Raw genomic sequence first — 57671 nt, 5'->3', positions numbered from 1 at the left:
GATAGAGTACTGAAAGAAACTGTGCGAAGAGATCGGCCATTCCTGCCTACTTGTTTGAGTTGGGGCTGAACGACATTCCCCGTTGTATCTCGGACAACTCCGGATGCCCCTTGATAAAATCGTCCGGATAATAACCGAGATTAAGTGCGCCGTTTCTCCTGAGCAGCTGCATCTGCCGGGCGAGCGTCTTCCCTTCGATCGGCGTTTTGGTTTTCCAGTCGACGCTTTGTAATTCAAAAACCGTCCGGTCCAGCCCGCCGGGAACGGCGGCGATCCGCCGGACCAGCGTTTGCAGCCATTGATCGGGATCTTCGGCCCCTTCCAAATAGGGCATCGCCATCACTGCGGTGTAATCGTAGCTCTCCAGAAAGACCGGGAGAGACTGGCTGAACCATTGTTCCGATTCGGGATTCAAAACCACGCCGGCATAGAGATTCCGGGCCGTTTTGATTTCGGGACGAAACACCCTGACCCGATCGGCGAGCTCTTTTGTCCAATCGACAAGGAGTTCGGTCTTGTGCCGGCTCCATTTGTTGTGCAATTCGGGAGAGCGGCGAATCTCGGCGATGGAATGCGGCAGGCTCCATCGGTCTCTGTAATAAACCAGCGCCCAGGGCCCGGCATCTTCGAAATCGGAAAGATAAGCATCATCATGGAAGAGAAGGCCGGAGAAATAAGCCTGCTTAGCCAGGTCTTCATAAATCTCTCCGATCGCATTCCGGACCGCCGGATGAAAAGGCGAAAGCCGAGGGTGTCCGGTCGGTCCATGTGAAGCTCTGCTTGGCGCTTCCGTTTGTACCGAGAACTTCGAGAGGGAATGATCCTCTTTAAATGTAAATCCAAGCACCGGCATCCAGGCATAGACCTGCACGCCGGCCCGTTTGTGCAATTGCCAGGCAACGCGATTAAAAAGATCGGCGCGAACCGGGAGATGGCGATTCGGAAAGTAGAGCGCCTCCGCGCTGCCGTTCCCATCGGGGTCGGCGAAGGCCTGCAAATAAACGGTGTTGATGCCGAGTTGTTTGACCCGGTCGAGTAAAAGACCGAGATTCTGCTCCTGCCGCGCCGGATCTTCATCAAAAATATAGTCGAGATCGACCTGCGCGACCCGGATCCGGCGCGGCGGAGCAAAGTGACGCAGGTCTGAAACAAGATCGGCCAGCGAGGCGTTGTTCATGATGAACACCCGGCGGAGCGCCGAGAGGTCGCTTGCGTCATTCGGTCCGCCGTCGAGCCCCATCGTGATTGTCATGCCGAGCGATCGTGCAATCTCGATCGTTTCCCGGTTGTAGCTGCCGTAAGGCCAGATGACGGCGCGCGGCTTCCGGCCGGTGTGTCGTTCGATCGCCTGAATGCTTTGAGAGAGATCACGGCGGATCCGTTGTAAATAGGCCTCTCCCGTTTCGTAACGGCCGCTCTCCGCGTCGTATCGGAGCGCCGTGGCCGCCGGCTGATCATTTCCCTGGGGATTGGCAAGAAGGCCTTGGTGCAGGTCATCGCTGTGAGAGGCAACCTCCACCAGACCGGAATCGACCATTTCTTTCACCTGGCTCCAGGAAAGAAAACGTTCCCGCGGCACCTGCTCCTTATCGTAGGCGACACGCTCGCCGGAACCGGCTTCCATCCACTTCCCGACCACCGCGACGACGGCGGGGTAGTTGAACAACTTGAGGAGAGGGTAGACCCGCGTGTACATGCTTTGATAGCCGTCGTCGAACGTCAGCAACACCGCATTGTCCGGAAGCGGGCGCCGTCCCTCATTCGCCGCCACGATCTCTTCGAGGCTGATCACTTTATAACCTTGCTCCCGCAGCCAGGAAAAGTGCGCGACGAGGGTCTCGGTCCGGAGGGTGACCACCCCCGGCTCGGCCCCTTCATCCCGAACGTCGTGATAAGCGAGAACGGTAAAGCGATTCTCGGCCATGGCCGGTGAAGGGGAAAACCCGGTCACCCCGATCATGATGATGAGAAGCGCGAGACCCGCCCGTCGGATCATGCCTAAAATCTCCAGTTCAATGTCACATACCAGCGGATCGATGTCTCTGAAACGCCGTCGTAAACGGGGCGGAAGCGTCCGACCCCATAGAGCAGGTAGAGCCGATCGTTCAGATTCCACTCATGCTCATAAAAAACGCCCCAGGTGCCGTTCGATCCGAAACCGCGCTGCAGGTACGTTCCGACCGTCCCTCCGAGGCGATGTAAAAATGATCGCTGATAACGGCGGAAGACCAGCCACTCGTTGGTCAAGCCGATTTCGGCCGACAGATCGCTGCTCGGATTATAATACGAGGCGTTCTCCAGCGTGTTGTTGGAGCCGTAGAAGCCGAGCCGGCCATCGAGTTTGTAGGTGGGGCGGTTGATCAAACGTTGATATCCGACCAAGGAATAGGTGATCCGGCGGTTGCCGTCGCTGAAATCGAGCCATTGGACTCCGGCCCCGATTGAACGGGATTCGTGAAATCGATAACCGGCGCTCAGGCCGACCGACCAACCCTTCACCTCTTCGTTGAGGCGGCCCCGCAGCGGCACGTCGTTGCTGTAGGTGTCCAGAGTCGCCCCCCAGGTCCAGAAATCATTCGGCATCCAGGCGGCGCGCAGGCTGAGCCCCAATTCGGTATCGGGCGAAGCGCCGGTCGAAAGCTCCCCCTCGATTTTGATATCCCGCGCGCGATATTCGAGGCCCGCGCCGTAACGCCGGTAGAGGCCGTCCCCTTCCGGAAATTCGGAGCGGCTGTAAAACCCATGCGCAAAAACGCGATAATTGTAATCGAGGGGACGCGAGTAGAGCAGGAGATCGATCGCGAGATCTTTCGCCCCCTCCTGTGTCCCGCTGTTGTGCCGGCCCGACACCGCCACCCGCAGCTCCCGCATGTTGTGGATGTTCCAACTCCGCCGGAGTCTTTCTACCTGACGATGATCCGGGTAGCGTGTTTCAAGCCCGATGATCCCTTCTTCCGCAGCGCGAAATTCGAAAAGATCGCGCTCCGCTCCGACCTCGCCGATCTGCGCATCGAGCACCTCCGGTTCGATCGACTGGCTCAGCTGGAATTCTTCCTTCGCGCGTCTCGGCCAGCCCCGCCACAAATAAACATATCCAAGGTTCGAGTGGAGATAGGGATCGTTCGGTTGCCGCTCCAACAATAATTCAAAACGCCGTTGAGCCTTGGAGAGCTGCCCCGCCCAGGCATACCCCATCGCGGCGACCGATTCGGCGCGCAACTTTCGCGAAGGGTCCTGCTCTTCGGCGGCCACTGTATCGATCAATTTCAGGGCGGAGGAATATTCTCCCGTATCAAAATAGGCGTAAAAAAGGGCGAGCTTGGCGTCAAAATCGTCGGGATTGCGCTCCAGAATCTTCAAATAAATATCGCGCGCCTTCTCCGGATCTTGTTCGTGGATGTAGGCATCGGCCGCGGCGCGCAACGCATAGTCGGGCATCTCGACCCCTTCGGCCGACAGCGCCTCATAAAGTGCGATCGCCTCTTCCATCCTTTCCCGGTCCCGGAGAGCCGCCATCAGATCGAACCGGGCGCGCTGATATGCCGGCGAGCTCGATTGGCCTCGCCCCTCCAGGCGGCTTAATTGCTCTTGGAGAAGCGGGATGGCGGCGTCGGCCTTTTGAAAGCGGATCGACTGCGCCGCCTGATCGCCGATAATTCTTTCAAACTCTTCATCGCTGAGAAGCTCCGGCTTCTCGCGCGCCAGGGAGGCCGCCAGGTCATGGGCCCCCAATTGTGCGGCGATCAGGATGCGCTGGCGCCGGGCTTCCCGATGTTCCGGATCCAGATGCAGGATCCGGTGGTAAACGGCCAATGCCTCGATGTTTTTTTGATCGAGCCGGTAGGCCTCTGCAAGCGCTTCGAGAATGTCGACTCGTTTTGGATGTTTTTCATCCAAGCGCTTCAGGAGGGGAATCGCTTTTTGAGGGGCGCCGTTATCCGAATAGGCGCGCGCGAGACCGAGCCCGCTTTCCACCCGCTCGGGCGCTTTTTTCGTCGCCATTTCATAAAAATGGATCGCCAGCGGATAATCCCGGATATTGCGGGCCGATCGGCCGAGGGTCTCCAGAAGATAAGGGGGGGCCGCTGCAAGATCGACGCGCGATCGAAGGGAGAGAACCTCTTGATCCCGTCCCGCCCAGCTGAGCACCGTCATGTAATCGTAGAGGTAGAAAGGCTCTTTCGGAAATTCCTCCGCCAGTTGTCGAAGCATCGGAAGGGCCGCGTCATGTTTTCCGTCGCGGGCCAGTTGCAATGCTTTTTCATAACGGAGTTTCGGGGATTCGGCCGCTTCGAGCGGACTGATCAATCCAAATAAACAGAGCAGCACCATCCAGGCAACATTCCAACGACGGGAAGGGAGACGGTGCGCAGCCGCAAAAGTATTTTCGATTCGAGAAAAGGGATCGATCAGAGGAGGCATTCGAGTGTCTGGTCCGGGGGTTTCGATGGAGAGGTGCGTAGAGGGGGGAGGTTGCAAAATGTCACGCTTTCGGTTCTCCGGTTTACCTATGAACGTTTAGCCGGAAGTAATATATACCAAAGCACATTCAAAAGAAAGAGGGAGTGATACAGATCACTAAGACAGGAACATTAAGATCGGCTCGGCGCCGAAGGGGCTTCCGCGGCCCAGGCGGGGGCCGGCATCCCGGTGATGTAGGTCATATGTTGGCCGAAGATGGTCCGGATCTCCGACCGCATGGCGGGGGAGGGCTTCAGGCGATGGGCGACGGTATAGTCCATCTTCTGAGAGGCCCGGAGAAAAGCGAGAGTCCCCTGCGAGATCGTCGCCAGCGGCCCATGGGCGCATTGGGTGCAGACGGTCCCGCCGTCGGCGGGGGAAAAGTAAATTCGCTCCCCCATCGGCCGATGGCATTTGAGGCAGCGATCCCAACGGGGTTGATAACCGGAAAAGGAGACAAGGCGGACGACAAAGAGCAGGGTGGAGAGCTCCGGGTCGGCCCCCCGCTCGAGAAAGGTCAGCCCCTCTAAAAGAAGCCGGTAGACCAAGAGATTCTGCTCCCCCTCCGGGGTCATCCGCTGCACCAGATGGGCCATATGAGAGGCGAGATGAATCTCCCCCCAGTTCTCCCGGAGTTTTTGAAAAGAGTGGACGATGTCGGACTGATTGACCCGGGCCAATTTGTCTCCCGGCTTTTCGAAGACGACGAGGTTGCAGTGGGTAAACGGCTCCAGGGAGGCCCCGAACCGGCTCTTCACACGGCGGGCTCCTTTGGCGACCCCCTTGAGCTTTCCCTTCTTGACGGTAAAGAAGGTAACCAGCTTATCGGCCTCGCCGAGCTTGATGCTCCCGAGGACAATCGCCGGCGTGGTCAGTAAAGACATACCCCCCCTTGCACAGAAAACGTTTTATTTTACTTGATAAAACGGCTTTTTACAAGGAGGGAAGATCGACTCAGAATAACGATCAACCGCTTGCCCGGTTCGCTTTCGATCCGAATCTCTCCTCTCAATAATCGAAGAAAATCCTTCACGATCGCCAGCCCCCAAACCAACCTCTCCATGCCGGCGCGTCATGGTCACATCCGCCTGGAAGAAGGGCTCGAAGATTTCGGGAGGCAATGGGGATATTTAAACTTTCGACACTCGATTGAAAAGAGGCTCTATCGTCTTATACGCGACAGGGACTTGACACAATGCTCCGCCGCCGATCAAACACGATAATAAAGCCGATAAGGGAGGAAAAGGGTGAAGGTCGAGCCCTTGCCATATTCGCTTTCAACGCGGATCTCCCCCTGGAGTAGCTCGACCAGGTCTTTTACAATCCTCAAGCCGAGCCCGACGCCGCCGAACTCACGGGTGGAGTCGGCGTCGGACTGGTAGAACGCCTCGAAGATCTTCGGAAGCGCCTCCGGCTTTATTCCAATGCCGGTATCCTGAACCGCCACCTCGATCCCCCCCTTCGCAGGGGAAGCCTTCGCCTCCATCGTCACCCTCCCCTCAGGAGTAAACTTGATCGCATTCGACAGAAGATTGACCAGAATCTGTTTGATCTTTCCGGCATCCGATTCGATCAGGGGAAGATCGGGGGCCACTTTGTAATCGACCCGGACCGGCCTCCCCTCCGTCAGCCGGCCCATATTTTCCACCAGCTCCTTGAGCAAACCGGCCATCTCGACCTCTCCTTGCTCAACAGAGATTTTTCCCGCCTCGATCTTCGACAGATCGAGTACCTCGTTGATCAACTGCAGCAGATCCCCCGCGTTCCGCTCGATTCCTTCCAAGGCGGTTCGCTGCTCCTCCCCCGCCTCCCTGCAGAGGTCGCCGATGAGATAGGTGTAACCGATAATGGCATTGAGCGGTGTTCTTAGTTCATGGGAAACATTGGAAACGAATTGCGACTTCATCCGGCTCGCCTCCTCCGCCTCTTTGGTCCGCTGCTTGAGCGCTTCGTTGGCCGCCTGCAGCTCCGCCGTCCGCTCTTTGACCCGGTGCTCCAGGTCCACGTTCATTTTTCTGATCTCATTCTCCGCCGCTCTTCGCTCCGTGAGATCACGGGTGACCTTGGAGAAGCCGATCACTTCTCCCGCCGCGTCCCGAATGCAGGTGATCACCGATTCGGCCCAGAACCGCGAGCCGTCTTTCCGAATCCGCCACCCTTCATCTTCAAACCGCCCGTGTTGAAGCGCCTTCTTCAACTCATCATTCGGTTTATCGTTTGCCTTGTCTTCCTCCGGATAGAAAATCGAGAAGTGTTTTCCAATAATCTCCTCAACCCGGTAACCCTTGATCCGCTCCGCCCCCTCATTCCAACTCGTAATCCTCCCTTCGGGGTCGAGCATGATGATGGCATAGTCTTTGACCCCGTTGACCAAGAGACGGAAGCGCGCTTCGCTCGTTCTGATCACATTTTCCGCCTCTTTTTTCTCGGTCAGATCGCGGGTGATTTTAGAGAACCCGATCACCTTTCCCCGGTCATCCTGAATACGGGTAATGATCACGTTGGCCCAAAACCGCGAGCCGTCTTTCCGAATCCGCCACCCCTCATCCTCAAACCGCCCATCCCTCAGCGCCGCGGCGAGGTTTTTGAACGGCTTCCCATTTTCGATCTCCTGCTTCGGATAAAAGAGCGAAAGCGGCTTGCCGATAATCTCATCGGCCCGGTACCCCTTGATCCGCTCCGCCCCCTCATTCCAGCTATTTACATTTCCCTGAAGATCGAGGAGGAAGATCGCATAATCCCTCACCTCTTGAACGAGCAGACGGTAGCTGTCGAGCTTGTCTCGAAGGAGTTCGTGCTGATGGGGCTTTTCCATATAAATTACTCCGTTAATTTCAGATTGGAAGCGGGACGGTGAAGGTCGATCCCTTTCCATATTCACTCTCGACCCGGATCTCCCCTCTCATATCAATGCAGCAACTCCTTTGGCAGATCACAGAGACATCATGCCTTGGAAAAAACAGCATTGTTATCAATGATGCAGCGCGTCACCCCGGAACGGTCGCAACGGGATGACCGAGCATGGAAAAAGACAGTCCGATTGATTATAGGTTAAGGCTTACCACGATTCAAGAGGTGAGATCCTTGGGTAGTGACTCAGTCTGGAATCAATTCTGGATTGTCATTCCCGCGCAGGCGGGAATCCAGTGATTTAAAACCTCTGGATGCCCGCTTCCGCGGGCATGACGACTTTGGAATTTCAAAATGACTCATTACCGATCCTTGGCGAGGCCCTCCCAGCCGAATCGGGGCGAAACGAAACCGAAGTTTCGATCGAGGGGGGGTGCGGGCAAGACTTTTTTTACATAGATTTTACATAGAATTGTTGCGCAGAACGGGACAACGGTGTACAATCTGATCGTTTGTGTGCAGGCATTTCCATGTGGGATACCCTGATCGATCAATCGAATCAAAATAAAATACAAGGAGAACAAGTAAAACAATGAAGAATTTTGGCAAAGTGACGTTGGCGGCCTGGATCGTGGCGATCTGGGCACTGGGGGGATGCTCCAAAGCACCCACCGCCGAAATTGAAGCAACACAGAAGTCGGTCGAAACGACCCGAGCGGCCGGTTCATCGGACTACCTGCCGAATGAGGACAAGGCGCTCTCCGATAAATTGAACGCCGCAATGCAGGAGGTCAAAACCCAGGAAGAGAAGATGGCGCCATTCCGAGATTACGAGCAGGCGGAGAAGATGCTCGCCGAGGTGCGCCAGGAGGCCGATCAGCTCCAGAGCGTCAGCGCCCAGAAAAAAGAAGAGGCGAAGGTGCAAGCGGTAGAGGTCCAAGCGGCCGCAACGCAGGCCGTTCAAAGGGCCGAGGGGCTCTTGGCCCAAGCTCCCGCCGGGAAAGGGAGCGAGGCCGATCTGGCGGCGCTGAATGCTGATGTCGCCGCTTTGACTGAATCGATGCCGGCGGTCCAGCAAGCGATCGACCACGGCGACTACCGCGACGCCATCTCCAAAGCAACACCGATCAAGGAGAAAGCCGACTCGATCAGCGCCGAAGTGGAGCAGGCCGTTGAGAAGGTGAAAGCGGCCGAGGCGGCGAAAGCAAAGTCGAAAAAAGGGAAAAAGAAGAAGGCCTGATGGCGGCAGATCGGTTTCATTCCGCATTGCGCAAGGAAGGAAAAGCCCGGGGAGGGTCCTCCGCACTTTGGAGGGTCCTCTCTCGGGCCCTTTTTTGTGCCCTCTTCGGCGCAAGCCTGAGCGGCTGCAGCGAGCCTCCCCCTCTGATAGAACTCGAGCAGGTGGACCGGATCGAGAAGGCCCTCTGGAACACCGGGGCCAAAGAATTCGCACCGGAAGAATATCTTCAATATCAAGAACGGGCCCAAGTTCTTAAAGAGACCTTTTCACGCGAGCGTGCAAGGTGGTCTGTCGTTCGGGAATATGACGAGATCCGCAACCACTTGACCTCCCTCTCGTCCGAAGGAGAGATCCTTCTGCAGTCGGTCTCTTTGAAGAAAAACAAGACCCGGGAGTCGGCCGTTGAAGAGGTCCGGTCGGTGGAGACGCTCGCCAATCGGCTGCGGGAGCAATCGGAGAAGCTCTTTCTGACGAGGCCCGCGCGAAAGAAAGCGGTTCAGGCGGAGCTCCTCCTCGGGGAGGCCCGGCACGACATCGACGAAGGCCGGTATCGCGCCGCGCGCGAGCAGGCAAAACGGGCCCGGACCCTTCTCGAACCGGCCGAGCGGGAGATCAACGCGACCCTGAACCGCTACCTGGAGCGGAAAAATGTGGTCCGCTGGCGGCGGTGGGTGCGCGAAACACTCGATTGGTCCCGAAGGAACGCCGCTCCGGTGATCGTCGTCCGCAAGGCCGAACGAACCTTGACCGTCTATCAGGGAGAGCGCCCGATCAAGGTGTATCCGATCAATCTGGGGTTCAATGGGCTGAACGACAAGCGGTCGGTCGGCGACGGGGCCACCCCCGAAGGAGCCTACCGGGTCATCTTGAAGAAAGACCTGGGAGAGACGAAGTACCACCGGGCCCTGCTGATCAACTACCCGAACGAGCGGGACCGAACCCGGATCAAACGGGCCAAGCGACTCGGCGGGCTGATCGAAATTCACGGCGGAAGGAACGAGGGTCTGGAGGAGACGTTGGGCTGCGTCGCCCTCGACAACGACCAGATGGATGACCTCTTCAGCCGGGTTCCCAACGGGACCCCCGTCACCATCGTGGGAACTACAAATGACTTGACATCGACCGATTTTGCTCTGTAGGATACGCCATGCGAAACCGCTTTCGATCCTTTCAAGACGGCCGATGGAAATCGCGATGGGGGATCTTCCTTCTCGGAATCGTTCTCCTCACGGTCTCCTTCTTTTCTTTCGAAACCAAGACGCCGGCCACCGCGGCCTCGACACCTTCGGGAAAGAAGGTCGCCTCCGCCGGCTTTAAGAAGCCCGTCCCATCCAAATTGAACATCGAAGATAAAAAGTTCCGCAAGGCGATTCAATCCCTCTCTCCCAAAGGGATCTATGCCGTCGTCGATACGGCTCAAAACCGCCTCTTCCTGAAACAGGGAGAGAAGGTCGTCTACCAGGCGGTGGTTTCAACAGGGAGCGGAACCACCTTGACCGATCCGAAAAACCCCGGCCGAAGCTGGCTCTTTGAAACCCCCCGGGGTGAGTTCCACGTTAAATCGAAAATTCGAAATCCGGTCTGGATCAAACCGGACTGGGCATTTATCGAAGAAGGGGAGGCCCTGCCGACCGATGCCGATGACCGGATCGAGGCCGGCGTGCTGGGAGAATATGCGATCTCCTTCGGAAACGGTTATTTCATTCACGGCACCCTCTACACCCGGATGTTGGGGCAGAACGTCACGCATGGCTGTATTAGAATGGCCGATAAAGATCTGGAGGTCGTCTACAAACGCCTGCCGAACGGGGCGCCGATTTATATCTTCTGAGCCCCACCCCCATCATGAAGCAATACTTCCAGTTGATTCTTCTCCAACTCAAGCCCCTTCCCAACACGGGAAAGGCCTTTTGTATCCTCGTGCTCTCTCTCGTTCTCCTGGTCCCGCGCACCGCGCTCCAGGCCGATCCGCAAGGATCCGACGCCCGGCGGAAGGAAAAAACTCTCCAAACCGAGTTGGATCTCGCCAAGAAAGGGATCGTCTACACCGTTCTCGATCTCTCCGCCCGGCGGCTGACCTTAAAAATAAAGGGCCTTGCTCTAAAGGAGTTTCACTTCAGCGACGTCTCATTCGGTAAGGAGAATGTCTCCTCCGGATCGGCATACCGCTTATTCAAAAAATACCCTCCCACTCCGACGATTGAAAAAGAGATTCCCCCTTCAAACGCTTCAGAAGCTTCAGCCCCCCCGGTTTCTCCCCTTCTCTCCACCGAATCGGTCTTTGTGGCGGTCGGCGACATGCCCTCCCGGTACCGGCTCTACTTTGAGGATGGATTGATGATCTCGATTGTTTCTGTGCTTCAGGAATGTGATTGTGGACGGATTGAAAAGGGGCTGCGTCTGGTTAAAGAAACGGCCACCACTCTCTCCTGGGAAGCGGGACGCCTCATCGTTGATCGGCGTTATCCCGATCTTCGCCTGACGCTGTCTGAAGAGGAGGCACAGGCCCTTTACTGGTCTCTTTCGGAAGGGGCGTGGCTTTTGGTTCAGTCAGGACCATAGCGGGATTTTGATGACGAAAGATTTGAATTCGCACTTACAACTCCGGGTCACCTGAAAACGTTTCCGCAGTTATTTGAGCATGCTTTTTAGCTCCCGCTCCCGCCATATTTCATAAATAACCGGATAGACCAGCAACTCCAAAATAAATGAGGTGAGAATCCCGCCAATCATCGGGGCGGCGATTCGGCGCATCAAGTCCGATCCTGTCCCGGTCGACCACATAATCGGAAGGAGACCGAGAAGCATCACGCTCACCGTCATTACCTTCGGCCGAAGCCGATGCACCGCCCCTTCGGTAATTGCCTCCTTCAAATCGTATGCATTACGCATTAACCCTTTCGCCTTCCGATCCTCATAGGCAAGGTCAAGATAGAGCAGCATGAAAACCCCGGTTTCGGCATCGAGCCCCATTAAGGCGATCAATCCGACCCAAACACCGATGCTCATGTTGTAATCGAGCAGGAAGAGAAAGAGAATGGCGCCGACCGCCGAGAAGGGGAGCGCCAGCAAGACAATCAGCGTCTTCACCGTCGAGCCGGTATTGAGATAAAGCAGCAGAAAGATAATGAAGAGGGTCAGAGGAAGGACCACCTTTAAATGCTCTCTGGCTCGGAGCAAATATTCATACTGTCCTGCCCAGACGAGCGAATAACCGGGGGGAAGTTTCACCTTTTCCGCGACGACCCGCTGCGCTTCTTTCACATAGCCGCCGAGATCGGACCACGCCGTGTCGACAAAAACGATGCCGGCGAGCATGCCGTTTTCGTTTTTAACCATCGACGGCCCTTCGTTGTATTCAATTTGAGCAAGCTGCGCCATCGGGATCTGAGCGCCGGCCGGCGTCGGGACCAAGACTCTTTTCAACTTCTCAATGTCATCCCGGAATTCTCTGGCATAGCGGACGTTGATCGGATAGCGCTCCCGGCCTTCGACGGTCTGTGAAATATTCTTGCCGCCGATGGCCGTTTCAATGACCTCTTGAATCTCGTCCACCCGAAGTCCATAACGCGCAGCGGCGTTCCGGTCGATGACGAAATCAAGATAGTAGCCTCCGGTCACCCGCTCAAAGAATGAAGAGCGGGTCTCTTTCATTTGCGCCAGAACCCCTTCGATCCGCCGGCCGATCTGGTTGATCTCTTCGAGATCCGGCCCCAAGACCTTAATTCCAATGTTGCTGCGGATACCGGTGGCGAGCATCTCGGTCCGGGTCTGGATCGGCATCCACCAAATGTTGGCAACGCCGGGAAATTGTAGTTTTCTGTCCATCTCCGCGATCAACTTGTCCCAGGTCATCCCTTCGCGCCATTGCGCTTTCGGCTTCAGCGTGATGACGGTCTCCCCCATACTCAACGGAGCCGGGTCGGTGGCAGTTTTCGCTTCTCCAATTTTTCCGAAGACCCGCTCCACTTCCGGGAATTCTTTCAACATCTGATCTTGAAGACGAAGGATCCGGGTCGCCTCGGTGATCGAGATGCCCGGCAGGGTCGTCGGCATATAGAGGATCGTTCCCTCATTGAGCGGAGGCATAAATTCGGAGCCGAGGCGAAGATAGATCGGGATAGTAAGGAGAACAATGAGGAAGGCGGAGATCACGACCGGCCAGCGGTGTCGCAGAACAAACTCCAGAATCGGGTGGTAGATCCGCTGGAGCGGCCGGCTGATTGGGTGCCGCTCTTCCGGATAATACTTCCCGACCAGAAGAGGATTGGCGATCCGGGAGAGCCACTTGGGCCGGAAGATGAAGGGATTCATCCGGGTGAAGAGCATCCGCATCGCCGGATCGAACGTGATCGCCAGGACCGCGGCAATCGCCATCGTCAGATTTTTGGTAAACGCCAGCGGTTTGAAGAGCCTTCCTTCCTGACCTTGAAGGGTAAAGATCGGGATAAAAGCCACGGCAACAACGAGCAGCGAGAAAAAAACCGAGGGGCCGACCTCTTTGAGGGCCTTCAACCGGACTTCATGATAATCGCCGACCCGACCGGCCGATTCCCATCGCTCCAATTTTTTATAAGCATTTTCCACTTCCACGATGGCGCCGTCGACCAACACCCCGATGGAGATGGCAATGCCCGCAAGCGACATGATGTTCGACGTCAACCCGGAGTAATACATCGGGATGAAAGATAAAATGACCGCAATCGGGATGGTGACGATCGGAACGATGGCGCTCGGGAGATGCCAGAGAAAGAGGAGGATGACCAGGCTCACGATCAGCAGCTCTTCCGTCAAGGTATGCTTCAGTGTCTCAATCGCCTGCTGAATCAGGTCGGATCGATCATAGGTCGGGACGATCTTAACCCCTTCCGGCAGAGAGGGTTCAATCGCTTTGATCTTCTCCTTTACCCGGTCGATGACATTTAACGCATTCTCGCCGAAGCGCATCACGACGATCCCGCCGACCACCTCCCCTTTGCCGTCTAATTCCGTCACCCCCCGCCGAATGTCGGGTCCGATCGCCACATTTGCGATATCCGAGACCCGGATCGGTGTTCCATTGCCATCCGTGCCGAGTGGAATCCCTCGAATATCCTCGGTCGATCGAATATAGCCTTGGCCTCGGATAATATACTCGCGGCCGGCCTGCTCTAAGACCCTTCCCCCCACGTCGTTGTTGCTCGCCCGGATTGCGGAGATGACCTCGTGGAATGGAATGCGGTAGGCCGCCAGCCGGTTCGGATCGACATTGACCTGATATTGTTTGACGAAGCCTCCGACAGAAGCGACTTCAGCGACCCCCGGCACCGATTGGAGCCAGTAGCGGAGGGTCCAGTCCTGAAAAGAGCGAAGCTCGGCAAGGTCATGCCGTCCGGTTTCATCGATCAAGGCGTACTCATAAACCCAGCCGACGCCGGTGGCATCGGGTCCCAACGTCGGCGTCACCCCCTCCGGCAGCTTGCCGGTGACCCCCTGCATGTATTCTAAGACCCGGCTTCTGGCCCAATAAAGATCGGTCCCTTCTTCAAAAATAACGTAGACATACGAAACACCCAACATCGATTGTCCCCGGACGGATTTCACCTTCGGGGCGGAAATCAACGAAGTGATGACGGGATAGGTAATTTGATCTTCGATCAACGTCGGGCTTCGGCCCGGCCACTCGGTGAAGAGGATCACCTGGGTGTCGGAGAGATCCGGAATAGCATCGAGCGGAACACGCCGTATCGCCCAGATGGCCCACACGACCAGAAAGGCGGTGAGGATGAGGACAAGGAATTTATTTCGAGCGGAATAGTCGATGATTTTTTCAATCATGTTGTCTGGACCCTGTATAATGGCTGTACGCCTCGACCTTTCGGGTCGCCTACATCCCCGGCATTCCTTCCATCCCTTCCATTTCGCCGCCGGCCTCCAGGGTGAATGTCTCCTGGACTTCCGGCTTGCCAGGAACGGTCATCAATGCGGTCACCTCCCACGTTCCGGCCATCCCGAATTTGGCTTTGCCTTCGTATTGTCCGTTCTTAAACAAGGCGGGAATCTTGGCGGCCTTCATTCCCGGCATCGGCATGGTGTAGGAGAAGACGACCTTCGCATTTTCGATCGGTTTTCCTGCCGCATCGGTTACGACGAGATGAAGAAGGTTCTCTCCATCGATGGGGGGAGAGGGTTTCGTAGCGAGGATCAAGGTCAGATCTCCTTTCTTTTTCTTCTGGGGACCAGAAAGGGTCTGCTCTCCCTCAGGTTGCACTTCCATCCCATCCATCTTCATTTCACCCATTTCGGCCTGCTCCATCCGGATGCCGGCCATACCGAGCGCTCCCATCATGTTGGCCGACGCCATCAGCTTGCTCTCCGAGTCGATCAGAAAGTTGGCCGAGGTGATGATCCGCTCTCCGGGGTTCAGCCCTTCTTGGATGAGGTAGGACCCGTCGATCCGACGCGCCTTGACCTCCTTCGGCGCGTACATCTCCATCCCTTGATCGACGAAGACGATCTGGCGCAGACCTGCGTCGAGAACGGCCGATTCGGGGACCAGAAGTCCCCTCCCGAGACGGGATCTCAGATCGACCTGAGAAAACATCTCCGGTTTGAGCTTGAGCCCCGGATTCGGAAGCTCCAGCCGTACCCGGACGGTCCGGGTCTGAGGGTTGAGAAACGGATCGATATAGGCCACCTTTCCGTGAAAGATCTCGCCGGGATAGGCGGCCACGGTCATGGCGGCCTCTTGCCCTTCTTTTACAAATGAAAGATCGGACTCATAGACTTCAGCAATCACCCAGACGGTCGAGAGGTCGGCAATTTCATAGAGGGTCGCCTCCGGTGTGACCCGCATCCCTTGGACCCCCTCTCTATGGGTGACGACACCGTTGATCGGGGAGGTGATCGTGATCGCCGTCTGCGGCTCTCCCCGCTCCTCCAGTTCCTGAATCTGCCTTTCGGTAATCCCGAACAAAAGAAGTCTTCTTCGCACTGAGGCGAGAAGCGCGCCTCCGGTCTCCCGCACCTCGGCGATCGGACTGGCCCCCAGCCTCTCCCAACCCCGCTTCGCCAGCAGGTACTCCTGCTGGGTGGAGAGGAGATCGGGAGAGTAGAGGGTGAGAAGCGGCTCTCCCTTTTTCACCTCTTGACCGGTGAAATTGACGAAGAGATCCTGAATCCAGCCGTCTACCCTCAGGTTGATTCGAGCGAGCTTTCGCTCATCATAGGCAACCCGTCCAGCGGCCCGGATCACCTTCTCGATCTCTCTTTCCTGAACCTCGGCCACTTTGACCCCGATCCGTTGTTTTTTCTCCGGGGTCAGCATCGCCGTCGTCCGGCCGGTCTCATCGATATCCATCGCCATCTCTTCCATGCCATCGGGTGTCCCATCCTGCTCGTTCATTGGCGCGTCCGCTTTTGTATCCCCCATGGCGCGATTCTGCGTCATGTAGAAACCAATGACCGAGAGGGTCAGAAGCAAAACAGCCAATGTGGTTCCCCTTCGAGCTTTTCGAAAGATTTTCATCTTTGTCTCCTCCTGTTTCTTATTTGCTTAAAACATTTTTCCCGTCATCTCTTCCAGTTCGGCGAGACGCTTCCAAATCTCCGCCAGTGTCCGAAAATAAGTCAGTTCCAATCTCTTGATGTTCTCTTGCGCATCAATCAGTGTGAGGAAATCATTCTTCTTCGCTTCATATCCGACGGCGGCCGCTTCTAACGATTGCTCGGCCAGCGGCAGGATTCCCTGTTGGTAAAGCGTGGCAAGGCGCTTGGCCGTCTGGAAACGGACAAAGAGGTCTTTAATGCGAAATTGGGTCTCATTGAGGGCGGCCTGGCGGTCGGCTTCAGCGCGCGACTGCTCCGCCTCATTTTCTCGAATGCGTGCATCATATTTCTTCTTATTCATCCAGGGGAGGTTAATCTTGATGGAGGCCATCCAACGATTCGAGCCGTCGTGGACATCCCAATACCCGACTTCTGCCACGACATCGGGAAAGAGATCTCGCTCGGCCAGCGCGACCGATTCTTCCCCGCGTCGGATCGCCAGCGCCTGCATCTGGATTTCGGGCCGGGCCGCTTCGGCTTCACGCTGCAGCATCTCTAATTCCGGCTCAACGGCCGGAATCGTCGGCGTTTCGGGGACGCCTAGAGAGGCATCGGGAAGGCGATCGAGGAGCGCATTGAGCCGCGCCGCCGCAACGTTCCGATCCTGCTCCGACGTCACCAATGCGTTGGAGAGGTCAAGCAGCTCGACCTGGGCGCGGATCACATCTTGCTGGCCGACCTCCCCGACGGCAAATTTCTCCTGGGCGATGATAGAGAATCGTCGCGCCAGCACCACCTGTTTGTGGTGAATGTCGAGCGCCTTATGCGTGAAGAAGAAATCATAATAAGCTTGCTTCGCCTCTTTGACGATTTTCAAACGAACCGCACGGGACTCTTCACTCGCCATGCTGGTTTCGAGCTTGGCGATATCGCCGCGGAGCGCTCTCTTCCCAAAGAAGGGAAAGTTTTGGGAGAGGGTATACCAGGTTTCATCGGCATCGAAGAGATTGAAGTTGGAAGGGATCGACCATTGCATCACCCCGAACTGGGGATCCTCCAAGGCGCGCGCCTGCGGGATCCGCGCTTCTGCGGCGCGCGCCCCCCGCTCGGCCGCGCGGACCTGCGGATTCCGTTGGATGACCTCCTGAAGCACTTCTTCCAAGCGCAAGGTTGGAGTTGCTTCTTCGGCGGCAGATGTGACCATCGGAATGACAATCGCGCCAATTAATAAAATGGAGGACAAGAGGAGTCGTTTCATCGTAGACCACTCCAGCAGATATCAATATGGGTGAAATAAGATGAGCGATCGCGCACTCTGATTTTTCAGAAACGAGCGCAATCAGTCGTGACGAGATTTGGAGTGGATCGGTTTAAAGCAGAAGGGTACGGTGGAGGATAAAAAGATCCTCACGAGGTTGGGACAGGGGTTGATCTGAATCAATTCTGGACAAAATAACAGGGGGCGGGGCCTTACAGGAGCGGGAAATCAAAGCAAGACCATCCTCCACGAGAATGGCGGGCATATAAAGCTGGGGTCCTGCGTGAAGGGAGCGTTGCTGATCGGACAGGTTGCAGAAACTTTTGGCCAGCTCCGGCGATGTGACGGTCTTGCATGGCAGGACGCAGCAATCGTCGGCTTTCGGCGCCCAATCGGGAACCATGCAAGCACTGGCCAGAGAGAGATTGAGAAAGGAAAAAGCCAGGATAATAAGCGTAATATATTTGGCTTTTTTACTCAAAAACATAGCTATCCTGAATTTTTCAGGAAGCATACAGGTTCGATGATCCGATGTCAAGGGATTGATCCGGCCGGCATACCACAGATAGATTTATGTCACGCGATAGATCGGACCGAATTTTTCCTTCAAATATTGAACGAAGTAGGTTGGGTTCAAGGGTTCCCCCGTGACGCGGCGGACCAATTCTTCGGTCGGATATTGTTTTCCCCACCGGTGGATCTTTTCGTTCAGCCACTTTTTCAACGGCAGGAGATTCCCCTTCGCGATCTCCCCTTCGAGACCCGGCATTTCCTTCTTCGCCTGATTCAAAAACTGAACCGAATAGAGGTTGCCGAGAGTGTAGGTCGGAAAATAGCCGATCGCCCCGCCCGACCAGTGGATGTCTTGAAGGACGCCGTGGGCGTCGGAGTCGGGTACCACGCCGAGGTATTGACGCATCTTCTCGTTCCAGAGCGACGGAAGTTCTTCGACCGGAAGATTCTCCTCGATCAATGCCCGCTCGATTTCAAACCGGACCATGATATGGAGGTTGTAGGTCAGCTCATCGGCTTCGACGCGGATCAGCGATGGGCGGACGGTGTTCACCGCCGCATAGAAGGTTTCCGGATCGACCCCCCTCAACCCTTCCGGAAAGGTCTTCTGAAGGATCGGATAAAAATACCCCCAGAACGGCTTCGATCGGCCGATGCCGTTTTCCCAGAGACGGGATTGGCTCTCATGAACCCCGAGCGAGCGCGCCTCGCCGAGCGGCGTTCCGTAGAGATCGGCCTGGAGCCCCTGATCGTAGAGGGCGTGCCCCCCCTCGTGAATCGAGCTGTAGAGGGAGGAGAGGAGATCATGCTCGTCCACCCGCGTAGTGATCCGGACATCGGTGGGGTGAAAAGAGGTGGTGAAGGGATGCGCCGAGAGATCCTGCCGGCCCGTAGTAAAATCAAAGCCCATTGCATCCAAAACCTGTTGGCCGAAAGCCAGCTGTTTCTCAGGCGCATAAGAGCGGCGGAGAAAATCGCACTTCGGCTGGACCGGCGAGTGGACGATCTTCTCAAGCAGCGGCACCAATTCCTGCTTCAATGCGGCAAAGAGGGGAACCAATTGCGCCACCGTCATCCCCGGCTCATACGCATCAAGCAACGCATCGTAAGGAGAATCCTTGTAACCGATATAGCCGATCTCTTCTTTCTTCAGATCGACCATCGTCTTGAGGTGCGGCATAAACAGCGAGAAGTCGCTCTTCTTTCGCGCCTCCACCCAGACCTGCTCCGAGATCGACGAAGCCTTCGCAAACCGCCGGACAAATTCCGATGGAAGCTTCGTCGCCTTGTCGTAGTCTCGCCAAACCTCTCTCAAAAGCGCCTGCGGCGCCTCGTCCCACTCCCCCTTGATTCCACCGCTCTTCAAATCAACCCACTGGGAGAGAAGCCGCTGCATTTCCGGCCCGACGCTCTTGTCGTGCGCCAAACCGCCCAAGGACGACAACTGCTCCGCCCGCGCTTGTCCCGCCCCCGGCGGCATGTAGGTCTCCTGGTCCCAATGAAAGATCGAAATCGCGCTGGAAAGATGTTGTATCTCTTGAAGGTATTCGATGAGCGGCTTGAGATCTTGAAGGGTCTTCATGAGGGGACCTCCGAAAGGTTTCAGTCATTGTATCCGAAGCCGCCGGGGAAGACAATGTATGCGGGGATTTTATTAGAAATAAAGAGCGTCGAAATCGAGGCCGCGCCCCTTTCAAGAGGATCACACAACATATGATGATTGACAAGCCCCTCCCAGCGGTTTAGAATTTTTTATTACCCTCATTATTAAGGAAGGAGACCGCCATTAGCGACTCATCCAAATATTATTCGCCGCAACGGGAAACTCCGCAGGAAAAGCGCTCTCAAGGCCCGCTCCAACTGATCGACCGCATCCTTGCGTCCACCCCCCAGGAAGATCCCCGCTATTCTTTAATGAATGCGCTGCGGGGCAAGATCCTCGAAGGGGAGCTGAACCTCCAACAGGTTCAATCGGAGATCAAGAAGCTGAATCAGGTGGTGGAAAAGGTCACCGCGCCGGCCAACCGGATCGGCACCCTCCTGGGACTCCCCGCGCCCGATCTGGCGCACATCGTGGTCGGCGGGGCGGACTATTACACGAATGTTGACCCGCGCCTCAAACCGGAAGCGCTGCAGATCGGCACGCAGGTCTTGGTGAATGAAGCCTTCGTCGTCCTCCGCGCCATCGGCTATGACCGGAACGGATTGGTTCAAAAAATCACCGACCTTCTCCCGGACGGCCGGCTTCGCGTCGGGCAGGATGTCGGAGCGCAGTCGTCTCTGCTGATCCGTTCCTCCCAATTGACCGAAGAAAAACTGAAGGTCGGCGATGAGGTCCGGATCGACGCCAGCCACCGGGTCGCCGTGGAGAAGGTCAACAACGCCCAGCGGCGGGAGTATTTCCTGGAAGAGACGCCGAAAGTTTCCTGGGAAGAGATCGGCGGCCAGAAGGAGGCGATCGACGCGATCCGCAATACACTCGAGCATCCCCTCCTCTACCCCGACCTCTTCAAGAAGTACAACTTCTCCCAGCCGAAGGGCTTCCTCTTATACGGTCCCCCCGGCTGCGGCAAGACGTTGATCGGGAAAGCGACCGCCTATAGCCTGGTCCAGAAACTGAAAGATCAAGGCAACCCGCAGGTCGAAGAATTTTTCCTTCACGTGAAGGGGCCCGAGATTTTGAACATGTGGCTCGGCGAGTCGGAGCGGATGATCCGAGAGATCTTCGCGCGCGCCCGCGAAAAACGGGGGGCCGGCTACCTCCCCTTCATCTTCATCGACGAGGCGGAGTCGATCCTCGGAACACGCCGCTCGATGCGCTCTCACAACATCCTCAGCACCCTCGTTCCGATGTTCTGCGCCGAGATGGACGGAATCGAATCGCTCAAGGAGATGGTGATTATCCTCGCCTCCAACCGCCCCGACCTGATCGACCCGGCGGTGCTACGTCCCGGACGGATCGACCGGAAGATCAAAATCAATCGCCCCGACCGGACCGGCACCGAGGAGATCTTCGGCATTTACGTGACCCCGGAAGTTCCCCTCGCGCCGAGTCTGATGAAAGCCCAGGGCAATGATCCGGCGCAGGCACGTCAGGCCTTGATCAAGGCGGGGGTCGATGCGATCTTTTCAAAAGGTCCGGCGCAGCAGATTCTGGAATTGCAGCTTCGGAGCAGCCGTCGCGAGATCCTCCACCGGTCGGACCTGATCAGCGGCGCCCTCATCGCGTCGATCATCCAACGGGCCAAGGAGCGGGCGATCAAACGAACCATCAGCGAAGGGGAAGAGGGAATCACGATTGAAGACGTCACCCTCGCCGTGGAGACCGAATACCGAGAGGGAGAGATCCTCCCCCCCAACGACATCGTCGAAGATTGGCTGAAGCTGATCGACGTCGATCCGGAGAATGTCGTCGGCCTCTCTCTGCTCGACAAAAAGGACCGGCCCAAACCCGAGAAGCGAGTTATCTAATGCTGAAGCTCTTTGGGATCGAAACCGAGTATGGAATTACCCGGGAAGACTTAGAAGCGGTCGATCCGGTGGTGGAGTCGATGGAGTTGGTCCGCGCCTATCTCACCCGTCCCTTTCGTCCCGGATGGGATTACAGCGGCGAAGACCCCCGGCAGGACGCCCGCGGATTCCGGGCCGATAAGCTGGCGCAGGATGAAGAAGAGGAAGCGTTCGAGAAACAAGACCGCCACCGGCCCTTCTCCTTTCACGAGATGAAGAGCGACCTTGCCCTGACCAACGGCGCCCGCTTCTATAACGACCACACCCACCCGGAGTATTCGACCCCGGAGTGCCGGTCGCTTCGGGATCTCGTCATCCACGACAAGGCGGGGGAGCGGATCGTCCAGGCCTGCGCCGACCGGCGGAACGCGGCCCTCGGGAATCCGGCGGTCCAGCTCTACAAAAACAACACCGACTTTTACGGCCACAGCTACGGCTGCCACGATAACTACCTTCTCCCCCGATCGATCCCTTTCGACAAAATCATCCGCGATCTCACCCCCTTCCTCGTGACCCGGCAGATTTTCGCTGGGGCGGGGAAGGTCGGAATCGAGAGCCGGGATGGATACCGGGCCGGCGTCTACCAGCTCTCGCAGCGGGCCGATTTCGTCGAAGTGGAGATGTCGGTCGATACGATGGACCGCCGGCCGATCATCAACACGCGGGACGAGCCCCACGCCGACCGGAACCAATATCGGCGCCTTCATCAAATTTTAGGAGACGCCAATCTGTCGGAGACCGCCACCGCGCTGAAGGTGGGGACCACCTGGCTGACCCTTCGTCTCATCGAAATCGGCGCGGCGCCCGCGGCGGCGATCCCGGAGCCGGTCGCCGCAATCCACGCCGTTTCGCTTGATACGACCTGCAAAAAACCGATCAAGCGGATGAATGGGAAAGAGATCTCGCCGATCGACCACCAGCGTCTCTACCTCGCCGCGGCGCAGAAGGCGTTCGGGCAGGAGGCCGATCCGGACACCCAATGGGTCCTGGCAAAGTGGGAAGAGGTGTTGAACGACCTCGAAATCGACCCGATGATGCTGACGAACCGGCTCGACTGGGTCGCCAAGAAATGGCTGCTCGAAACCTTCATGGAGGCGGAAGGGTGCGGATGGGACGACCCGCGCCTTCGGGGTCTCGATCTCGAATACCACAACCTCTCCCCCGACCGGGGGCTCTTCATCGGTCTGGAGATGGAAGGAGCGATGGAACGGCTCTCCACCGAAGCGGAGATCAAAGATGCGATGACGACCCCCCCCGCCGACACTCGCGCCGCGATCCGAGGGCTTTGCATCGAAAAGTTTTACGACCAGATCCAGCGAATCCAATGGGAACGGGTGGTTTTTCAAAATGGACTCTTCAATAAAACCTTGGAGATGAACACCCTGTTCGATCCGGCCGAGATCGCCGCGCTGCGAGCCCGCATCGGGGCGGCCGCCAACTTCAAAGAGATTTTTAATTCATAGGAGAAAAGATCATGACCGAATTCATGGAACGACGGGAACGCCCGGTGAACCCGCTCGAAAAACCGCGCGAGGAGACCGGACCGAAGCGTCCCGACACCGACTCCAGCAAGGAAAATCTCTTAAAGCGGATGCGGAAGGTCGATCCGAAACAGGCGGAGCGGTACCGACAGAGAACCGGAGAATAATCGATGCATAATGGTGACTTTTGGTCTCTTCTCAAAACCAACGGTTATAAATTAGGACCGGGAACCCTTCCGGAAGGGAGAGAGCCGATTGAAAGCAAAATCGCCCTGACGCAAGGAACGACCATCTTTGGACTGAAATACAAAGAGGGTGTCTTGGTTGCGGGAGATCGCCGGGCGACCGCTGGAACGACGGTGATGTACGACCGGACCGACAAGGTCCTCGAGATCGACCGCCATTCGGTGATGGCGATCGCGGGGGTCCCCGCGACCGCCTTCGAAATTGCCCGCGTGATGGAGCATACCTTCAAGTATTATCGGCGCAGCCAGCTTCAGGAGCTGAGCCTTGAAGGAAAGGTCCGCGCCCTCTCGAAACTCCTCAAGGAAAACATCCCGATGGCAATCCAGGGGATCGGCGCCGTCGCCCCCATCTATGCTGTTTACGATGTGGCGCGGAAAGAAGGGAAGCTCTTTTTCTACGACATTCTCGGCGCCGGATTCGAAGCGGTTGAATTCACCACCTCCGGTTCCGGTTCCCCGGCCATTCGTGGAATCCTTCAGTATGAGAATCGCTGGGGGAAGCGCCCGCTGGCCGAGCTCTCCGAGGAGGCGGCGATCACCCTGACGATGCGACTCCTGGAGACGGCGGCCGAATTCGACGCCGCCACCGGCGGGAGCAACCGAGAAGCCCATCTCTACCCGGTGATTAAACTGGTCACGATGGAAGGGGTCCGAGAAATTCCTCAGAAAACACTCGAATCGCTCTATTCACGAAACGTCGTCGGCCGCTCTACCGCGGGAGAACCGGGGCTGGGCATCGGATAACATCTGACTTCTGAAAGGAAGAGAGAAATGGTTTATGACGAGCCTTACCGATGGGTCGAAGCGGTTCGAAATCGGCGCGATTATCTTGAAGAACAACTTTCCGCCGGCAGCCCGATCGTCGCCCTCCCCTATGAAAACGGGGTCTTGATGGCGACCCTCGGCGCCGGCACGTCGAAGCTGTATGAAGTGTATGACCAGATCGCGTTCGGCGGAATCGGCCATCCGGCCGATCTGGAGAAGCTGCGAAATGTCGTCCTCGATGCCGCCCATGTGGAAGGCTTCAATCGCTCCCCGGTCGATGTCACGGTCCGCCGGCTGATGAAATTTATTTTGGCGCCGATGGTCAAGCAGGCCTTTGAAGAGGTGCTTCACGCTCCCTACATTGCAAAGATCGTGATGGCGGAGATCGGCATCCTCTCCGGCAAGGCGCTTTTCTTCCATCTGAATTATGACGGGGTCTTCGAAGAGCAGGAGCGCGGGGTGGTCCTGGCGCCGACGGCGCCGATGAGCGAGCGGATGGCGGCTTTTCTCAATGCCGCCGGGGAGACCCACTCCGTGTCGCTCAAGGAGGCCCTGCAGATTGCCCTGAGAACCTGGGCGGTCTCTCAGCTTCCGACCGATCTGGAGGCGGAAAAAGAGGCCGGCGCCCCCCCGACGCCAAAGGAGCTCGATCCGTTGTTGAAGCGGTCGCTCGAATCGCACACCCTCGAAGCGGCCCTTCTTGACCGGACCCAGCCGGGGAGCTCGAAATACCGGACCCTTTCTCATGACGAAATCGAACAGGCGCTGAAGGGGTGGTTGAAATAGATGCTTTCGCGGATTATGGGTCTCGAAACCGAATACGGCTGTCTGGTGAATCAAGAGCGCCCGAACGATTCGCCTGAGCGGATCGCGTACCGAATCAAAGAGACGATCTTCAAAAAGAAAAAACTCGGGTTGATCGACCTGCACCATCGGGCCCACGACGAGCCGCCGGGAAACGGCGGATTTCTTCTCAACGGCGGCCGGATCTATATCGACATGGGACATCTGGAGTATGCTTCACCGGAGTGCCTCTCCCTCACCGATCTGGTTGCCTATGATCGGGCGGGAGACCGAATCTTGCAGGAGGCGGTCGAAGCCTTGGGGCTGGGAGAACGGGTCTCGATCATCAAAAACAATGTCGATCATGAAACCGGCGCCACCTTCGGATCACATGAAAATTACCTCGTCGCCCGCGACTTCCCCTTTTCCTACGACGGCCTGGGCCAGCTGATCCCCTTCCTGGTGACCCGCCAGATCTTCACCGGGACGGGGCGGGTCGGCGCGCATCTGGTCCCCGACGGCTGGGTCGCTCTGGGCGAGCGGGCACTGCCGCAGATCGACTTTCAGATCTCGCAGCGGGCCGACCATATCGTCAACGATTTCTACCAGTGGGTCCAGTTCAACCGCGCCATCATCAACACCCGCGATGAGCCGCTGGCCGATCCGAACCGGTATCGGCGCATCCACCTTCTCCTCGGCGACTCCAACATGCTCGAATATGCCACCGCGCTGAAATTCGGAACCACCTCCATCATGCTTTCCCTGATCGAGGAAGGGGCGGTTCCGGACGATCTGGCGCTGGCGGACGCTGTTCTCGATTTAAGGCAGATCTCGCGCGATCCGGAGCGGCAGTGGATCGTCACCCTTCAGAACGGAAAGCGGATTTCCGCCGTCGAGCTTCAATCCCTTCTTCAACAAAAAGCGGAACGAACGCTCGCCGGAAAGGATGATCAGACCGATTGGATCATCTCGGAATGGGGAAAGACGCTGGAGGCGCTCGCCGCCGATCCGGAACGACTGGTCGGCAAGATCGACTGGATCTCAAAATGGTGGCTTCTGGAGTCGTTTCGAGAGGCGGAAGGGGTCGACTGGCAGGACCCCTGGATGGCCAGCCTCGATCTGGAGTACCATAATCTCAACCGCTCTCGCGGGCTCGCCGTCGCCTTGGAAGAAGAAGGAAAGGCCCTCCGTCGGACCACCGACGATGCCATCGATCTGGCGGTGGAATGTCCCCCCCGGAATACGCGCGCTTCCGCGCGGGGAGAATTGATCCGATCTCTCTTGGAACGGCAAACCCCCTATGTGATCAACTGGTCGAGTTTTTATATCGAGGGGAAAAAACCTTTCTCGATGGAAGATCCGTTTAAGACCTATCGGACCGAGACCGAGGCGTATTTTTTAGGATAAGTTTTCAGGCGGGATCGTACAGAGACCCAATGCGTCTATTTTCGCCAGGAGCAGCTCAAACGAAAACGGTTTCGGAAGGTAATCATTCACCCCGGCCCGAACGGCCTCTTGCTGAACTTCCGGCGAATCCTTCGCCGTCATCATCAAGACCGGGGTCATCCTCCGCTGACGCCTTAATTCTTTGCACACCTCTATTCCATTCATTTCGGGGAGATAGACATCGAGAAGAATAACGTCGTAAGAACGCATCTTCACAAAACCGAGGCCGTCCTCTCCGTTGAGGGCAAGGTCGACGGCATGCCCCTCCCCTTCCAGGCCCCGCTTCAAGAACCCCAATATTCGCTCATCGTCTTCAATGATTAAGATACGCATACACGCTCCCTATTTCATCGCAATGGATATACGGCCTGACTTTGTTCCCGCGGGTGCCGGAGAGATCCCCTTCAGGAACAAGAACTCTCCGGGATATCGAGGGTAAACGTCGTCCCGACCCCCAATGCGCTTTCAACGCGAATGGTCCCTCCAAGCGCGGAGACCATTTTTTTGACAATGGCCAACCCCAAGCCGGTCCCGCTGCCATAAAGAGAGGGTGATTCTCTCACGACCTCCCGCTGATTTCCTTCAAAAAGATGGGGGAGTTCCTGCGGTGCGATCCCGATGCCGATATCCGAGACGGAGAGCCGAATCCCCCTCTGCCCCGGAAGAGAGCAGAGACCGATTTGAATCGTTCCCTTCGGCGTGAATTTAATCGCGTTGCTCAGGAGGTTGATGAGGGCGCTCTTGATCTTCAAGGGATCGGTCATGACGATGTCCGGACAGTCGGGATCGATTCTCTGCTCCAGCTGAAGTCCTTTCTCACGGAGAAAAGGCTCAAAGAGCATCGAGACCCGCTCGAGCAGCTCACGGGGGTTCGTCTCCACCACCTGAACCGGCATCTTGCCCGAATCGATTTTCGAAAAATCCAAGATATTGTTGACCAGGTGAACAAACTCCAAAAGGTCGACATTCATCCGCATGATCGCCTGAGATTGCTCCGGCGTGAGCATCCCGTACGTTCCATTCCGCAGCAATTGGATAAATCCGAGGAGGCTGTTTAAAGGGGTCTTCAGCTCGTGGGCGATATAGGAGAGTAATTGATTCTGCGCCCGGGTCGGATTGCGCTCTCTTCGGTACGGGAGGGTTCCTTTTCTTTTCGCCCGCACCCTTTTCTTCACCGCAAGACGCTTTGCGATCACCATTTTGTTAAGGCGGGCGCGCAGCGTCGTCAGCTCTTTGAGAAGCTCTTCCCTTGTTTTGGCCTGATCACCCATGGAGAACCGGTCCTGTCCGGAGGATCTGGTGACGGACAAAGAGCATGAAAAAAAGCGGGGGAGGAAATAACGTTTCCACCCTGAAGATCCTCCATTCCGGCGCAAACCGAGGAGAGAGAACGATCACAGAGGACGATGAGATCCCTAATAAATAAACCGGGCCCCGACCCTGAAGTAGGAATCGGATACCTTCTCCACCCATCTCACTTCGACGAGGGTCGGAATATTGATCGGAACCGATTTCAGCTTAAAGGCCATTCTCAGGAACTGATTGATCTCCAGCTTTGTTTTTGTAACGAGGCAGACCCCCCCGTTGCTGATATTCTTGGCTCTTCCGATGATCGCGGACCGGGGAGGCTTCTTCGTCTGGAGCGATGTTCCTTTCCAGAGAAGGATCTCTTCATTGAAAACGACTCTTTTATTTTCCCTAGGTGGATTGAAGATAGCCTTTTGGGCCATATCGTTCAGCGTGAGTGAAGACATTTTTTTCCCCCTCGGTTTTTTCACGTTGAGCATCCGTCTACTTTCATCTAGTAAATCTAGCTTAACGAGATAAGGTGAAAAACAGATGAGGAAAAGATTAGAAAGAAATTAAAAGAGAAAAGAAAAAGAGGAGCACAATGGAGGAATCGGCGACAAGGAAGCGATCAACCGCAGATTTTATACCCGATGTCCCGGACGGTCTGAATCAACTTTTTGGGATACCCTTCGTCTACTTTTTTCCTTAAATAACGGATATAAACGTCGACCACATTGGTCAGCGTATCGTAATGATATCCCCAGACCTTTTCAAGGATCGATGTCCGGCTCATGACCTTATTGGGGTGAGCCATGAGATATTCCAGGAGGGCAAACTCCTTCGCGGTGAGGGTGATGAGGTCTCCGGCCCGGCGGACTTCATGGGTCTCCCGGCTGAGGATCAAGTCGGCCACCTTCAAGTCTTGGCTCTCCTCGCGATAAGGACCGCGGCGCAGGAGCGCTTTCATCCGGGCGAGGAGTTCCTCGAAGGCGAACGGTTTCGTCAAATAATCATCCGCCCCGATCCGAAGCCCTTCGATCTTCTCTTCGAGGGTATCTTTCGCCGTCAGCATGAGGATGGGGGTTTCGATCCGCTCCTCCCTCAGCCTCAGGCAGACTTCAGAGCCGCTCTTCAACGGAAGGACCAGATCGAGGATAATCAACCGGTAGCGAATCGCCCGCGCCATGTCGATCGCTTCCTGGCCGTCATGGGCCACGTCGACACTGTAATGCTCCGCCTCCAATCCCCTTTTCACAAAACTGACGATCCGCTCATCGTCTTCCACGAGGAGAATTTCCATTCTAGACCTTCACCTTCTCGGAGAGGGGAAGATGCACCGTCACCCTTGTGCCGGCCCCCATTTCGCTGTCGATCGTGATTTTCCCTTCATGGGCCTCGGCGATCCACTTTGCGATCGGCAATCCGAGTCCCGTCCCGTTTGCCATCGATTTGGTTTTTTCAACCCGATAGAACCGTTCAAAAACGTGGGGGATCGCCTCTTTTGGAATACCGACGCCGTGATCGGCGATGGTGATTTTTCCACGGCCCTCCTCCCTCTCCAGGGAGAGCCCCACATCTCCCCCCATCTTCGAGTAGTTGATTGCGTTATCAATGACGATCAAAAAAAGCTGTTTGAGGCGCTGCGGATCCCCCTGCAAGAAAAGTTCGTCCTCCGCGGACTCTTTCAGTTTGAGCGTAATCCCCTTCCGCATCGCCAGGATCTCTCCTTCGCGGGATGCCTCCCGAATAATCTCCTGCAGAGAAACTTCCCGCTTCTCCATATGCAACACCCCCGATTCGGAACGGGCCAAAAACAAGAGATCGCTGACCAGCTTATTGAGCTGATCGGCCAGGAGAATAACGTAGTGGAGGACCCGCTTGTACTCCGCCACCGGTTTTTCCTTTCCTCGAAGCGTCACCTCCGCCTCTCCCCGGATCACCGCCAAGGGGGTTCGAAGCTCGTGGCTGATATCCGCAAAAAATTGACCTTTCAGGTAGCTGAGCTCCCTTAGTTTCTGATTGGAGACTTCCAACGCTTTCCGCGATTCTTCCATTTTATAACGGGATTCAAATTCTTGGTAGCGCAATCTGGAAATAAAATAAGCACTGGTCAGTCCAATAAACATAGTGGAGATGAGAAAGGCATTGTTATTGATGAATAACTCTGTCCGTTCGATCTGATCGTAAAGTAGAATCGGCACGATATAAAGGGTATACATCATCAAACAGATCGCTGCCGTAATGCGCACATCCCAGGCAAAAAGCATCGAAATCGCGAGCATCACCAAATTGAGACCGGCATAGTAGGGGGACTCGTATCCGCCCAAGTAACGGGTCATCAGCGCAATGGTGCCGCCGATGAGAATGGCGGTCAGGGCGCCTACCCAAGTAATATGGCTCTTTCCGAAAGAGGTAAAGGTGAAAAGAAAAAGAAGAAGGGTCATTGCGGAGGAGACGAGGCGAATCAGGAGAAATGTTTTGAAGTGGTGAGGAACGGCGTAATAATCGAGCAAGCTGAAGAGAGGAACCAGGGTAAATCCCAAAATACAGCCGATTCGGAGCCGGAACGTGTTGATCTCGCGTGCATAATCTTGAAAAGCGGAAAGAAGCTCCGTGTCGTTACTGTTTTCCATAGAAAACCGTTGCGACCTTAGGAGGGTAGCTCAGGCTTTCCTTCGGCCTCTTCCCCTTTCGAACGGTCAAATAAAGCTGTGTCCCCTCTTCGTCGGTCTCGACAAAAGCCTGGGCGGGAGAAATCCCTTCCACCATTTGAACAAGCTCCTGAGGGGTTCGATAAAGGACATACCATTCCGCGCCATATTCCATAAAATACCGGGCATCATTCGAGACGTCCAGATTTCCGATAATAAGCTCACCCTCCTCGGAGAGAAGCCGGTACAAGCGTTGAATCAAATGCTTTGCGATATGAAAGGGGAGATAGTCGAAGAGGCCCGTGACATAAATCAAATCCTGCCCGGCGAAGAGATCAAAGGTGTGGGGATGGTGGACCAACTGATGAATCGATTTGTTGACATAATTGATCTGGATGCGGCTCCGCGTCACCCCCTTTAACACGTCGATCTTCGCGCGGGAATATTGCAGCGCCTCCCACTCGGTGTCGATCATGGTCAGGTGGCACCGATCACTCTTGGGGTTGCTCCGAATCAGTTCCTGGATCTCTTTGGCCGGTCCGGAACCGATGCTCATGATCGAGACGGTTTCCCGATTCCCCGAGGCCCGGCCGAGGACCCGGTTTATCTTCCCCAGCATATAGGGAACCCGGCCCATCACCGATCTGGCCGGGGAGAGTTGGGAACAATATCGATTGATGAGACGGGCGAAGAAGGTTTCTCCTTGGTCGTGGTCTTCATACAACATCCGCATCATTTCATAATCCCCGGGATATCCCAACGGCTTCGAATAAGCCCGCTTCACGAAAGGAGAGAGGAGAAGAAAGGGATGAAGATGTTTCTGAAAATAATCGCGATGGATACGATGCTCCTGAGGGGTAAAATGCCTCACCATCTTATCCATTCTCAAGATAAAACGATCCAGGGCCTCTGTTAAAAGTCCCTCTGCGTGGTGTAGGCTCTCCGCCTCAAGCAGCATCCGGTGTTCTTCATCGCTCTCGGAGCGAATCCCGGATTCTTCCGCATCGAGCTTCTGCTTCAATTGGCCGAGAGCGTGATGGAGTTCGGAGACCAGAATCTCAAAGAGAGGAGAGACTTTCCGGAGAACGTTCCCGCTCTCTACGGAACGTCGACCCACCTTCCTTTTATTTTGGCCGGGCAGCGATGATCCGGTGAATGCCTCTTTTTCCATCATACTCCCTAACCCTCTATGAACGCTTATCCAGGGATGATGCGGCCGCGATGAAGGGTTGAATCGATCGATCCGACGCTTTCGAAGAACCCCGCGCCGGAGGATTTGGGAAGAATGCACCGCTCGATCGGAATTTACATCTCCTTCTCGTCTTCCATCCTTCTGCCGCCATCAATGCCCCTTTGTTCTATGCTTCTAGGGAGTACTTTATCGCACTTCTCGATCTTCCGGAGATCGCACTGACCCCACTGCCAATGTTCTTACCCTTCTCCAGCACTTTGGAGAAAAATTTCTGTGAAACCGAAATGGCGTTCTATAGCCCTTCACTAGATTATTTCTCATCAAACAGAATAATCGATTAAAACATGGATAAACTCCGTCAGAATAACCGATTTTTTTGGGAAAGACAATCGTTTTTGATCTCTCGATTAGGACGGACGTTAGAGGGAGGTGATCAATAGGAGAAACGAAATGCTTAAGAGAAATTGAAACGGCGAATGGAAAAACCGACTTCTGATAAACAAACCGGAAGAAACGATAGCGAGGATACAAGGATTGGGCCATCACTGCGGTTTCTACTCGCCGCCGACAAAACCCCTCCTGTTTGATCCGTAGCCCGCAAAAAATCTTTGTCAAGAATGATGTATCTTATGGAGTCTTTCGTTATCGCGGGGGACGAGCCGCTCATCTGTTTGTTTAAAGCCATTTCGTTCCACTCGATTTCCGCCGGGAAAAGGGCCCCTAAATTGACCTTTTCCTGATCTTGCGGTATGATACAGATCACTTTTATGAGGTTACCTTTTTTCTAAAAAAAATCGAAAGCCCACCCTTCACGAGTAAATGATGGCGCGACTGACCTACAAAAATGCCGGTGTTGATATTGACGCCGGCGATCTTTTCGTCCAAAAAATCACCTCCATGGTCCGATCAACACATCGACCCGAAGTTCTCACCGACTTGGGAGGCTTTTCCGGCCTATTCGCCCTCGGAGCGAAAAAGTTTAAGGAGCCGGTCCTGGTCTCCGGCACGGATGGGGTTGGGACAAAGCTGAAGATCGCCTTTATGACCGACCGCCACGATACGGTCGGAATTGACCTCGTCGCGATGTGCGTCAACGACGTCATCGTGACCGGCGCCGAACCGCTCTTTTTCTTGGACTACTTCGCCACGGGAAAGCTTTTTCCGGAGAAGGCGGTGGAGGTGATGAAAGGGATTGTGGACGGATGCCGGCAGGCCGGTTGTGCCCTGATCGGCGGCGAGACGGCGGAGATGCCCTCCTTTTACCCCGCGGGAGAATACGATCTGGCCGGCTTCGCCGTGGGGGCGGTGGACAAAAAGAAGATCATCGACGGAAAGAAAATCAGGCCGGGAGATCTCTTGATCGGCCTGGCCTCTTCGGGCCTGCACAGCAACGGCTTCTCCCTGGTCCGGAAAATTGTTTTCGAGAAGATGGGGCTTACGGTAAAGGACCACTTTCCCGGAGAGTCGAAATCGGTCGGAGAAATTCTGTTGACCCCGACCGTCATCTACGCAAAAACCCTCTCGAAACTTCAGGAGAAAGTCCAAATCAAAGGAGCGGCCCACATTACCGGCGGAGGGATCACTGAAAATCTTCCGCGTGTTCTTCCGCCCGGTTGTGCGGCCCAGGTGCGGCGCGACCGGTGGGAGGTCCCTTTCATATTCAGGACCCTTCAAGAAATGGGAGAGGTCGACACCGAAGAGATGTACACCGACTTTAACATGGGGATCGGAATGATCTTGGTGATCTCGCCAAAGGCGCTCTCCCAAACGCGCTCCCTTCTAAAACGGCTCCGACAGGAAGCGTACGTGATCGGCGAGATCGTCAAGGGAGATGGAACGGTGGTTTATGTGTAGCGAAGAGGAACCTGTCCTGAACCCTGCTGAAGGAGCCCTTCGACTGGGCATCCTCGTCTCCGGCCGAGGGAGCAACCTTGAGGCGATTCTTGATGCGATCAAGCAGGGGAAGCTTTCCGCACGCGTAGCGGTGGTGATCAGCAATAAGAAGGACGCCGCGGCGCTGGAGCGAGCGGCGCGGTATCAGGTCCCCGCGCTCTTTCTCGATCCGACGCACTACAGTCGTCGAGAAGAATACGACGCCGCGGTTTTACAGCAACTAAAAGAGTTTGGCGTCGAATTAGTGGTGCTGGCCGGCTACATGCGCCTTGTCACGCCGACGCTGATTCAGCCATACCATGATCGGATCATTAACACTCACCCGAGTCTCCTCCCCGCTTTTCCCGGAATGCATGCCCAGCGACAGGCGCTGTCGTACGGGGTTCGTGTGAGCGGATGCACGATCCACTTTGTCGATGAAGAGATGGATCACGGCCCCATCATCGCGCAGGCTTCGGTTCCTGTCTTCGAGGGAGACACCGTAGAGCAGCTGTCGGAGCGGATTTTGGCGGAAGAGCACCGGCTTCTGCCGCAGGTTCTCCAGCTTTATGCCGAGGGGAAATTGACGGTAGACGGGAGAAAAGTTCATATTCGAGATCGCGCTTCCGCAAGGAGCGCCCGATGATTTGCCCCAATTGCGGCTGCGAACAGCGTGAGGCCGGCCGATGTATCCAGTGTCAAATGACGCTCCCCGGCGTGAAGGAGGCGCCGGCGAGCAACCCTCCCTCTCCCGCCGCTGCAACGACGTCAAAGAGAAGGGAAAAGAAAGAGCGGGAAGAGAGCGAAGAGAGAGAAGAAAGTCCAGCGCTCTCTCCTCCGGAGCAGACGGAGAAAGAAGGGCTCAAAACGAATCGTAAGGGGCCGATCCGCGTCGTCGAGCCGGAACGCCGGGCACGTCATGAAGAAGGGGCTCACAAAATTTTGATCACCACAACTCAAAAGGTAGAGGGAAGAAAAGTCAAAAACTACTTTGGACTGATCAATGCCAATATCATTATCGAGCTGGAGGACCAGATTCACTCGATCCCTGAAAAAGCGGTTTACTCAACCAACACCACTTATCGAAGCCACCTAAAAACAGGAATCTTGCTTGCGCTTCGCGATCTCCGAGGCGAAGCGGCCCTGTTCGGCGCCAATGCCGTGGTGGGAACCTCTTTCAACTTCCATCGAATCGATCCACGCTCTCTCCTCCTTTCCGCCGTTGGAACCGCCGTCTTGATCGATGAGCAGAACTGATTCTCCGCAAGGCCGGATTCCTCGGACTCGCCGGAGACGAAGAAGGGACTGGTTTCGTTTTTATGTTTTGTAGTCCACCGGAAGTAAAAACCATGGGAGAATGGAGATGACTGGAGAGGAATACCTCGAACTAGGTCTCGCCTACATGCGTGAAAAAAATTGGGATTCAGCCCTGAATACCTTGCTTGAGAGCCAAAAGCGCTTTTCAGACCTGCCGGAAGAAAATGTTCCGCCTGTTTTATTTTCCGCGCTCGGCCTCTGCTACGCGATGGCGCGCAACAACATCATGAGCGGATTGACCTATTGTCAGCGTGCCATTTCAATGGATCAGTATGAGCCCGGCTTTTATCAGAATCTCGGCATGATTTATTTAAAAACGGGAGACAAGAAGAAGGCGCTTACGGTTTTCCGAAAGGGGCTGAAATTGAATCCGGAGCACTCCGGCCTTTGGTCTCAGATCTCTCAACTCGGATTTCGGAAGCGCCCGTTTCTCTCCTTCCTGCCGCGTCAGCACTTCATCAACAAGTATCTCGGGATGTGGTTCATGGCCACGGAGGTGAAAAAAACCGCCGCTCGAAGATCCAATTGACAATCGCCATGAAATGTTTTATCTTTTGTCCTGCCTTTACGGGGCTGTAGCTCAGCTGGGAGAGCGCCTGGTTCGCAATCAGGAGGTCCGGGGTTCGATCCCCCGCAGCTCCACCAAAAATCAACAACTTAGAAGATCACACCTGAACGTAAAAATAAACAGTGACCAAACGGTGACCAGCAGGAAGCTCCTTCTCCTCATCTCCTGGGGCCATCGTCAGAAGACGATTCGGACTCTCCGCGCCGCCGCCATTTGGAGACCTGTAGCTTTGTGATGTCGGTTAATTTCTCGGCCTGCTCGACGAAAAGTTTCCGATAGGCCGCAGGTATGCACCAGTCTAGGACCCCCTCTTTCAAGAGCCGTAATTTTAAAAGTGTTTCATCCGCCATCACTGTCCGGTCTCAGACGGGCATGGGATATCACCTCCACCCCTCTCTCGGATCGGCCTCCCCGAAGATAAAGTTTTGATCAGCGACAGTAAAGATCGACCGACACGACCCCAAGACCCATTCCACTTGGGTTAAAGAAGTCTTAAACCGGGCCAGGCTTTTTAAGATCTAGGTGGCGGAATACTGGTGCCGGTCCGGATCATATTAACTGGAGGGGGAGGAAACTTCACGCATTCCTTCTCTCCGGAAGTATAGTGGTCGCTGTTCAGGATCTCCTGCACCATATCGAACGGATCACTCTCCATCTCATCGGGTTCCAATATATTCCTCCCTTAGATGATTTCGGCAAACATGCCCGGGAAAAAAGGCAAAAAAAAAGAGGCCCCCCAACCGGGGGACCCCTTTTCGAGAACAAAAATCTCTTATGACGCCGCCTGAAGTAGGGGAAGATAGCTCGATGCCTTGATATTCTCGCAGGCCACGGCTTCAATCTCCTCTTCCATCATCTCGATCAGCTCCGAAACCACAATCTCCTTCCTCCCACGCAGTTTCAACAGGTATCCCTCGATCGCCTCCTCGATGGTCTTCCGGCAGAAGGCCTCCACCGTTTTGGCGCTAAATGCCGGCTCGGTGTCGACATAGTGGAAGACCTCCTCATCGGAGAAGATGGCCGGAAAAGATCGCTGATGGGTCTGGGAGAAAAGAAAGGTATGGAGCAGAAACGCCTTCGTATTCTGAATATCCGGAAAACCCGATATGATCTGCGGAGAGATCACATCGAAGACTTTCACATTCTTCGACAACCGATCCAAATGCAGGATTACCGGCGCCTCCGGCTTCTCTTTTCTCAATACTTCCAACATCCTTTGAATCTCCTTGAGATGCTGCGGGAAAAGGGGACGAAGCCGCCCTGCCATCTGCATCCGCACTTCGGCGTTGTCCAGTCCTTCCGACATACAGCCGTACTGGGCATAGAAGAGGTTAAATCCCTTCATGATCGACCGGGTGGTCGCTACCAAGACCCGCCCCATCTTCTCATCCATATGATCGAACGATTCCAGGATGCGATACCGCTCCGCCTTATCCGTCTCCCCGGTCACCGCATACAGGGCCCCGGTCGTGGCCGCGACACTTTTCTGGGAGAAGCGATAGCGGCAGGAGATCAACACCGGAGATTCATGAACCTTCGCCATCTCCGAGAGCTTCCTTGCGAAATTCTCAAAGCTTGCGCTCCTCGCGACGGTCCGCCGGATGCCACCGACATCCTCCTCCCGGAGGGTCAGCTGTATCTCTTTTTTGGCAAAGATCGACCCCAGCTTCTGTAGAATCCGGTCTGCAAACCGCAAGACCAGCGGAAAATTGACCGACTCGGAGGCCTTGAAGATGATCCCGTATTCGGCCAGGGTCTGCGCCAAATCGACGTTCTCGCTGCCGATATCCGAAATCACATCCGCAAGAGCAAACCGCTCGGACCCCTGCAGATCCTCCAGCACACTCTTGAGCAGATCGAGGACCTCTTTTAAAAAGATCGGGTATTTCGAGAGGATCGACGGCCGAAAATGGAGCAGGTCGTCTTCTTCCGCCGGAAGCTCTGTGACATCGCCCTCTAAAAGGGTCAGCACCTTTGCATACTCCTGGATCTCGTAAGAGAGCCCCAAGGCGTCGATCAGCATCTCCGTGATCAGGGATCGCTTTTTCTCGATCTCCTCATCGAGCCTCTCCCTCTCTCGCAGGGTCTTTCCTTCAGTCTTCAGTTCCTCCAGAAGATCGACCATCTCAAAGAAACGGACCGGAGCAAAATACTGGGCCAAGTCGTCCAGGAGCCGATGCCACAAGAGACCTTCATAAGAAAGACCTCGCAAAAGGCAAATGAGATCTTTCTTTTTATGAGACTCAATCGCCAAGTACGGGTAGCACTCCGTCTCTTCGACGATCTGAAACCCCTGATGAACCTTCCGATGGACCACCTCTTCCTTCTGAATCAACGGGATACCGCGAACCTGCGCATAGGCCGCCACGAATTCCAACCGCAGCTTTCGGAATTCCACTTCTACGGCCTCTCCGACCGTCCACCAGGCGCGCTGGCTGCCTCTGACCTTTCGGACCAGATTCACGAACATCATCAGATTGAGAAACTCTCTGATCTTCTCCAACACCTCGAGATTGGTGACCGCCTCCAGGAGATTCGATTTCAGCTGTTTGGCGTTGATCTGGAAATGGACTTCCTCATCCGCGTTCAGCGCCCGATCGTAGGTCAAGGCGGATGCGATCTCTTTGAGCAGAGGGATGCAGGGGATCAGGCAGCTCATCTCCCGCGATCCGGGATGGACCAGAGGCCGCTCAAGGCCGATGAGATGCTTCACTTTTTCCCCCGCCGGCTGATGAATTCGGGTAAAGCCGACGCCAAGCTTATTCATGACGTCGAGGAGGGTCGGCTCCACGCTGTGACCCTCTTTATCCTTTCCCAACCAGGAGGGGATGTTGAAACGATGCGAGTGGTAAACCGCCATGTAATAGAGTGAGAGAATGGCGCCGGCGCAGTCGGTATAGACCAGTTCCAGAACGTACTTCTCAGTATCCTCTCCTCCTTTCTCTCCGTCTTTGTCCTGTGCGTTTTTTGCCGATTTTTCGATGAGGTTCATCATCAAGAGAATTCCGGTCCGGGAACTTCCGCGATTCAATAGTCTCAGAAGCTGGTTCAATGTGATCCTGTGCTCGGGATCGGAGCGCTCCTGTCCTGCGGCCAGATGCGCCTCCATTTTCAGCGCGATGTCGGGATCGGCATGAAGAAAGGAGCCGATGTTGATCCGATTCGTCGCCAACAGATAGAGAAAATCGCCGGTGTCATTGTTCGTGGGGGTGGCGGAGAGGCGATAGTCCACCCAGAGAACTCCTCTTCGCCGCAGATAGGCGTAAAGGCGCTCCATCGCATGCGAGATCCCACTCTCGGAGTTCTTCAAGAACGACGATTCATCGGCGACGATCATGAACTGAAACCCTCTTCGGATGAGGATCTCCAGAGGTCGAATAATCTCTTCCTCCTCCTTGAGCCCGAACTCATGGCGGCTGAGAACGACGCAATCGCCGTCTTTGACTGTGAGGGTGGGCAACTTCTTCATCTGGATCTGGTGCAGCGTGTCTTTAGGAACACTGATCTCGACCATGGAGTTGATGACATTCCGGCAGAGGTTGGCCTCGGTAAAATAGAGTGTGAGGAGTTTGATGGGCGGGCGTTGCCGTTTCGCCCACTTCTGATTAATCAGGTGGGAGAACACCTTCAGGAAGATCGGCGTGGTGTAGGTCTTGCCGGCGCCGACCTGGGCGAAGTTATTCAGCCGGAAGGGATCCTTTCTTTTCTCCAATAGGTGCACCTGAAAACTCAGATAGGCATAATAAAGCGCTTTCTCCTGCATGGAGGTCGGCGCTCCCGATAACCCCTCTGTGGTCCGCTTGATCGTCTCCCGAAAGGCAAGATAGTCAGGCCGGTAAATCTCAGGGCCTACTCCATCGAGCATCTCCCTTTCGAGCTTCTTGGCTTCCGAGGAGATGAAGTTGGACAACGAAGCCCAGGAGGCGATGGAGGAGAGATACATATTGCCGCACAGGGGCGCGATCTGATCGAATGACTCCAATGCCTCTGCAAGGGCGCCGCCGGTCCTGCCGCTGCTCTGCTCCTTTTTCAGACATGCGACGATCCCTCCATTCTGCGCCTCTCCCAGTAGAGATCCGATCTCACTGAAGAGTCGTCCCAGTTTGCTGTTATCCAGGGTGACCGTATGGAGGTACTTGAAGAAGTTGTAGTCACCGGTCAGACGCTCAAAGTCCTCCTTCGTCGCCCGGTCCTTATCATCCGGAGCCTCGTTTTCAAAGGACTGCGTCTTGGCTTCTTGATGATATTCCAGCTCCAGATCCCGTAATCGCTGCAGCAGCCGTCTTACAGAGGAGATCTTCGCTTCGAAGCGCTCTGTAAACTGCTCTCGGAATGTCTGTGTGTACGGAAGCAGGAAGAGCCCCGCTTCGTGGGCGGAAGCCTCGATATAAGCGACTTCTCTCTGCCGGGCGGGCATGAAAAAAGGAAGCCGGATATCCGGCGCGGCCGGTATTCGGATGCGCTGAATCGGGTCCACCGGCTTCCAGAGATTGGATACCTCCTCTTCCACCAATTCCTCGATTTCGTCCGGGCGATTTTCGACTTCCTTGAGTTTTCTCTGAAACCTCTGAAGTTGTTTGAGTGCCTTCTGCAATTCTTTGGCTGCGTTCCCGCTCATAAAGATCTCCATCATGGTCTGAAAAAGGAAGAGGCCCAGCCTCCCTCATCGGGAAACCGGGCCTCTTCATCACAATCAAGATTCGTCTGAACCTTAATGCCACAGATTGGGACTTTCGACCCCAGGGCCGTTAGGCATTCGTGGATCTGCGTTGCAGCGTTATGCCTTTCACTTATCTTATTGCAAATCGCTTTACGCCCGCCTTCTTGGCCGCCTTCTGTAGCTCTTCATCCAGCGTCGCCAGAGGTATCCCCTCGCGCAAAGCCAGTTCGAGATAGGAGGCGTCATAGGAGGAAAGCCGGTAACGCCGAGCCAATTGAAGGGTCTCCGACAACGCATGCGAGAAAGTCGCATCATCCACTTCGATATCCACCTCTTCGAGCATCCCGAGGAAGGTCTCGCTGCGAGCCTCTGTGACCAATCCCTTCGCTTCCGCCCTTGCGATGACATTCGCCACTTCGAGCCCCCATGTGACCGGCACGAGCGCACTCCCGTCCCGCATCGCGTCAAGCGCTTCTGTGGCATAGGCGAGTTCCTGCGGCTTGCCGTCGCCGAAGAACCAGCGCATCGAAACGGAATTGTCGACGACAAACCTCACGCGCGCCCCTCTTCGATGAGTTCCTTGATGTTCACCCCGCGCACCGGGTTCTCCAGCATGAACGCCTTCATCTTTTTCACCGCCGCAGCTTTGTCTTTCGTCTTCGCCCCGACGCTCGGCACAAGGTCCGCGACAGCTTCCCCCCGACTCGTAATCGTGAAACTCTTTCCTGCTTTCACCTGCCGCAGCAACTCTGAGAGCTTCGTCTTCGCTTCGTAGGAACCAATTTCTCTTTTCATGTTTTTTCCCCGTTATTTTGTTTCATATAGACCAGTATATAGACCAGTCGCGGTCAAGTCAAGGCGCCCGGGGCCTCCATCCCTCCGGCCAGTCCGTTTACACCTTTGTTGGGTTATCTCTTAATCCTCCTCCCTTGTCAATGATCCCTCAGTCCGCCGTTCCTCTTTCGCCCGCGTCTAGTCCAATACCCAAATCGCTCCCAGGCTTTCGGATCGATCGGCAGGACCGAGGTACTCCGCGGTGTTAAACTGACATACGCCACGGAATACTCCAGAAAGCCGTATCGGAAGGCCTTCCAGAGCATCTCCACGGCTTCGATCGCGACAAACTGATTGATAAAGAGATCCTGATGCTCGATCGCTTCCGCCAGAGAACAAGAAGGCCCCTGATCCTTCTCCCTGGCTGGGTCTCTGATTTCGGGGTAGAGATCCAAGACCGTCGGGAGCCGCCCGATCACGTCTTGGATCTTCGGTTTCTCTACCTCCCGCACGGTCCCGAAAACCGCCTGCCCCTGGCTTCGGCTATTGCCACAATCCAACCAGTAGGCGCCGGCGGTTCCTCTCCGAAGGATCTCCCCGATTTCGATCCTCGCCTTACCGGTATCGACCGCGCTGATCAAAAGATCCGGAGAACGGTAGCCTTTGAGGAAATATCTTATAGGCGCCGCCTCCCAGGAAAAACCGGTGCACTGGTTGATCCGGGTCACCAACACGGACGCCTTCGGATGGCCGACATCGGCGCGATAGAACATCTGCCTCCCTATATTGGCCTCGCTCACAATATCCGGATCATAGACAGTGACCTTCATCCCCGGATGTCCCAGGGCGATCAGTGCCATATTGAGTTGTACCAGCCGGGTGGCCAGGGCGCTGCCTGTCCCGCCGCAGCCAACCAGATGAATTTCCACCGGCCGAAAATCGTTATCGAAACGGACATAGTGCCGCACTGATCCCTCCGATCATGCTTGAACCCAAGGCGCCGGCTCGTCGAAAAAGTACCCGGCGAGACAGAGCCGCAGCTTGCAATCCAGTTGAGTGAGCGGCCGGTCTTTACCAGCGCGGCCCAAAACCAGCGAGTAATGCGGGAATCCCAGATCGGATTGATCGTCGGTGTGGGAGAAGAACGCGGCCCCGGCTCCATGGCTGTGAAGGTCCAATACAAGCACGGTCTCCGGATCTAAATCCGGCCATTGATATCGCACCGATACCGCCGATCGCTCCAGAACCTCCAACACAAGATACTCCCAGCCGCAGTCTGCACCCCAGGTGATCCAGGCCGCGGTCTCACATCCAGAATCGGCCCATTCGTTAGCCTGTTCGGCAAATCGCTCGATCAACTTCAGTGGAATGCGGCCGCAGCGAAGCTGTGATGACGCTCCAACATTTCCATACGGCAACTTTCGTCGGCTCTTCCAGAGCGGCCGACAAAAGTGCCCCCAGCCCGCATCCATCTCAATCCATAAGCCATCTTCGGCCATCGCCAGCCGCGTCTCCCCCGCTTTCAAGGCTGGTAACGGCTCAAACACCGGAACCATCACTGTGGGAAGACGCGTTTGAATAATTTCATCTTTCGGATTCATCGAGTCCTATCTTTTGTAGAAGCTGCCGGAGAGTGATCCCGGCCGGTTTTAGAAGATGATACGGAAAGCGTTTTCGTTTACCCGAAAGCAGCGCCTCCCAGAGTTGCACGATCGTTCCTTGTTTCAGGAAGTGGTTATCCGGCGCATTCGTATGGGTGAAGGCGCTTGTGTAAAATGCCTCGGCCCAGGTCTCCATCTCCTGCGGCATGCCCCCTCCCGGTATGCGGCTTGAACCCAGACAGACTTCATGATTGGCATTCACATTGAGAAAGGGAGGCATCAGTAGCGAAGTGGAAAGGGCGGGACGCAAGATGGTCTTCGTCACGAAGACATAGAGTCGCCGGGAGAACGCGACCAGAACCAGCGACGGCCATAAAACCACGCCGGACTTCAGCGAAATCTGCCGTCCGAAATAGATGGGCCGCCGAACCTGCGGCCGGAAGAAAACCAGAGGGCCTTCCGATCCCACGCCGTAGGCCAGCAGCATGGGATCGATCCAGCCGATATTTCGGATGAGATCCGGCGCGGTAGCCCTGCAGAGCGATTCGAGATCTTTCATTTCAACGCGACGCCCCTCCCTCAGCAGCGGAATCCCCTTTTCAGATATCTCGATCGGATGGATCTGCCAGTAATGGATCGCCTCGGAAGGCAGGGAATCCCGTCCGGTGTAATAGAGCAGTGCTGCGTTAAGATTGAGTGTCTGTACCATTTTCATTCTCCTCTGGTGACCGCCCATTTCCCTGGGCGAGCGAAGGCCTCGCCAAAGAGCATGCCTTTAAATGCAGTCGATAGCACTCGCCCAGCTGTTTAAGGTCCGTGAGGACCTCGGAAACCTGCTGAGCGCTCTTGAACGGAAAGACCGATTTCGAGCCAAGAGAATTCTCATAGTACCCCTGCGCCTCCTGATCGAATGCTTCGACCAAGGGATCGGAGGTGGACCAGAGGAGCGGTGTCAGTAACTCAGGGTAAAAATTATCATCATAATAGTCCCCGGCGGGCGCCTCTTCTCGGATAGGCCGGGTCCACCTGGTACTGATCTCGCGGACCTCCTCCGCCCAGAGATGCCATCGGTATAACCAGGAGTCATCCGGGGGAGGGGGCGGAAGCTCCGGAAAAACCGGCTTGTCTTTCCCTCGGAAAAGAAACCGGTACTCTTGAGGAATCCCATTTTGGAGCCACTGGAGTCTCTCCTGGAAATATTTTTCATCCTCGCTCCCCTTTTCCATTTCATAACGGTCTTGCTCATAGAGATCCAGGCAGCTTTCGATTTGATCATCGTATGTATAATACGGTTTTACCCATGTCAGCGTCTGCAAAGCGGCCACCACCACCGCCTCCAAGCGTAGATCGGCTTTCCCGATCTGAGGAAGAACATCGCAGAAGATCGCGTTGCAGTCGATCGGATGGTCGATCATCATCCCACAATGCAATGATCCAGAGCTTTCTAATTTTCCTATCCCGATCTCATGCCCGCAGTTGCCGAAACTCGCTGAGCAGATCTCGTCGAACATTCCTTTGATCCAACCTGCAAGTTCCACCTGGATCCGATCCGGCCGCGTCTGCTCTCCCCAGGGACCGGGTTTGCCACATCGGGTTTTGCTCAGGGCGCGAGAGATCCATAAGCCCGCGCGGGCGAGCAGGCTGTTGGGAAGGCCCGTACTTGCGTAGACGAGCGTTGCGAGTGACTGATCGAGCTTCGGGAGGGGAATTACGGCAGTAGGGGGAGGAATCGACCGGGAAGCGGGCTTTCGTTTGGTGGCCGCTCCTGTACCTGGGCGATTGGTTCTGTATTCCGTTGTATCGCTCCTAGAAACCGGGTGAGTAAGTCGTTTGGACATCGCGCTCCTTTCTCCTCTTCAAGACCTTCTTCCGACATTTTAGCCAGTTGCTCGACGGCGAGCAGGATGGGACACTGCATGTGAAGATGGGGGGGCGATTGCTCGCCCCCCTTGGTTCCGACGGCCCGGGTGAACTTGTAGACCTGGGTCGCTCCCCGGCGCTCCGGCTCCCCCACAACCGCCTGGGTCAGCTCGGGATAGACCGTAGCGTAAAACTCCTTGACCCGATCGGGCGACATGACCGGATCGGGATCGGCCAGTTTTAATGAACCGTATTCAAAAACGCGTTCTACTTTTTGTATATCCATAAATCCTCCATTATCAGATGTGTTTATATGTGGAGCGCTTAACCAAACAAATCAAACGCGGAAGGCTCCTTTTCAACCCCGGCGGGGGTCCCAATTTTCTCCTTCGACGAGTCGACCTTTTGAGACGTGTCCGGCTGAGGCGTATCCAATTCAGAGGGCTTCTTCTCTTCGCTTGATTCTTTCTTTTCGGTCTTCCCTTTATCGGCCCCTGAGATCGCCTTACTGACCGCTTCCCGTTTGACCGAAAAGGCGCGATGCAGCCTCCCTTCCTCTTCGTAGTTCTGCTCGATCAGCGACATAAACCCTTCGTTGAGCTCCTCCGGGGTCGCCTTAAAAACCAGCGGTACCCGCGCCTGCTCATACAACTCCTTTTCCTTCCCGGAAAGCGGATTCACCTCCGGATACATCGGATGGAAGAGCACGACCAGTTTCCCGCGCTCCCCCGTGGTAATAGTAAAAGTCACTTTCCCCTGGGGCGGTATGAGATTTGAGATCTTTGTAAAATCAAACATGGTGAACCTCCTTATTGTGTTGGTCTGGTATGTTCTTTACAGAATTGATTTATCCGTTTTGAAAATCGGTCTCCCGCGTAAGCCAGGCCGGCATGATTTGGGCCGTAAATCCGCAGGCGAGGAGCGCATCGATGAATTCCTTCTTCGGCCGGGTGGATAACTTCGATACCGACCCCCCTTTGTTCTGAAGGAACATGGTCATGCCGACCTCCTTCGCGGTGGCCTCGATCTCCGCTTTGGTGAGCAGCTCCAGGTAGGTTCGATCGATCTTAAAGAGGACTTCCGGGGTGGCCGCAAGATCGGTGAAGACCATCTCCTCGATTAAAGGGAGAGAGAATTTATCGAGCGCCTTCAGTGCCATTCTCCCCGCCGCGGTCATCAGCTGCTCCGCGTTCAAGGCTTTCAGCTTGGAATAGAGCTTCGGCGGATCGGATTCAAAGCCGTCGCAGGCCAGATTAAGTTCTTTCAGGGTGGAATCCCCAGTCCAGTTCCTCCCCCAGGAGGTGTCTTTCATGGCAAGGAGGATCAGCCGTAGTCGATTCTCCGGGGTTTCTAAGAGGTGAGCGGCCAGATATTCCTGATATCGATTTCTTTTGAAATCCTTCACCCGCTGGGGAGCGTTTGCGGGGGTCATCTTTTTGGGAACCGGACTGGCTGTGGATACATTCTTTAAACCGGGATCTTTTTCGGCCTTGGCTCCCCCCTTTGTAGATCCGGACTTCTTTTCCGCATTCCCTCCCCGGAATCGCGCCGCGCGCTCCTCGTAGCAGGGGCGGTTCGTGCAGATATTCTGCCGCAGCGGGTAACCTCCCGCGGAGACGAAAACAACCAGAAATTTGCAACTCTGGCAATCCCGCAGAGCCTCCTCGCCCAGCTCCCCCTTATTGTGCATGACGGCCTGGGTTTGATCGATCTCCGGGGGAAGATCGTCGATGCCGATCTTGACCTTCCCGGCGATGACCGCCCGGGGCCCCATCTCTTCGATCTGTTTCGCCAGAGATTTCGCCTTCTCCAGATCTTTCCTGCTCCAGCACGGATCGTAGAGGCACTTCCCAAGACCCGAGGCCTCCCGAGCAAAGAGATCCGGCTGACCCGCGCTGTTATGGGGGCAGTTACGGCAGTCCTGGGTGTCGAAGACGGCATTGACGAGCCGCCGATCGTTCTGATGGTTCAGCAGATTGGAGAGTTGTACCGCGTTGAGGCGCTGCTCCTCCACCGTGGCCAGCATCGTTTTTTGCCGGTCGTCGGGAAGACACGATAACAACTCTGCTACGGAGAGGCCGATCGCGCCGGTCCTGACCTTCTCCCTCGCCTCCGAGATCAGATGAAGCAGCTTCATCCGCCGGCGAATGTACTCTTCGCTCCGGTTGATCATCGCGGCGAGGTCCTGAATCGATTTTTCGGCCAACTGCTCCTCAAAGGCTTCCGCCTCGTCGATCGCGGGAAGAGATTCGCGTTGAATATTCTCGGCCAGATGGATCGCTTTCATCCGCTCGGCCGTCAGCCCCTCCCGAACGATCGCGGCGATCTTCTCCATCCCCAGCTTCTCGTGGGCGCGCAGACGTCTCTCCCCCATGACGAGATCGTATTTCCCTTCCCCGTTCGGGACGACCGTGATCGGTTGAATGAGGCCGTTCATCCTGATGTTCTCGGCCAATTCCCCCAACGCGGCCGGATCGATATACTGCCTGCTGTTCTTGATTACGAAAATGTCTTTTATGGCGATCATTTCCACTTTCTGATCTGTTTCCATCTGTTTTCTCCTGATGAATTTCGATCCCAATGCCAATGAAAAAGGCCTGGCGTTCAGAAGTCATCCCGGCGCGCGAGCAGATGCCCGTACCGACGTTGCATCTCCGGGGTTTCGAACTGATAAACACGGATTCGCTTTCGAATGTCCTCCAAACGATGGCGGTCTCTACACATCCACAATTGCCAGTCGGGATCGAATTTCCGGCCCCTCCCATCGAGGCCTCCATATTTGGTGATGCGACGGTCGAGGGCGTCGATAAACTCTTTCCGCCAGGCCCGCAGTTCCATCGGGCTGTCACTCCAGCGTATTTTGATTCGGCCGCCGGCGCGGGTGATCTCAAACGCCTTTCGGACAAATCTGAGATACTCTTTTACGAACGGATAGGTCCATTTCGTGGTCATCGCTCCTCCGGATAGCAGAGGGTCACAATCCATCCTTCAGGGTGTCTCTCCGGAATGCCCCAGATCTCTCCCGTGGAATGCGGATAGTGAATGATTCCCGAGATCCCTTTTGCGAAGCTCCGGGACACCGATTCCAGGATGAGATGACAGTCCGGCAAGGCGGCAACGGTGTTGGTGGCGACGAACCGCACGGATCTCGCCGCCGGCTGGTGATTCTCGTATTCCGGCGGGATGGGACAGCACTTTAATCGCAGGAACCGAAGCATCCATTCCACACCCCAATCCCCGCAATGCCCGCAATAGGCCATTCCTGAGACCTCATCACAGGAGGCCAGATACGCCCTCGCCTCCTCGATCGTCGCCGGATCCTTCTCGTAACAGTTGGCACAGAACGGGCAGACCGGATGATTGCAGGAAGGGCAGGCCAACACCTCCGATCTCAGGATGGGTCGTTCATATTTCACAGTTCCTCCGTGAATCCCGCAATAAAATCCCTCTATCCGAATGAGGGACAGCACGGTCTTCTCCGATAAACACGAGGCCTCCCGATAAAGGGAGGCTACTTTCTCGTCGATGGCTCGGTCCAGGTCATCCTTCGGATCAGGAGATCCGACGCCGCGGCCGGTCTTTCTTGCCAGTTCGTTGGCCTCCTCCATCCACGCTTTGATCCGGTTTGCGATATCGGCCGGAAGATGCCGGCTGTTTCCGCTCTGAATATACCGGCCGCTCTCATCTACCGGAGGATAGGTGATAAGGCCGAAACCGAGCGCCACGTCGGCGTCATCGTCGGGATCGATATGATCCCACAACAGGGGCAGATGGATGCCGCTTTTGGTCTTCGTCTGTGTCGTTGTTAGAAATTCGATCTCCTTTTCCGAATATGTTCTCCTTAAATCTTCGTCCCGTTCGGGGACCGGATTCTCCAACAACCATTTTGAGAGATCATCGCATCCGATTCCCTCTTTGATTTCCCGCCAATCCCGCGCAGGAAGATGTCCTTCGAGCCATTCTACAAAGGGTTTCCGGATCTCACATCCGACCTCCGACTGCTCGCGATAGTATTCGGTCTCACCTTCGGTGATCCTGTCGAAATCCTCTTCCCTCAGAGCCTCATATAGATTGCATCCCATCCGGCTCGTCAATTCGTATCGGAATTTCACTTCCATGACGTCTCCTTAAAAAAAGAGGGGCCCTCCTCGTGTTGACGAAGAGAGCCCCTCTTTGACCTTCCTGGTTTCTTATGTATTCGTGGCTACCGGGAGTTCTTTGACTTGAATCTCTCCCCCTTTGACTTCCACCACAAACCGGCTGCCGTCGAGCGCTTGCGCATACTCTTGAAGGGCGCTCTGAATCAAAGCGCCCGGATCTCCCTTGATGATCGCGAGATTCGCCCGGAAGTTCTCCATCGCCGCATCGAAGCCGGATTCGTCGAAGTCCTCTCCCTCCGTCTGAAAGTAAAAGGCCTGGTCGATCGGATAATCCCAGTGCAGAGGCCGATCGATGATCCAGAAGGCGCCGTTGAGGAAGGCGTCTTCCGTGATCTCTTTTATCCCGTATCCTTCCAGGGTCAGGGAAAACCGCTTACAGAGAACCACCCTCTTCCCCCACCAGGCTCCTTCCGCCACGATGTCATTCTTTTCGACCGAGACGGACACGCCGCGTTTGTAAAACGCCTCGATCTCTTCGCCGGCGCTCGCCCGTGAGAACCAATGCTCCGGATCGTCCCAGGCATCCAGAATCGGCAGGCCAAAAGCGTACATGGCGAAGAGATGATCGAGGGTGTCATCCGCCGGGTAGAGACTCGCTCTGTCTTTCAGGAAACGCAACTCCGTGTTGGAGGCCGGAATTTCCACAGGGGAGCCAAACGAATTCTCCTGATCCTCCCCCTCGTAATGGAGCAGATGCATCGGAGTGATCAGTAGGCCCCAGCGGGAAGCCGGAATCGGAAGATTCCGGACAGCTTCATAACATTCCCATTCCAGAAGGCATTCGAAAAACCTCTCCGCTTGTCCCTGCGCTTCGATATGATTCGCAGCGGCTTTTACGACCCCGTTTTCAAGCGATCCGATTCTCTCCCGGGTCTCGGTGGAATCGTACAACATGTTCCGGTCCGGGACCCGGACGCGCCATTGATCGCCGTGAAGATGCATATACACCTGCATGCCGCGCCGGCTGAAGTTCGGCCAGGTCCGTAAGCCATTGTCCGCACTCGAAATGACAAGCCCCTGCAGGAAAGTGACTCCCTTCGTGGAAAAGGTGTCCTTCGGGTTCAACTCCACAAGAGCCACTCCGTCCGGGAGATCGAACCGAAGCCCCCTCCAGACATCCAACGCGTACGGCCGGCACAGAGATTCGGTATTCAGATACACGGGGACCGGAAATCCGCGGACGATCGTCTCAAGGACCTCTTTGAGTTTCTCGATCTGATTTTCCTTCCCGGCGTCTACAGTCGATTTTTTCAGATGCAGGATGATCGATGTTCCGGATCGGATTTCGCACGGCTGAAGGACGACCGGTTCGCCTGCGAGAATCCGGCCGCTGTGCAGTACTACCCGCTGCCCCCGCGATCTGATCTCGACGGTCACAGCCGCGTACAGGGCCGCATAGAACCCCATTCCGAACGGGTTCTCTCGCTCGATCACCTCCGGCTCCCATCCGGAGCCGCCCAGGGTGAGAAGCGATTGGAAATCCGAGACGCCGGATCCGTTATCATCGATTCGAAAATAATTCGGATCACTTCGGTCTGTGTAGATGTTGATCCGTGTGGCTCCGGCGCGCCGGGCGTTTTGCAGAAGTTCCCGAACCCAGATTCTCTCCCCGGAGAAGACCTCGCCGAAATTTTTCATCATGATGTTCAGATTCACATCGATCTTGATCGATCTATTTTCTTCGATTTGCATCCACTGTCTCCTAAATATTCTTCATCGTTTCCGATCATCCGACGGGTTGTGGGCGTATTTTTCTCTTCCGCCCCGTCCGGGCGCCGGTCAGTATCTCCTGCGACTTTTGCATGAGGCCGATCAACTCCTCCGTCTTCCGAATCAGGTTCCCAATCCGCTTTTGCGTCAGACCGCCCGAATTAAAACCCCTCAAATACCTCTGATACTGCTCTTGCATCTCCATCAGATCGAACACCGATAAGGCTTGGTTCCTCTCCCTGATTTTCACCGCGTCCTGCTCCACCAATGCCAATAAGAGCTGCCCAACCGCCAAGACCAGACCGTTTCCTGTCTCAAGCAGTATCAGGATGCGCTGTTTTTCCGGCAAGGCCCCGCAAATCAGATCTTGCCGCCAGGATTCCCCGAAGGCGGAGTTCAACTCGTCTCTTGCGGCCTTGCTGATCGCGTTGAACTGCGAAACATGAGAGACCAGAAGAAGCCGCCGTTCGCGCATCTTTCCCAGAACCTCCTTCCGCTCCCCCTCGGGAAAGGACTCCAAGATCTCCGAGATCTCTTTCTCTATGAGCAGATAGAGCGAGAGGGGGTACGGCGCCTGCTTCAGAATCGGATGAACGCTATCGAAAGAGACCCCGTTGAAAGGACCATGCAGCTCTGCGATCTCACGGAGGGCCAGAGCGAGGTAGATGGCGCTGAGGATATAAAACCTGGAGAAAAAGCGATCGGAAACAGAGAGAATCACCTCAAAAACCTTCTTCACTTCCGAAGCAACGTCGGAGGCTCCGGCCCTATTTCTCCTTTTCTTGGCAAAAATCTCCCGAAGCGGGTTGTTGCGAAGGGCCCGTTCGATCTCCTTTCGGACCGGAATATTCCATCGCTCCGAAAGTTCAATCATCCATTGGTTCAGATCCTCGAACGTTCCGATCTGATGAAACCGTTTATTGTTGACCTCTTCAATCCACCTTTCGTACCGGCTCGCCTCCTCATGATCATATCGCCGCTTCGCGGAGATCCGCTTCTCCTCCAAATAGGCCCGTAAGCCGTCTTTGATTCGGCCGAACATCCGAAGCAGATTTGCGGATTGCATCATCCGCATGGAAGGATCCAGCAGCTGGCGATCGAGGCTCATCCATCGTGAGGAATCCAAATACAAATCGACGAAGGAGGCCAGCTGCTCATGGTGGACCTGGATGATCGCACACTCTGAAAAAGCGGTCTGTTTTCCGTTGGCCTCTCTTGCGGAGAGGAAGACATTGATCGAGATAAAACACTCCGCCCTGATCTGTCTCTTCTCGGCCATTCCTTTCCCATCGAACAGGTAGGCCGGCATTGAGACCGGTACTAACTCGGCGTCGTTTTGGGAGAACGGCTGGCCGGTGATCGCCAGGATCATCATCGGGTGGCTGATGTGCCCCGACGCATGGCGGACCCGCTTGAAGTTGCGGGATCGCGCCGAGGTGATCAGAATCGAAATCCCCCCTTCCCGCAGTTTCATCGGCAAGATCTGCCGCGTGTAGGCGGCCAACGAGAACCCCTGCGGCCCTTTCGACAGCCCCATGGCCCGGAATTGTTTATCAAAGCCGCTCTTCGGTTGATCGAACGTATACGGCGGGTTGGCGATCAGCAGATCGAAGAGATGATCCGGAAGAAGGGTCATCAGATCGAACGCATGGTGTTTTAAAACAGCGCAATTCTTGGCGGTAGGGATGGCGCCGCCCTCTCTGCAGGCAACTGCGACCCCCGTCGGATCGACCATCGTGGTGACTTCCGCGATCTCGGCGGAAATGGGATTGAGATCGTTACCAACGATGAGAAATCCGGGATGATGAACCATCGGCCGGATCAGGCTTCCCTTTCCGACGTTCGGCTCCAGGACATTGATCTCCTGTCCCGGGATGGCTGAAATCGGAATGAGCCGAAGAAGGTGATGAAAGACCTCTGGAGAGTAGTAAGCGCCGTTCCCTTCATCGGAGTTCAAAGCGCGTCCTACGGATTCGAAGATACCTCTGTCTCCCAATTCCTCTTCCAACTCGTTCAGCCCCTCCAGAAAGTAATCCATGCGAGTTGAAGAGATCTCTCCGGAGGAGAAATTGTCCGCCTGGCCCCGCAGCGACTCCACCAGAGACGCGACTCTCGGCGGGAAGTCCGACTCGAATAACGCATACAGGCCCGCGAGGAGAACCTTTCTTTGAGCCGCCGGCACAACCCGATCGCGGATATAAGTCAACTGCGCCCGAATTAAGTCGCCGCTGACCGCAAGCCCCCCTTCGCCGGAATAATCGAGATAGAGCCTCTCCTGGATGGCCGCCATCTGCATCCATTCGTCGTAAGGCCCACGACCCTCTTTCAGCTTCGATATCAATTCGATCAGTCTTGATCTCACAGCCGGAACCCGGCTCACCGCGGAGATGTGCCTTTCAGCGCGCTCTCCGCTCCCCTCAAAGTGGGTCATCCACGGAGACCGAGAGAGCCGGTAGGAGAGAAACGGGTAGACCTCGGTCTCCTTCTCTTCGCGAATTCCAGTCGACTTAACAAACAGGGGAGATGGATCATTCACTTGCAGTAATGGTCCATCCAATAAAGAGAACAGACCGAGTTGTTCCGTCATAGGCCTCCCTGGTATAAGTTGGGGTCCGGAGGTATCGGCCTCCGGACCCCCCTTCCTCAGATTATGAACATGGATCTTCGGCGATCCCTTCCAGTTGCGACTCAAGCCAGCAGCCTTCTTCGGCCAACGCCTCGGAGCGTCGACCAAACGGCCCCAGCATCGGGCCTCCCACCGGGGAGAGATCCGCGATCCACTCCCCCGCGGCCGTCGGCTCCACATGAGACGCTCTCCTGTGCTCTAAACGGCCGAGGCCTGAGAGTTCCAGGGTCTCGGTGTAGACAGTGACGGCCGTCCCGTCCGGCAGAAAAATGATCTTCACGCGACCGCCTCCCTGTGCGTGCTCTCCGCCGTTTCCGTGATATCCGGTGTTCCATCCTGCACATGCAGCGCCCCATCCTCTCCGGCGGCGGCTTGAATCCTTAGGCTACGGGTGGCCGCTCCTTTTTCCAGGCCATTCGCTTCCGGTATCCGGATCTTGCGCTTCGGCCTTGCGATCATCATCGCGTCGAGTTGCTCCCGGACCGTCCCCATTTTCTTCGCAACCTCATTTCGGAATCCTTCATCCGATCGAAGCGTCCTGGGATCCACCCCTTCGAGGATCGCCTTGCAACGATTCACCTGGGACTCCAACGCCGTATCGTCATTGATATTCAGCTGTGAGAAATCCGAGAGGAACCCGCGGATATTCTCGATCAACGAGTCCCGGAAGACCTTCTTCTCCCCGGAGAGGCGATCGACCACATGGTCGACCATCTCGGCAAACCGCGTTCGAAGCGTGGCGCCGGCCAGTTCGTGAAATTCCTCGATCGTCTTCTGAAACTTCTCCTGCTCTCTCTCATAGATCTCCGGAGTCAGCACGCCGCTGCGTCCGGGCGCATCCAACATCAGAAAACGCCATGAGAAAGAAAACTTCGACCGGATATCGGCCGGGTAATCGTCCGGATCATACAGGCTGTTAAGCCGAAGACGCGCCCCCTGCATGAAGAGATCGTAATTCCTCGAGAAGGCCTCCGCCTGTTCATTGAAATCCGTCTGATATTTCTTGAGCTTCTCATCGATCTTTCCGATGAGGTCCTTCGGGATGAAAAGAACTCCCGGGATCGGAAACGGGAGGGTCTTTTCATAGAGATCCCCTCGCGCCTCATTTCTGACTCGCTCGACCGGTTTCAAGCACTCCCGGTCCACCAGAAACTTCGTCGCTCTAATCAGGGCGGGATCGGCATCGACCTGAAGGGCGGATGAGGGGAGCTTGATCCTCCCTCCCCAGATGCTCACAGACAACTGCACAAGACAGCCTTTCTCAAATATGCTCATTCAGGACCTCCATTTTTCCTTTCAACCCCATTACCGCCTTCCTTTCAACTACCCTATTCGCGTTTTTGCTCCAGCCGGTCCTTTATTTGGACCTGATAATACTCGCCGGTCAGGGTCTCCTCGGAAACGGATCCCAGGGCCTGCTCCAAAAATCGGGAGGCTTCCTGGCATTGCTTCCCGGCAAAGCCCTCCGTCTTGAGCGTGACCTCTCCCTGCGGGCCAAATGTGATTTCAATCTTCTTCATCGCCCACCTCCGAGCTGAATTTTCAAGGTGATGGAGCCGTCCGTCTTCCGGCTCTCATAGACCGAATAGCCCTTTCTCCTCGCTTCCAGCTTCGTTTTCTCGATCCCATACGCCTGCTTGAGAAGACCGGCGCCCTTACCGACTTTTTGCTCCAAGCCTCCGCGTTGGTAGCTGTCCCATAGAAGGCGGAACCCGCTTCTCTCCGCTCGGACTCCGATTTCGTATTCGGCTCCCGGAACGCCGATGGCGTGATCGCATCGGCCCAAATCTTCGATTGACAAACCTTCTGGAAGCGAGGCATCACCCACGAAACGCCCAAACCAGGCGTATGTTTTCTTGCCTTCGACAAAGGTGAATCCAAGCCGACAGCACGCCGCTTTCAACGCGGTCAGATCGGTCACTTCGATATCGATTTTGGTAATGTGTGACATGAGAACCTCCTCTCTTGATGAAATCCTTCTTTTTAGTTTGCGCCCCCTTCGGCCGGTTTGGCGCTGATTCTGCGGGAGAGTGAAGATCTCTGCGGGGAGGAAGCAGGCAGCGTCCGGCTCTTCGCCCACTCCCTCAGCTCGGCGAGCTTCTCCCCCATGCTCCGGGACAGCGGCACGACATAACGCGCGGCCTCGATCAGGGTGCTTTTCGTCATCGCCGCAATCCGGCAGAGCGATCGGATCTCCGCCCCCGACCAGGCGGACAGATCCGGCACGCCCACCGGCTCAATCCCGTATTCCGCCGCGTGGATATTCAGAATCGCCTCCCTCTCCTCCGGCGTGGGAAGATCGACGAAGAAGATGGCGTCCCATCGCTCCGCCCGAAGAAATTCCGGGGGAAGATGCGCGATATTATTTGTCGTCGCCACCACGAACACCTGGGTTGTGTGGTCATTCAGCCAGGTCAAAAACGTTCCGAAGATCCGCGATCCGACCCCGCCATCCGACTGATGAGAAGAATTCGCGCCCGACAATCCTTTGTCGATCTCATCGAGCATGAGGATGCACGGCGCCATGGCGTCGGCGACTGACAACGCCTGTCGCATTCGCTCCTCCGACTCTCCCACCAACGATCCGAAGAGCCGGCCGAAATTCAGAGAGAGCGTCGGAATCGAGAGCTCTCCACCCAAGACCTTGGCAAAATGGCTTTTGCCGCATCCGGGCACGCCCAGCAGAAGCAGCCCCCGCGCCAGGGGGGAGCCTGCGATCTTCAAGGCAAACTCCTTCAGCCGGTCCAACCCCCCCAGGGTGTCGAACCGATCGGCTGCGTAGAAAATCTCAAGCGAGGCGTTCTTCATCACCATCTGCGCCTTCTGCGTCGATACAACCGAGCATGAGAACGGCCTGGGATCGATCGCCGAGAGGGCGAAAACGTTCTCCGCCTCGAACGTGGTCAGGCCGGTGGCCGCATCCAACAACGCCTCCGCGTGTTCCGGCATCAAAAGCCCGGAAGATCCGACCACGTCCGAGAGAATACTTTGGATTGTTTCTCGATTCGGGAGCGAGAACTCGATCACCGTAAAGATCCGATCGAGCTCCACCGGAATCTGAACCTGCGGAGCCAGCACGACAAGCGATTTTCCCTCTCCTTTCCATTCATGGATGCCGTTCTGGATGGCCTGAATCACTTCGACGGAATTCAGAAATTTGTGAAAGTTCCACAGAAAGAGGATCGTATTCTCGGATGCCTCCTTCAGCCACGTCAGCGGCGATAACGGATCGGAATTCTCCGAAATACACTGCCCGTTCATGTCTTTGATTCCGGAAAGGACATCCCAGCAGACCGCCGTCCCCTCCACTTCCAACGCTTCCTTGCTGAGCGTCTCCCGGGCCCGGTCAGGCTCCACGGTCCGGACATACAATGCGGGATACCCCGCGCGAAGATACGATTTGAACTCAGGCATAAGCCTCTTCCTCCTCTTATTCGTACCGATAAAAAGCAGAGGCCCTGTGGGAACAAACTCCACAGGACCTCCTTGGATGTCTTGGTTATTTATGGCGCTTGATTTCTACAGGATTGATTCGATCCGGTTTCCCCCTACGATCAGTGAATCGATCAGCCTGATCCCCATCAGTTCCCCTACTCTCACGAGCCGCTCGGTAATTTGTCGATCCTCCTTCGAGGGGGTCGGATCCTCTGAAGGGTGATTGTGGACCAGGATGATTTGCGCCGCGGCCGCAAGCAGCGCGACCCTGAACACGATCTGGGGCTGAATGATGCATTGATTGATGCTGCCGACCGACAGAGAATGAATATGCGTCGGCGCATTCTTGTTATCCAAACAGATGATCAGCGCTTCCTCGCGGTCATGAAAGCGGTAGTAGCGCTTGAGCATCTTATGAACATCTTCTCTATCTCTGATCCGGGTCGCCCACACAGGCCGCGCCTCTTTGATCAGCTTCACTCTGACCCATTGCATCCAGCTTCATCTCCTTGTTGGATTTCACTTGATGACACTGCAAGGTAGAGACTATCTCTTCGGAAGCGATTTCCCTTCAACTCTCCGTTGAATATGGAGGATGCTGCCTCCCAGAATCTTTTTCGTCAGATGGATCTTTTGCAATATTTCGTCCGGCCAGTTCGCCACCTTAATCCGGTACACCTCCGCCGGAAAATACCCCACCTCCTCATCCGGGATGGTTTTCAAGAGCGCTTCCGTCCCCACGATCCAGACTTTATCGTTTAATCGCTTGCTATGAATGAGCACCTTGACCTGTTCCAGGCTTCTCAGATAAACAAGAACGCCTTGTTTCTTCTCCTGTATCCGCCTCTCCAGGTCATGAATCATTCCCTCTCTCGCCAGGCCCTCTTGGTCCGATACCGGGAGGGGATCCAACACGATCAGATCATGATCCTTGACGATCGGATTGAATCCCGCCTCCCAGGCCTCCCGGACAAGGGGATGCGTGTCTTTCAGAACATTCCCGGTCATCGAGTCCCTCACCCCTTTTGTTTTTTTGTCAGACCTGCGACCGCGGGCTGAGCATTCGTCCCATCTCGTCGACAAAGTACGATCGCTGCCGTACTTCGTTCTGGACGTACCGGGCATGAGAGATATAGAGCCGCTCTTTCGTCCGGGTCACCCCCACATACATCAGCCGTCGCTCTTCCTCCAGATTCCCCTTCACGTGCGGAATATTCCCTTGAAAAGCTCCAATGAGAAAGACCACACGAAACTCCAGGCCTTTCGCCCCATGAAGGGTGATCAGGCGGATACCGCCTTTCTCTTTCGGACTCCCGCCCTGGATCGCCGCAATCGCCATCTCGTTGATAAAATTCGTCAGACTCGGTCCGGACGACAGCTCGAATTGATCGGCCATCTGCGCCAGATCTTTTAAATGACCCAGACGCTTTTCGTAATCTGAAGGTCCTCGTGAGATCTTCTGCAGATGAGAGAGGGTGTCGAACTCCTTCGCGGCCGCCCTCATCAAATCCGAGATGCACAATTGCTCCATTCTGGGACGGAGCTGATCCAGCCGGGTCAACACCTCTTGCAGACTTTTAGAAGCTTCTCCCTGCAGATACTGATGCTCAATCGCAAGTTCCGCCGCCCGATAGAGGCTGACTTCGTTTTGTTCCGCGATATCCTCCAGCAAATCGATTGACCGGGCGGTGATTCCAGGCGCTAATTTGAAAATCCTCTCCAGCGCGGGAGAATTCTCCGGTAGCGCGATCGCCGTGATCAGAGCCATCATGTCGCGCACCTCCCGCAGATCGTAGAAGGAGCGCTCGCCCATCTTCCGGCAGGGAATATTCCACCGCTTGAGGGAGGCCTCGACGATCGCAAGCGGCGCATGCCG

53 protein-coding genes and 1 tRNA gene (2 of these 54 cut by a window edge) are annotated in these 57671 nt (G+C 55.7%); 15 read left to right on the top strand and 39 right to left on the bottom strand.

Translation table 11 applies throughout. The features are described from left to right. The 5 genes from pgaC to MCM46_16620 all read right to left on the bottom strand — a co-directional run. Positions 1-40, bottom strand: partial view of a poly-beta-1,6-N-acetyl-D-glucosamine synthase gene (gene pgaC, locus MCM46_16640; protein ID MCG3113444.1) — the beginning only. 1226 nt of this gene lie to the left of the window's left edge; only the first 40 of its 1266 coding nucleotides appear in the window; its start codon is at positions 38-40; its stop codon lies off the left edge, out of view. Positions 41-46: 6 nt separating this feature from the next. Continuing rightward, positions 47-1996 carry a poly-beta-1,6-N-acetyl-D-glucosamine N-deacetylase PgaB gene (gene pgaB, locus MCM46_16635; protein MCG3113443.1) on the bottom strand — a complete coding sequence of 650 codons (1950 nt, stop codon included), beginning with the start codon at positions 1994-1996 and terminating at the stop codon, positions 47-49. A gap of 2 nt (positions 1997-1998) precedes the next feature. Continuing rightward, positions 1999-4332 carry a poly-beta-1,6 N-acetyl-D-glucosamine export porin PgaA gene (pgaA, locus tag MCM46_16630; protein ID MCG3113442.1) on the bottom strand — a complete coding sequence of 778 codons (2334 nt, stop codon included), beginning with the start codon at positions 4330-4332 and terminating at the stop codon, positions 1999-2001. Between the two features lie 260 nt (positions 4333-4592). Beyond that, positions 4593-5345, bottom strand: a complete 753-nt coding sequence (recO, locus tag MCM46_16625; GenBank protein ID MCG3113441.1) for a DNA repair protein RecO — start codon at positions 5343-5345, stop codon at positions 4593-4595. A gap of 326 nt (positions 5346-5671) precedes the next feature. Next, complete coding sequence (locus MCM46_16620; protein MCG3113440.1) at positions 5672-7276, bottom strand: PAS domain-containing sensor histidine kinase; 1605 nt, start codon at positions 7274-7276, stop codon at positions 5672-5674. A gap of 627 nt (positions 7277-7903) precedes the next feature. On the opposite strand from MCM46_16620, the gene MCM46_16615 reads away from it, so the two are divergent. From MCM46_16615 to MCM46_16600, 4 genes are read left to right on the top strand one after another with little or no spacing between them, the layout of a single operon-like run. Further along, positions 7904-8551, top strand: coding sequence for a hypothetical protein (locus MCM46_16615; protein ID MCG3113439.1), 648 nt, complete (start codon positions 7904-7906; stop codon positions 8549-8551). Beyond that, positions 8551-9690 carry a L,D-transpeptidase gene (locus MCM46_16610; GenBank protein MCG3113438.1) on the top strand — a complete coding sequence of 380 codons (1140 nt, stop codon included), beginning with the start codon at positions 8551-8553 and terminating at the stop codon, positions 9688-9690. Before MCM46_16615 ends, MCM46_16610 begins: the two co-directional genes overlap by 1 nt. A gap of 8 nt (positions 9691-9698) precedes the next feature. Beyond that, the gene (locus tag MCM46_16605) at positions 9699-10382 is read left to right on the top strand and encodes a L,D-transpeptidase (GenBank protein MCG3113437.1); all 684 of its coding nucleotides are present in this window, start codon (positions 9699-9701) and stop codon (positions 10380-10382) included. A gap of 14 nt (positions 10383-10396) precedes the next feature. After that, on the top strand, positions 10397-11113 hold the full coding sequence (locus tag MCM46_16600) for a hypothetical protein (GenBank protein ID MCG3113436.1): 717 nt from the start codon (positions 10397-10399) through the stop codon (positions 11111-11113). A 69-nt stretch (positions 11114-11182) separates the two neighbouring features. On the opposite strand, the gene MCM46_16595 is transcribed toward MCM46_16600, so the two are convergent. The 5 genes from MCM46_16595 to MCM46_16575 all read right to left on the bottom strand — a co-directional run bounded on the left by MCM46_16595 (position 11183) and on the right by MCM46_16575 (position 19431). Further along, positions 11183-14368: a CusA/CzcA family heavy metal efflux RND transporter gene (locus MCM46_16595; protein MCG3113435.1), complete on the bottom strand. Its 3186-nt coding sequence runs from the start codon at positions 14366-14368 to the stop codon at positions 11183-11185. A gap of 49 nt (positions 14369-14417) precedes the next feature. Continuing rightward, entirely contained in the window at positions 14418-16058 is a 1641-nt protein-coding gene (locus tag MCM46_16590; GenBank protein MCG3113434.1) for an efflux RND transporter periplasmic adaptor subunit, read from the bottom strand. A 27-nt stretch (positions 16059-16085) separates the two neighbouring features. After that, positions 16086-17336, bottom strand: a complete 1251-nt coding sequence (locus MCM46_16585) for a TolC family protein (protein ID MCG3113433.1) — start codon at positions 17334-17336, stop codon at positions 16086-16088. Between the two features lie 112 nt (positions 17337-17448). Further along, positions 17449-17850 carry a hypothetical protein gene (locus MCM46_16580; GenBank protein ID MCG3113432.1) on the bottom strand — a complete coding sequence of 134 codons (402 nt, stop codon included), beginning with the start codon at positions 17848-17850 and terminating at the stop codon, positions 17449-17451. Positions 17851-17907: 57 nt separating this feature from the next. Beyond that, entirely contained in the window at positions 17908-19431 is a 1524-nt protein-coding gene (locus MCM46_16575; protein ID MCG3113431.1) for a carboxypeptidase M32, read from the bottom strand. 332 nt (positions 19432-19763) lie between these two features. Between MCM46_16575 and MCM46_16570 the strand changes: the two genes are divergently transcribed. The 6 genes from MCM46_16570 to MCM46_16545 are packed head-to-tail and all read left to right on the top strand — an operon-like array spanning position 19764 to position 26040. Then, positions 19764-21320, top strand: coding sequence for an AAA family ATPase (locus tag MCM46_16570; protein ID MCG3113430.1), 1557 nt, complete (start codon positions 19764-19766; stop codon positions 21318-21320). Beyond that, the gene (locus MCM46_16565) at positions 21320-22822 is read left to right on the top strand and encodes a proteasome accessory factor PafA2 family protein (GenBank protein ID MCG3113429.1); all 1503 of its coding nucleotides are present in this window, start codon (positions 21320-21322) and stop codon (positions 22820-22822) included. The genes MCM46_16570 and MCM46_16565 overlap by 1 nt, the downstream gene beginning before the upstream one ends. An 11-nt stretch (positions 22823-22833) precedes the next feature. Then, complete coding sequence (locus MCM46_16560) at positions 22834-23007, top strand: ubiquitin-like protein UBact (GenBank protein ID MCG3113428.1); 174 nt, start codon at positions 22834-22836, stop codon at positions 23005-23007. A gap of 3 nt (positions 23008-23010) precedes the next feature. Continuing rightward, positions 23011-23829 carry a proteasome subunit alpha gene (locus MCM46_16555; GenBank protein ID MCG3113427.1) on the top strand — a complete coding sequence of 273 codons (819 nt, stop codon included), beginning with the start codon at positions 23011-23013 and terminating at the stop codon, positions 23827-23829. Positions 23830-23856: 27 nt separating this feature from the next. Then, positions 23857-24636 (top strand): 20S proteasome subunit A/B, encoded by a 780-nt coding sequence (locus tag MCM46_16550; protein ID MCG3113426.1) that lies wholly within the window; start codon positions 23857-23859, stop codon positions 24634-24636. After that, a complete protein-coding gene (locus MCM46_16545; GenBank protein MCG3113425.1) occupies positions 24637-26040 on the top strand; it encodes a proteasome accessory factor PafA2 family protein in 1404 nt (467 codons plus the stop codon). It abuts the gene before it with no gap. On the opposite strand, the gene MCM46_16540 is transcribed toward MCM46_16545, so the two are convergent. From MCM46_16540 to MCM46_16515, 6 genes are all read right to left on the bottom strand, one after another. Next, positions 26032-26412, bottom strand: a complete 381-nt coding sequence (locus MCM46_16540; GenBank protein MCG3113424.1) for a response regulator — start codon at positions 26410-26412, stop codon at positions 26032-26034. The two genes, MCM46_16545 and MCM46_16540, sit on opposite strands and share 9 nt — an antisense overlap. Before the next feature lie 71 nt (positions 26413-26483). Further along, positions 26484-27350, bottom strand: coding sequence for a HAMP domain-containing histidine kinase (locus MCM46_16535; GenBank protein MCG3113423.1), 867 nt, complete (start codon positions 27348-27350; stop codon positions 26484-26486). 144 nt (positions 27351-27494) lie between these two features. Continuing rightward, on the bottom strand, positions 27495-27833 hold the full coding sequence (locus tag MCM46_16530) for a PilZ domain-containing protein (GenBank protein MCG3113422.1): 339 nt from the start codon (positions 27831-27833) through the stop codon (positions 27495-27497). A 164-nt stretch (positions 27834-27997) separates the two neighbouring features. Next, complete coding sequence (locus tag MCM46_16525; protein ID MCG3113421.1) at positions 27998-28669, bottom strand: response regulator transcription factor; 672 nt, start codon at positions 28667-28669, stop codon at positions 27998-28000. Position 28670: 1 nt separating this feature from the next. Further along, a complete protein-coding gene (locus tag MCM46_16520) occupies positions 28671-30002 on the bottom strand; it encodes an ATP-binding protein (protein MCG3113420.1) in 1332 nt (443 codons plus the stop codon). Beyond that, a complete protein-coding gene (locus MCM46_16515) occupies positions 29989-31137 on the bottom strand; it encodes a class I SAM-dependent methyltransferase (protein ID MCG3113419.1) in 1149 nt (382 codons plus the stop codon). Before MCM46_16515 ends, MCM46_16520 begins: the two co-directional genes overlap by 14 nt. A gap of 897 nt (positions 31138-32034) precedes the next feature. Between MCM46_16515 and purM the strand changes: the two genes are divergently transcribed. The 5 genes from purM (at position 32035) to MCM46_16490 (ending at position 35046) form a co-directional block, all read left to right on the top strand. Next, positions 32035-33066 carry a phosphoribosylformylglycinamidine cyclo-ligase gene (purM, locus tag MCM46_16510; protein ID MCG3113418.1) on the top strand — a complete coding sequence of 344 codons (1032 nt, stop codon included), beginning with the start codon at positions 32035-32037 and terminating at the stop codon, positions 33064-33066. Continuing rightward, on the top strand, positions 33059-33730 hold the full coding sequence (purN, locus tag MCM46_16505) for a phosphoribosylglycinamide formyltransferase (GenBank protein MCG3113417.1): 672 nt from the start codon (positions 33059-33061) through the stop codon (positions 33728-33730). Before purM ends, purN begins: the two co-directional genes overlap by 8 nt. Then, entirely contained in the window at positions 33727-34341 is a 615-nt protein-coding gene (locus MCM46_16500) for a heavy metal-binding domain-containing protein (GenBank protein ID MCG3113416.1), read from the top strand. Before purN ends, MCM46_16500 begins: the two co-directional genes overlap by 4 nt. 106 nt (positions 34342-34447) lie before the next feature. Continuing rightward, the gene (locus MCM46_16495; GenBank protein ID MCG3113415.1) at positions 34448-34930 is read left to right on the top strand and encodes a tetratricopeptide repeat protein; all 483 of its coding nucleotides are present in this window, start codon (positions 34448-34450) and stop codon (positions 34928-34930) included. 40 nt (positions 34931-34970) lie between these two features. Further along, a tRNA-Ala gene (locus MCM46_16490) sits at positions 34971-35046 on the top strand. 81 nt (positions 35047-35127) lie between these two features. Here the strand turns inward: MCM46_16490 and MCM46_16485 are convergent. From MCM46_16485 to MCM46_16375, 23 genes are all read right to left on the bottom strand, one after another. Further along, positions 35128-35319 carry a hypothetical protein gene (locus MCM46_16485; protein MCG3113414.1) on the bottom strand — a complete coding sequence of 64 codons (192 nt, stop codon included), beginning with the start codon at positions 35317-35319 and terminating at the stop codon, positions 35128-35130. A 422-nt stretch (positions 35320-35741) separates the two neighbouring features. Continuing rightward, positions 35742-39587: a hypothetical protein gene (locus MCM46_16480; protein MCG3113413.1), complete on the bottom strand. Its 3846-nt coding sequence runs from the start codon at positions 39585-39587 to the stop codon at positions 35742-35744. 172 nt (positions 39588-39759) lie between these two features. Further along, complete coding sequence (locus tag MCM46_16475) at positions 39760-40185, bottom strand: type II toxin-antitoxin system VapC family toxin (protein ID MCG3113412.1); 426 nt, start codon at positions 40183-40185, stop codon at positions 39760-39762. Then, the gene (locus tag MCM46_16470; GenBank protein ID MCG3113411.1) at positions 40182-40424 is read right to left on the bottom strand and encodes a type II toxin-antitoxin system prevent-host-death family antitoxin; all 243 of its coding nucleotides are present in this window, start codon (positions 40422-40424) and stop codon (positions 40182-40184) included. Before MCM46_16470 ends, MCM46_16475 begins: the two co-directional genes overlap by 4 nt. Positions 40425-40561: 137 nt before the next feature. After that, a complete protein-coding gene (locus tag MCM46_16465) occupies positions 40562-41371 on the bottom strand; it encodes a PRTRC system ThiF family protein (GenBank protein MCG3113410.1) in 810 nt (269 codons plus the stop codon). Between the two features lie 12 nt (positions 41372-41383). Beyond that, positions 41384-42004, bottom strand: a complete 621-nt coding sequence (locus MCM46_16460; GenBank protein MCG3113409.1) for a PRTRC system protein A — start codon at positions 42002-42004, stop codon at positions 41384-41386. Next, on the bottom strand, positions 41988-42713 hold the full coding sequence (locus MCM46_16455; GenBank protein MCG3113408.1) for a PRTRC system protein B: 726 nt from the start codon (positions 42711-42713) through the stop codon (positions 41988-41990). The genes MCM46_16460 and MCM46_16455 overlap by 17 nt, the downstream gene beginning before the upstream one ends. Then, positions 42691-43422, bottom strand: a complete 732-nt coding sequence (locus MCM46_16450; GenBank protein MCG3113407.1) for a hypothetical protein — start codon at positions 43420-43422, stop codon at positions 42691-42693. The genes MCM46_16455 and MCM46_16450 overlap by 23 nt, the downstream gene beginning before the upstream one ends. 290 nt (positions 43423-43712) lie before the next feature. Then, positions 43713-44150 (bottom strand): PRTRC system protein C, encoded by a 438-nt coding sequence (locus tag MCM46_16445; GenBank protein ID MCG3113406.1) that lies wholly within the window; start codon positions 44148-44150, stop codon positions 43713-43715. A gap of 38 nt (positions 44151-44188) precedes the next feature. Beyond that, positions 44189-44662: a hypothetical protein gene (locus MCM46_16440; GenBank protein ID MCG3113405.1), complete on the bottom strand. Its 474-nt coding sequence runs from the start codon at positions 44660-44662 to the stop codon at positions 44189-44191. Between the two features lie 49 nt (positions 44663-44711). Then, complete coding sequence (locus MCM46_16435; protein MCG3113404.1) at positions 44712-46415, bottom strand: ParB/RepB/Spo0J family partition protein; 1704 nt, start codon at positions 46413-46415, stop codon at positions 44712-44714. A 53-nt stretch (positions 46416-46468) separates the two neighbouring features. Further along, the gene (locus MCM46_16430) at positions 46469-46816 is read right to left on the bottom strand and encodes a hypothetical protein (GenBank protein ID MCG3113403.1); all 348 of its coding nucleotides are present in this window, start codon (positions 46814-46816) and stop codon (positions 46469-46471) included. After that, entirely contained in the window at positions 46813-47982 is a 1170-nt protein-coding gene (locus MCM46_16425; protein MCG3113402.1) for a hypothetical protein, read from the bottom strand. The genes MCM46_16430 and MCM46_16425 overlap by 4 nt, the downstream gene beginning before the upstream one ends. Before the next feature lie 72 nt (positions 47983-48054). After that, complete coding sequence (locus tag MCM46_16420) at positions 48055-49716, bottom strand: hypothetical protein (GenBank protein ID MCG3113401.1); 1662 nt, start codon at positions 49714-49716, stop codon at positions 48055-48057. Between the two features lie 34 nt (positions 49717-49750). Then, positions 49751-52321 carry a hypothetical protein gene (locus MCM46_16415; protein ID MCG3113400.1) on the bottom strand — a complete coding sequence of 857 codons (2571 nt, stop codon included), beginning with the start codon at positions 52319-52321 and terminating at the stop codon, positions 49751-49753. Positions 52322-52382: 61 nt separating this feature from the next. Further along, positions 52383-52640, bottom strand: a complete 258-nt coding sequence (locus tag MCM46_16410) for a hypothetical protein (GenBank protein MCG3113399.1) — start codon at positions 52638-52640, stop codon at positions 52383-52385. Next, positions 52637-53635, bottom strand: a complete 999-nt coding sequence (locus tag MCM46_16405) for a DUF3150 domain-containing protein (GenBank protein MCG3113398.1) — start codon at positions 53633-53635, stop codon at positions 52637-52639. Before MCM46_16405 ends, MCM46_16410 begins: the two co-directional genes overlap by 4 nt. Before the next feature lie 53 nt (positions 53636-53688). Beyond that, positions 53689-53880 (bottom strand): DUF2997 domain-containing protein, encoded by a 192-nt coding sequence (locus MCM46_16400; GenBank protein ID MCG3113397.1) that lies wholly within the window; start codon positions 53878-53880, stop codon positions 53689-53691. Next, complete coding sequence (locus MCM46_16395; GenBank protein ID MCG3113396.1) at positions 53877-54311, bottom strand: hypothetical protein; 435 nt, start codon at positions 54309-54311, stop codon at positions 53877-53879. Before MCM46_16395 ends, MCM46_16400 begins: the two co-directional genes overlap by 4 nt. A gap of 32 nt (positions 54312-54343) precedes the next feature. Beyond that, the gene (locus MCM46_16390; GenBank protein ID MCG3113395.1) at positions 54344-55774 is read right to left on the bottom strand and encodes an AAA family ATPase; all 1431 of its coding nucleotides are present in this window, start codon (positions 55772-55774) and stop codon (positions 54344-54346) included. Positions 55775-55879: 105 nt separating this feature from the next. Beyond that, positions 55880-56290, bottom strand: a complete 411-nt coding sequence (locus tag MCM46_16385; protein ID MCG3113394.1) for a JAB domain-containing protein — start codon at positions 56288-56290, stop codon at positions 55880-55882. 51 nt (positions 56291-56341) lie between these two features. After that, positions 56342-56803 (bottom strand): hypothetical protein, encoded by a 462-nt coding sequence (locus MCM46_16380; protein ID MCG3113393.1) that lies wholly within the window; start codon positions 56801-56803, stop codon positions 56342-56344. A gap of 28 nt (positions 56804-56831) precedes the next feature. Then, positions 56832-57671, bottom strand: the final stretch of a protein-coding gene (locus tag MCM46_16375) for an ATP-dependent helicase (protein ID MCG3113392.1). Its footprint extends 1014 nt past the window's final position; the window shows 840 of its 1854 coding nt (coding positions 1015-1854); its start codon lies beyond the right edge, outside the window — the gene reads right to left on this strand; it ends in the stop codon at positions 56832-56834.

The sequence above is a fragment of the Candidatus Manganitrophus morganii genome, assembly GCA_021651055.1.
Taxonomy (GTDB): Bacteria; Nitrospirota; Nitrospiria; order SBBL01; family Manganitrophaceae; genus Manganitrophus; species Manganitrophus morganii.
The sequence above is the reverse complement of the archived record's forward strand: the minus strand, read 5'-3'. Positions and strand labels throughout refer to the sequence as shown.

Bases quoted from the DNA above. Each gene is read 5' to 3' on its own strand.
- pgaB (MCG3113443.1), bottom strand. From the start codon at position 1,996: ATGATCCGACGGGCGGGTCTCGCGCTTCTCATCATCATGATCGGGGTG.
- pgaA (MCG3113442.1), bottom strand. From the start codon at position 4,332: ATGGTGCTGCTCTGTTTATTTGGATTGATCAGTCCGCTCGAAGCGGCC.
- recO (MCG3113441.1), bottom strand. From the start codon at position 5,345: ATGTCTTTACTGACCACGCCGGCGATTGTCCTCGGGAGCATCAAGCTC.
- MCM46_16620 (MCG3113440.1), bottom strand. From the start codon at position 7,276: ATGGAAAAGCCCCATCAGCACGAACTCCTTCGAGACAAGCTCGACAGC.
- MCM46_16615 (MCG3113439.1), top strand. From the start codon at position 7,904: ATGAAGAATTTTGGCAAAGTGACGTTGGCGGCCTGGATCGTGGCGATC.
- MCM46_16610 (MCG3113438.1), top strand. From the start codon at position 8,551: ATGGCGGCAGATCGGTTTCATTCCGCATTGCGCAAGGAAGGAAAAGCC.
- MCM46_16605 (MCG3113437.1), top strand. From the start codon at position 9,699: ATGCGAAACCGCTTTCGATCCTTTCAAGACGGCCGATGGAAATCGCGA.
- MCM46_16600 (MCG3113436.1), top strand. From the start codon at position 10,397: ATGAAGCAATACTTCCAGTTGATTCTTCTCCAACTCAAGCCCCTTCCC.
- MCM46_16595 (MCG3113435.1), bottom strand. From the start codon at position 14,368: ATGATTGAAAAAATCATCGACTATTCCGCTCGAAATAAATTCCTTGTC.
- MCM46_16590 (MCG3113434.1), bottom strand. From the start codon at position 16,058: ATGAAAATCTTTCGAAAAGCTCGAAGGGGAACCACATTGGCTGTTTTG.
- MCM46_16585 (MCG3113433.1), bottom strand. From the start codon at position 17,336: ATGAAACGACTCCTCTTGTCCTCCATTTTATTAATTGGCGCGATTGTC.
- MCM46_16580 (MCG3113432.1), bottom strand. From the start codon at position 17,850: ATGCTTCCTGAAAAATTCAGGATAGCTATGTTTTTGAGTAAAAAAGCC.
- MCM46_16575 (MCG3113431.1), bottom strand. From the start codon at position 19,431: ATGAAGACCCTTCAAGATCTCAAGCCGCTCATCGAATACCTTCAAGAG.
- MCM46_16570 (MCG3113430.1), top strand. From the start codon at position 19,764: ATGAATGCGCTGCGGGGCAAGATCCTCGAAGGGGAGCTGAACCTCCAA.
- MCM46_16565 (MCG3113429.1), top strand. From the start codon at position 21,320: ATGCTGAAGCTCTTTGGGATCGAAACCGAGTATGGAATTACCCGGGAA.
- MCM46_16560 (MCG3113428.1), top strand. From the start codon at position 22,834: ATGACCGAATTCATGGAACGACGGGAACGCCCGGTGAACCCGCTCGAA.
- MCM46_16555 (MCG3113427.1), top strand. From the start codon at position 23,011: ATGCATAATGGTGACTTTTGGTCTCTTCTCAAAACCAACGGTTATAAA.
- MCM46_16550 (MCG3113426.1), top strand. From the start codon at position 23,857: ATGGTTTATGACGAGCCTTACCGATGGGTCGAAGCGGTTCGAAATCGG.
- MCM46_16545 (MCG3113425.1), top strand. From the start codon at position 24,637: ATGCTTTCGCGGATTATGGGTCTCGAAACCGAATACGGCTGTCTGGTG.
- MCM46_16540 (MCG3113424.1), bottom strand. From the start codon at position 26,412: ATGCGTATCTTAATCATTGAAGACGATGAGCGAATATTGGGGTTCTTG.
- MCM46_16535 (MCG3113423.1), bottom strand. From the start codon at position 27,350: ATGGGTGATCAGGCCAAAACAAGGGAAGAGCTTCTCAAAGAGCTGACG.
- MCM46_16530 (MCG3113422.1), bottom strand. From the start codon at position 27,833: ATGTCTTCACTCACGCTGAACGATATGGCCCAAAAGGCTATCTTCAAT.
- MCM46_16525 (MCG3113421.1), bottom strand. From the start codon at position 28,669: ATGGAAATTCTCCTCGTGGAAGACGATGAGCGGATCGTCAGTTTTGTG.
- MCM46_16520 (MCG3113420.1), bottom strand. From the start codon at position 30,002: ATGGAAAACAGTAACGACACGGAGCTTCTTTCCGCTTTTCAAGATTAT.
- purM (MCG3113418.1), top strand. From the start codon at position 32,035: ATGGCGCGACTGACCTACAAAAATGCCGGTGTTGATATTGACGCCGGC.
- purN (MCG3113417.1), top strand. From the start codon at position 33,059: ATGTGTAGCGAAGAGGAACCTGTCCTGAACCCTGCTGAAGGAGCCCTT.
- MCM46_16500 (MCG3113416.1), top strand. From the start codon at position 33,727: ATGATTTGCCCCAATTGCGGCTGCGAACAGCGTGAGGCCGGCCGATGT.
- MCM46_16495 (MCG3113415.1), top strand. From the start codon at position 34,448: ATGACTGGAGAGGAATACCTCGAACTAGGTCTCGCCTACATGCGTGAA.
- MCM46_16485 (MCG3113414.1), bottom strand. From the start codon at position 35,319: ATGGCGGATGAAACACTTTTAAAATTACGGCTCTTGAAAGAGGGGGTC.
- MCM46_16480 (MCG3113413.1), bottom strand. From the start codon at position 39,587: ATGAGCGGGAACGCAGCCAAAGAATTGCAGAAGGCACTCAAACAACTT.
- MCM46_16470 (MCG3113411.1), bottom strand. From the start codon at position 40,424: ATGAAAAGAGAAATTGGTTCCTACGAAGCGAAGACGAAGCTCTCAGAG.
- MCM46_16460 (MCG3113409.1), bottom strand. From the start codon at position 42,004: ATGAATCCGAAAGATGAAATTATTCAAACGCGTCTTCCCACAGTGATG.
- MCM46_16455 (MCG3113408.1), bottom strand. From the start codon at position 42,713: ATGGTACAGACACTCAATCTTAACGCAGCACTGCTCTATTACACCGGA.
- MCM46_16450 (MCG3113407.1), bottom strand. From the start codon at position 43,422: ATGATGATCGACCATCCGATCGACTGCAACGCGATCTTCTGCGATGTT.
- MCM46_16445 (MCG3113406.1), bottom strand. From the start codon at position 44,150: ATGGATATACAAAAAGTAGAACGCGTTTTTGAATACGGTTCATTAAAA.
- MCM46_16440 (MCG3113405.1), bottom strand. From the start codon at position 44,662: ATGTTTGATTTTACAAAGATCTCAAATCTCATACCGCCCCAGGGGAAA.
- MCM46_16435 (MCG3113404.1), bottom strand. From the start codon at position 46,415: ATGGAAACAGATCAGAAAGTGGAAATGATCGCCATAAAAGACATTTTC.
- MCM46_16430 (MCG3113403.1), bottom strand. From the start codon at position 46,816: ATGACCACGAAATGGACCTATCCGTTCGTAAAAGAGTATCTCAGATTT.
- MCM46_16425 (MCG3113402.1), bottom strand. From the start codon at position 47,982: ATGGAAGTGAAATTCCGATACGAATTGACGAGCCGGATGGGATGCAAT.
- MCM46_16420 (MCG3113401.1), bottom strand. From the start codon at position 49,716: ATGCAAATCGAAGAAAATAGATCGATCAAGATCGATGTGAATCTGAAC.
- MCM46_16415 (MCG3113400.1), bottom strand. From the start codon at position 52,321: ATGACGGAACAACTCGGTCTGTTCTCTTTATTGGATGGACCATTACTG.
- MCM46_16405 (MCG3113398.1), bottom strand. From the start codon at position 53,635: ATGAGCATATTTGAGAAAGGCTGTCTTGTGCAGTTGTCTGTGAGCATC.
- MCM46_16400 (MCG3113397.1), bottom strand. From the start codon at position 53,880: ATGAAGAAGATTGAAATCACATTTGGCCCGCAGGGAGAGGTCACGCTC.
- MCM46_16395 (MCG3113396.1), bottom strand. From the start codon at position 54,311: ATGTCACACATTACCAAAATCGATATCGAAGTGACCGATCTGACCGCG.
- MCM46_16390 (MCG3113395.1), bottom strand. From the start codon at position 55,774: ATGCCTGAGTTCAAATCGTATCTTCGCGCGGGGTATCCCGCATTGTAT.
- MCM46_16385 (MCG3113394.1), bottom strand. From the start codon at position 56,290: ATGCAATGGGTCAGAGTGAAGCTGATCAAAGAGGCGCGGCCTGTGTGG.
- MCM46_16380 (MCG3113393.1), bottom strand. From the start codon at position 56,803: ATGACCGGGAATGTTCTGAAAGACACGCATCCCCTTGTCCGGGAGGCC.